The following is a 51,971-nucleotide window of genomic DNA, read 5'->3' as shown; positions in this document are numbered from 1 at the left end:
CGCGGCCGGCCCGATCGAGTCAACCGAGTGCATCGCCGCCCAGTCGGCGGCCAGCTGGAATTGCTCGGACTCGGCCTGATCGGCGACCGCTCGACGTTCGCGGGCGGCAACCAGTACCGCACCTGCGGTGTCGAGTTCGGTGGTGGCTGCCATAGGAACAGCCAAGCACCGACCACCGACAGTCAGACCCCGAAAACCCTGTTCTCCACAGGGTCCTGAGCATTTCGGAAAGTAAAATCTTTGGGCGGTGACCACGACGGTCGACCCGAGCGGACCCGCAAGCCAGGCAACGGCTGGAAATCGCCGCCGTAACCACGGCGGACGGTGACCACACCATTCTCTAAATCAGCCGAGGCGGCCCGCAAGCCGAGGACAGGTGACGGGTCGGCTGCGGGGGTTTCGAGACCGGCGCTACGCGCCTTCCTCAACCACCGGGGACGACAGGACTGCGCGCCTTCCTCAACACCGTGGGCGACAGGACTTCGTCCTTCCTCGACCACCGTCGACCAGGTCAGTACCGGGGGACAGGCTTCAGGTCAGACGCCCGCTCGCAGGAGGCTACCTCGCACCGGATCGTGGCGGCCTTGGCGCGGCCGTTCGTGTCGAGCAGCAGGATCGACGAGGTCTCCCAGGTGATCGCGCCGAACCACTCGGCGGTGTAGCGCGCGAGCAGCGCGCCGTGGTGAGTACGACGCACGTTCACGGCGTTGGGGCCGAGACCATCGGAGAGGATGTGGATCGTCGCCATCCGGAGGCCGTCGGGAGAGAAGGCGGTGACCCGCTCGTCGCACGAGCGCGACAGCTTCTGGGGGCTCGGGCCCAGGTCGGTGACGAGCGAGCACCCGCCGTCGTAGGGATCGCCGGTGTACGACGCCACCCGGTCGGCGTCGATGTCGGCGGCGTACCCCGGCCGGTTGCTGATCCGCCGGGTGTCGTCGGCGACGAAGTCCCACCAGAAGGTCCGGTCCGGGCCCCAGCTGCCGAGCACCGCGCGTCCGCCGTCGGCGGAGAGGACCGTGGCCGAACCGGGGAACGTGCGCTCCTGGACCGGGTCACCGGTGGTCGCATCGAGGACGCGGACGACGGTCCGGTGCGCGCTGTAGGACGGCGTGCTGAGCAGGTGGTCTCCATCGTCGCTGAGCACCACGTCCCACGAGTCCTGGCCGCGGGTGAGCACCCGGTAGCCGTCGTCGCGGCGCACCCGCAGCACCTTCGGCGCGGAGCCGTCCTTCTCGGAGACGAGGACGACATAGGCCTTGCCGGAGGTCCCGAGCAGGGAGACGTGCGGCGAGTCGAGGGTGATCCGCAGCGAGCCGTCGACGACGGTGCTCCCCTCGACGTGCGGCCCGGCGATGTCGGCGCCTCGCTCGATCGATCCCGGCTTCAGCTCGACGGTCGGGGCCTCGGGGGCCGCAGCGACGGCGGGGGAGGCGCAGACAGCGGCGAGGGCGATCAGGGCGGTGGCGGCGGCGAGCGGGAGCTTCATGCACCAGAGACGCCATAACCCGGAGGAAGGTTGCACACGACTCCCAGTAGCCTGACCCCATGATTTCCCGGATGTCGAGCCTGTTCGTGCGGACCCTGCGAGAGGACCCCGCGGACGCCGAGGTGCCGAGCCACCGCCTGCTCCTCCGCGCCGGTTACATCCGCCGCGCCGCCCCCGGCATCTACACCTGGCTGCCGCTCGGCCTGCGCGTGCTGCGCAAGATCGAGGGGATCATCCGCGAGGAGATGGACGGCATCGGCGCCCAGGAGCTGTCGTTCCCCGCGCTGCTGCCCCGTGAGCCCTACGAGGCGACCGGCCGCTGGACCGAGTACGGCGACGGCATCTTCCGGCTCCAGGACCGCAAGGGCGCCGACTACCTGCTCGGGCCCACGCACGAGGAGATGTTCACCCTCGTGGTGAAGGACCTCTACTCGTCGTACAAGGACCTGCCGCTCACGATCTACCAGATCCAGACCAAGTACCGCGACGAGGCGCGTCCCCGCGCGGGCCTGCTGCGCGGCCGCGAGTTCGTCATGAAGGACTCCTACTCCTTCGACGTCAGCGACGAGGGCCTGGAGACGAGCTACCAGAAGCACCGCGACGCCTACATCCGGATCTTCGACCGGCTCGGCTTCGAGTACGTCATCGTCTCCGCGATGTCGGGTGCCATGGGCGGCTCGATGTCCGAGGAGTTCCTCGCCCGCGCCGACAACGGTGAGGACACCTACGTCCGCTGCTCCACCTGTGACTACGCCGCCAACGTCGAGGCGGTCCGCGTGCCCACGCCCGCGCCCGTCGCGTACGACGACGTGCCCGCCGCCCACGCGGAGCAGACCCCCGACACCCCGACCATCCAGACGCTGGTCGACCACCTCAACGACGCGTTCCCGCGCGACGACCGGCCCTGGACCGCGGCCGACACGCTCAAGAACGTGCTCGTGGTCCTCCGCCACCCCGACGGCACCCGCGAGCCCCTCGCGATCGGCGTCCCCGGCGACCGCGAGGTCGACCTCAAGCGGCTCGACGCCCAGGTCTACCCCGCCGAGATCGAGGCGTTCGACGAGAAGGACTTCGCCGCCTACCCGATGCTCGCGAAGGGCTACATCGGTCCCGGCGTGCTCGGCGAGAAGAACGAGTCGGGCATCCGGTTCCTCGCCGACCCCCGCATCGGGGAGGGCACCCGCTGGGTGACCGGCGCGAACGTCGACGGCAGCCACGTCATCGACCTGGTCGCGGGCCGCGACTTCACGCCTGACGGCATCATCGAGGCCGCCGAGGTGCGCGAGGGCGACGCCTGCCCCAACGGCGACGGCACCCTCCACACCGCGCGCGGCATCGAGATGGGCCACATCTTCGCGCTCGGCCGGAAGTTCGCCGACGCCCTCGACCTCAAGGTGCTCGACGAGAACGGCAAGCTCGTCACGGTCACCATGGGGTCCTACGGCATCGGCGCCTCCCGCGCGGTCGCCGCGATCGCGGAGGGCACCCTCGACGAGATCGGCCTGGCCTGGCCGCGCGAGGTGGCGCCGTACGACGTCCACATCGTCGCCGCGGGCAAGGACGAGACGCTGTTCGCCGCCGCCGAGCGGATCGCCCACGAGCTCGACAAGCAGGGCATCGAGGTCCTCTACGACGACCGCACCGGCAAGATCAGCCCCGGCGTGAAGTTCAAGGACGCCGAGCTGATCGGCGTCCCGACGATCGTCGTGGTCGGCAAGGGCCTGGCCGACGGCACCATCGAGGTCAAGGACCGGGCGTCGGGCACCAGTGAGCAGGTGCACGCCGAGCACGTGGTCGACCACGTCGTGAGGCTCGTCCGAGCGTGACCACGGGCGTCGACGCCGTCATCTTCGACTGGGGCGGCACCCTCACCCGCTGGCACGACATCGACTTCCACGCGGAGTCGCTGGCGCTCGCCCAGGCCGTGATCGACGCCGACCACGACGTCGAGGTCTCCCGGGAGCGGCTGCACGCCGCCAACGAGACGATCTGGGGCAGGTCCCGCGACCACCAGCAGAGCGCGACCGTGGCCGACCTCTTCGCCGAGGCGGGGCTCGGCCACGACCCCGACCTGCTCACGGCGTACTACGAGTTCTGGGAGCCCCACACGCTCACCGACCCGGAGGTCGGCCCGCTCTTCGAGACCTTGCGCGCCGCCGGCATCAAGGTCGGCGTGCTGTCCAACACGATCTGGCCGCGCTCGTGGCACGAGGGCTTCTTCCGTCGCGACGGGGTCGGCCACCTGATCGACGGCGACGTCTACACGAGCGAGATCCCGTGGACCAAGCCGTCTCCGCTCGCGTTCCAGGCGGCCATGGCGGCCGTCGGCGCGGCCGACCCCGGCCGCTGCGTGTACGTCGGGGACCGGCTCTTCGACGACGTGTGGGGCGCCCACAACGCCGGGATGCGGGCCATCCACATCCCGCTGAGCGCGATCCCGGCGTCGCAGGTCGGGCACTCGGAGGGGGAGCCGGACGCGGTCGCGCACCGGCTCTCGGACATCCCCGGGCTGCTGCAGAGCTGGGCCTGAAGCAGGTTTTGCTTTGCACATTTGTGCAATGCAGAAACGTGAGGAACGGGATCGGTCCCGCGCGCGACCAGCGTGTTGCATGCTTTTGCAAGAGCGACTCCCCGCCAGTCCCCCCACATCCCGGCTGGAGTCGCTCCCGGCCTCGTAGTCCAGGCCTCAGCGGTCCGCGTACTCACCGGCCCCGGGGAACGTCTCGGGAGTTCCCCGGAAGGTGAGTTCGCGGACCGCTGACTCGTTCAGGGCCGCGATCGCCCACCGCCGCTGGGCGGCCGCCGTGTTGGCGACCAGGAAGGCGTACGTCGTCGCACAGGACCGCTCCACGTCCAGGGCGACGCCGGTGACCTGGCCGGGCGTCACCACCGCGCTCGGCAGCTCGTAGGCCGCCTCCGCCGCGACCGGCTGGTCGCCCCCCGCCACGATGTCCGCCGTCAGCTGGTCGCGCCGGGCCCGGTGCGCGGCGTACGCCGACGAGACCGCGGCGAAGAGCGTCGGGTTCTCGCTGCGCGACGTACGACCGCCGAGCGCGCCGTAGACGAAGACGGCCGCGTGCTCGGCCGCGAGCGTCGCCTGGAGAGCCTCGAGGGTCGTCATGGCTGCCGCCCGGACCGGTCGGCCAGCTGCTGGGCGACCGCCGCCGACATCGAGGCGAGCAGCCGGGCGAGCGCCCCGCTGTCGGCGCCCACCGCCGAGTCGACGAGGAACGCCTGGATCCGCTGCTCGTTGCGACGGACCGCGGTGGCGCTGGCGTGCCCCGGTGCCGGGGTCGGCTGGGGGCCGTCGAGTGCCGCGATGTGAGCCGCGTGCATCGCCGTCAGCGCGGGGAACCCTCCGGCCACGGTCAACCGGTAGGCGCCGCTCAGCTCCTCGAGCACGGAGTCCACCAGGTCGCCGTCCGGGTCCTCGGCCGGTGTCGGTGTCGAGGCGGGCGCGTCCGGGTCGTCGTCGCAGCCCGCGACGACGAGCGCCCCGGCGGCTCCGGCAACCCCGAGGGCGAGCGTCGTACGTCGCGAGAGGGGACGTCGACGGGCGGGCACGGCGCCGACCCTATCCCCGTCGTACGGGCGGTATGAAGCACGAGGTGGCGACCGCTATCGTGGGCGATCAACAACAGCACAAGGAGGTCGCCCACCCGTGAGCAGTGCCAAGCAGGACGCCACCCGGGACCGGATCGAGGCAGAGCTCGTCGACCCCTTGCGCGCCCTGGGTCTCGACATCGAGGCCGTCGAGGTCACGCCGGCCGGCAAGCGCCGGATCCTGCGCGTCGCCGTCGACAAGGACGGCGGGGTGACCCTGGACGAGGTGGCCGAGGCGACGCGCGAGGTCAACCGGGTGCTCGACGAGTCGGACGTGATGGGCGAGATGCCCTACACGCTCGAGGTCACCTCGCGGGGCGTCGACCGCCCGCTGACCCTGCCGCGCCACTGGCGCCGCAACGCCGGTCGTCTGGTCGCGGTCACGTTCGAGGACGGCTCGTCCGCGACCGGCCGGATCGGTGTGTCGGACGACGAGAAGGTCACCCTCGAGGTGAGCGGCGTCCATCAGGACGTCGCATACGCAGACGTGAAGAAGGCGTTGGTCCAGGTCGAGTTCAACCGGCGGGCCGACGACGAGGACGACGAAGAGGGAGGGGAGGCCTGATGGACATCGACATGAGCATCCTGCGCATGCTCGAGCGGGAGAAGGAGATCTCGTTCGACGTGCTGGTGGAGGCGATCGAGCAGGCCCTGCTCACGGCGTACACGAAGTCGCCCGGAGCCCACGAGTCCGCGCGGGTGGTGCTGGACCGCAAGTCCGGTCACGTCACGGTGCTGGCCGACGAGCTCGACGACGAGGGCAACAAGATCGGCGAGTTCGAGGACACCCCCGAGGGCTTCGGCCGGATCGCCGCCACGACCGCGAAGCAGATCATGCTCCAGCGGCTGCGCGACGCGGAGGACGACATCCGCTTCGGTGAGTTCTCCGGCAAGGAGGGCGACATCATCTCCGGGATCATCCAGCAGGGGCGCAACCCCGACGACGTGATGGTCGACCTCGGCAAGCTCGAGGGGCTGCTCCCGGTGGGCGAGCGGGTCCCCGGCGAGCGTTACGAGCACGGCACCCGCATCAAGTGCATCGTGGTGTCCGTCCGCAAGGGCATGCGCGGCCCGCAGGTCACGCTCTCGCGGTCGCACCCCAACCTGGTCAAGAAGCTCTTCGCCCTCGAGGTCCCCGAGATCGCCGACGGCACCGTCCAGATCGCGGCGATCGCCCGCGAGGCCGGCCACCGCACCAAGCTGGCCGTGACGACCGAGGCGCCCGGGGTCAACGCCAAGGGCGCCTGCATCGGCCCGATGGGCCAGCGGGTCCGCGCGGTGATGGCGGAGCTGCACGGCGAGAAGATCGACATCGTCGACTGGTCCGAGGACCCCGCCGAGCTCGTCGCGCACGCGTTGTCGCCGGCCCGGGTCAGCTCCGTCGAGATCATCGACCTCGCGGCCCGCTCGGCGCGGGTCGTCGTGCCCGACTTCCAGCTGTCGCTGGCGATCGGCAAGGAGGGCCAAAACGCCCGCCTCGCCGCCCGGCTGACCGGCTGGCGGATCGACATCCGCTCGGATGAAGCGCCGGCCACCGACGACTGATGTTCCTGGTAGGTGACGGCCCGACCGGCGTCCTCGTCCTGGCCGGCTCCAGCGGCCGGGTCGAGGAGGACCGCTGCCGGGTCCTCGCTGCGGCCGGCGCCACCGCGGCGTCGTACCGCTGGTTCGGCGAGACCGTCGACCTGGTGGCTCTCGAGTCCTTCGACGACCCGCTCGCCACGCTCCACGAGCGGTGCGACCGGCTCGTCGTCCTCGGCACGTCGCGCGGGGCCGAGGCGGCGCTGCTGCTCGGCGCGATGCACCCCGAGATCGACGCGGTCGTCGCGATCTCGCCGAGCGACGTGGTGTGGGCATCGCTGAGCTCTGAGCGCCCGCAGCGCTCGTCGTGGATGCGTGGGGGAGAGCCGCTGCCGTTCGTGCCGTACGACGACTCGTGGGAACCGGACACCGACCCGCCGGAGTTCCTCGGCCAGTACGAGCAGGCCCTCGAGAAGTACGCCGACCGCGTGCCTGCCTCGTGGATCCCGGTCGAGCGGATCGCCGGTGAGGTGCTGCTGACGGCCGGTGGCGACGACCGGGTCTGGCCTGCCGTGGACTTCGCCGACCAGGTCGCCGCGCGCCGCGAGGCCGCTGGCCTAGCCACGACGGTGCTCGTGCTCGACCACGCCGGACACCGGCTGGTCCTGCCTGGGGAGGCTCCCGCCCCGCCGCCGCGGTTCGCCCACGGCGGGACGTTGGAGGCCGACTCGGAGCTCGGTCTGATGCTGTGGCCGCACCTGCTGCGCCTGCTCGGCGCGTGAGCGACCTGCGCCGGTTCGAATCGCTGGCCCGATAGCGGTAAGGTTGTCTGAAGTGGCGCGTGAACACTTTTCCTCAGCATGCCCCGAACCCTCAGCCCTCACCGGCCCGGTTCGGACCTGCGTGGGATGCCGGACACGAGCCGCGAAGAGCGAGTTGTTGCGGGTGACCGTCGGCTCGGATGCGAGCGGCCACGCGGCCGTCGTACCCGATCCGCAGGGCACCGCCTCGGGCCGCGGAGCGCACCTGCACCCCACGACCGAGTGCTACGAGCTGGCGGTGCGCCGGCGAGCTTTCGCCCGGGCCCTCCGTTACACGGGGAGCGGGGCAGGGCTGACCAGCACACCGCTCGGCGAGTACCTCACCTCGTCAGCACCATGACCCTGATCGACCGACAGAAACTGGAGCAGCAGCTCATGAGCACTCGATGAGTTCTTTCCGATGAGCATGCACCACCACTAACGGTCTGAATCACCCCCCAGCAAAGAACTGGACCCGGGTCTCAGGCCAGAAGGAGAAGCGTGGCTAAGACCCGAGTTCACGAACTCGCCAAAGAGTTCGGTGTCGAGAGCAAGTTCGTTCTCGAGAAGTTCAAGGAGATGGGGGAGTTCGTCAAGTCGGCGAGCTCCACTGTCGAGCTCCCTGCGGAGATGCGTTTCCGCAAGGAGGTCGGCGAGTCGCTGAAGGCCTCCGCGCCGGCAGCACCCGCCGAGACCTCCGCCGCCAAGCCCGGCCCCCGCGCGCCGGCCAAGAAGGCTGCTGCGCCCGCAGAGCCCGAGGCCGAGGCTCCCGCCGCGGAGCCCGCGGCGCCGGTCGCCGAGCCCGTGGTGGAGACCCCCGCCGACGACGCGCCCAGCGCCCCGAAGCCCGGCCCCAAGAAGGCTGCCGCTGCGGAGCCGGAGGCGCCCGCCGCCGAGACCCCGGAGCCCCCGGCCGAGGCCGGCGCGCCCGCCGCCTCGGCGACCCCGAAGGCTCCCGCCCCCCGACCGGTCGGCAAGCCCAGCGGCGCCCCGCGTCCCGGCAACAACCCGTTCGCGTCCAGCCAGGGCATGGGCCGCAAGCCCGCCCCGGCCCGTGGCGTCGACCCGGCCGCTCCCGCTGCCGGTGCGCCCGCTGCCGGCGGCGACAACCGTCCGCCGCGGCCCCCGGCCGCCCGTGACGGTGGCGTGCCCGGCCGTCCCGGCATGCCGCGCCCCAACCCGGCGATGATGCCCAAGTCTCCGGCCGCCTTCGGTGGCGGCCCCGGTGGCCGCGGCCCCGGTGGTCCCGGCGGCGCCCGTGGTGGCCCCGGTGGTCCCGGTGGTGCCCGTGGCGGTGCTCCGGCCCGCGGCGGTGCCCCGGGTCGCGGTGCGCCCGGTGGTGGCGGTGCTCCCGGTGGTGCTCCGGGTCGCCCCGGCGGCTTCCCGAGCGGTGGTCGCCCCACCCGTCCCGGCCAGCGTGGTCAGACCCAGGGTGCCTTCGGTCGCCCCGGTGGTCCGTCGCGTCGCGGTCGCAAGTCGAAGCGCGCCCGTCGCCAGGAGTTCGAGGCCATGGAGGCCCCGACGATCGGTGGCATCCGCGTCCGCAAGGGCAACGGCGAGACCGTTCGCCTGCCGCGCGGCGCATCGCTGACCGACTTCGCCGAGCGCATCAACGTCGACGCCGCTTCGCTGGTGCAGATGCTGTTCAGCCTCGGCGAGATGGTCACCGCGACCGAGTCCGTGAACGACGAGACGTTCGAGCTGCTCGGCGAGGAGCTCAACTACGTCGTACTCGTCATCTCTCCGGAGGACGAGGACCGCGAGCTGCTGGAGTCGTTCGACCTCGAGTTCGGTGAGGACGAGGGCGACGAGTCGGACCTGGTCATCCGTCCGCCGGTCGTGACCGTCATGGGTCACGTCGACCACGGAAAGACCAAGCTCCTCGACGCGCTCCGCAACGCGAACGTCGTCGACAAGGAGGCCGGTGGCATCACGCAGCACATCGGTGCCTACCAGGTCACGGCCGAGGTCGACGGCAACGAGCGTCGGATCACCTTCATCGACACCCCGGGTCACGAGGCGTTCACCGCCATGCGTGCTCGTGGTGCGCAGGCGACCGACATCGCGATCCTCGTGGTCGCGGCCGACGACGGCGTGATGCCGCAGACGGTCGAGGCGCTCAACCACGCCAAGGCCGCCGGCGTCCCGATCGTGGTCGCGGTCAACAAGATCGACAAGCCGGACGCCGACCCGACCAAGGTCCGCGGCCAGCTGACCGAGTACGGCCTGGTCCCCGAGGAGTACGGCGGCGACTCGATGTTCGTCGACGTCTCCGCGAAGTCCGGGCTCAACCTCGACAAGCTGCTCGAGGCGGTCATCCTGACCGCCGACGCGTCGCTCGACCTGCGGGCCAACCCCACGCAGGACGCCCAGGGACTCGTCGTCGAGGCGCACCTGGACCGCGGTCGCGGTCCGGTCGCCACGGTGCTGGTCCAGCGCGGAACGCTCCGCGTGGGCGACTCGATCGTCGCCGGCGCCGGCTACGGCCGCGTCCGCGCGATGCTCGACGAGCACGGTGAGAACATCACCGAAGCCGACCCGTCGCGTCCCGCGATGGTGCTCGGTCTCACCGCGGTGCCGGGTGCGGGCCAGAACTTCATCGTGGTCGAGGACGACCGCATGGCCCGCCAGATCGCCGAGAAGCGTGAGGCACGCGAGCGTGCGGCCATGCAGGCCAAGCGTCGCGTCCGCCGTACGCTCGAGGACTTCATGGCCTCCATGGAGAAGGGCGAGAGCCAGGAGCTCAACCTCATCCTCAAGGGCGACGTGTCCGGTTCGGTCGAGGCGCTCGAGGACGCCCTCTCGCAGATCGACGTCGGCGAGGAGGTCACCCTCCGGGTCATCGACCGCGGTGTCGGTGCGATCACCGAGACCAACGTCGACCTGGCTGCGGCCTCCGACGCCATCATCATCGGCTTCAACGTCCGGCCCCAGGGCAAGGCGACCGAGATGGCGGACAAGGAAGGCGTGGAGATCCGGTACTACTCGGTCATCTACAACGCCATCGAGGAGATCGAGGCGGCCCTCAAGGGCATGCTCAAGCCCGTCTACGAGGAGTCCGTGCTCGGCCAGGCGGAGATCCGCAACATCTTCCGCTCGTCGAAGATCGGCAACATCGCCGGTTGCATGGTCACCAGTGGCCTGATCCGTCGCAACGCCAAGGCGCGCCTGCTGCGGGACGGCGCGATCGTGGCCGACAACCTCGACCTGGCGTCGCTGAAGCGGGAGAAGGACGACGCGTCCGAGGTCCGCGAGGGCTTCGAGTGCGGTCTCGTGCTGAAGAACTACCAGAACATCGAGATCGGCGACATCGTGGAGTCCTTCGAGATGAAGGAAATCGCGCGCACCTGATGCACCACCGAGTCGGCGCCACCTCACCCCTCCGGGGGTCGAGGTGGCGCCGACTCGATCATTGGAGAGAGTAGGAACCATGGCCAGCCCACGAGTGCGCAAGATCGCCGACCGGATCCAGGTGATCGTCGCGGAGATGTTGGAGCGACGGGTCAAGGACCCGCGTCTCGGATTCGTGACCATCACCGACGTCCGGCTCACCGGTGACTCCCAGCAGGCGACGATCTTCTACACCGTGCTCGACGCCACCGGCGACGACGAGACCGCGCTCGCCAACACCGCCGCGGCGCTGGAGTCGGCCAAGGGCCTGCTCCGCTCCGAGGTCGCCAAGCAGCTCGGCATGCGGACCGCCCCGACGCTGACCTTCATCGCCGACGCCCTGCCCGAGACCGCCCGGCACCTCGACGAGGTGCTGGCCCGGGCCAAGGCGCTGGACGACGAGGTCGCGGCCCGCCGCGTCGAGTCGTACGCCGGCGACGAGGACCCGTACAAGAAGCCGCGCGAGGCCGCCGACGAGGACCTCGACGAGGACGACGACGAGAAGTGACCGCTGAGCCCGGGCTGGTCGTCGTCGACAAGCCAGGCGGCATGACGTCGCACGACGTCGTGTCCCGCGTCCGTCGACTCGCCGGCACCCGCAAGGTCGGCCACGCCGGCACCCTCGACCCGATGGCGACGGGCGTGCTGGTGCTCGGGGTCAACCGCGCCACCCGCCTGCTCGGTCACCTGATGCTGACCGAGAAGGGGTACGACGCCACCATCCGGCTCGGCGTCGCCACCACCACGGACGACGCCGAGGGCGAGGTCACCGCGACGGTCTCGGCCGCGGCTCTCGACGATGCCGTGGTCCGCGCGGCGGCGGGGGAGTTCGTCGGTGACATCGAGCAGGTCCCGACCGCGGTCTCCGCGATCAAGGTCGACGGCAAGCGCGCCTACCAGCGGGTGCGCGACGGCGAGGACGTCGAGCTGAAGGCCCGGCCGGTCACCGTCCACGAGCTGGTCGTCCACGACATCCGTCGCGCCGGCGAGGTCGTGGACGTCGACGTCTCGGTGCGCTGCTCGAGCGGCACCTACATCCGGGCGATCGCCCGCGACCTCGGTGCTCGGCTCGGGGTCGGCGGCCACCTGACCGCGCTGCGCCGTACGGCGGTCGGCCCCTACGACCTGGCGGCCGCGCGCACGCTGGAGGAGCTGGGCGACGACTTCACGATGCTGCCCATCGCCGAGGCGGCCCGGGCGGCCTTCGTCGCGGTCGACCTCGACGACGCGCAGGCCGCCGACGTGCGCGTCGGCCGGGCGCTCGACCTCGACCTGGCCGGCCTCACCGCGGTCTTCGCCCCCGACGGCGAGTTCCTGGCTCTCTACGAGCCGCGGGGCGAGACGGCCAAGGCCGTCGCCGTCTTCGCCTGAGCCACGGATAGAGTCCTGCCCGTGCAGATCTGGCGCTCCCTCGACGAGGTCCCGGCCGACGTCGGACCCACCGCCGTCGTGGTCGGCAACTTCGACGGCGTGCACCTGGGGCACCGGCACGTGCTCGCGCGGGCGCGCGAGATCGCCGACGAGCGCTCGCTGCTCGTGGTCGCGGTCACCTTCGACCCGCACCCGATGGCCGTGCTGCGGCCCGAGCACGCGCCGACGACGCTGACCTCGCTCGAGGTGCGCGCCGAGCTGCTCGTGGACGCCGGGGCCGACGCCGTGCTCGCGCTGCCCTTCGACATGGACGTCGCGAACTGGACCCCCGAGGAGTTCGTCGAGCGGGTGCTGGTCGACAGCCTGCACGCCGCCGTGGTCGTGGTCGGCGCGAACTTCCGCTTCGGGCACCGGGCCGCGGGCGACGTCGCGACCCTGCGGACGACCGGTGAGCGGTTCGGCTTCACGGCCGAGGGGATCCCGCTCGACGGCGGCCCGCAGGTGTGGTCGTCGACGTACGTCCGGATGAGCCTGGCGGCCGGCGACGTCGCCGGGGCCGCCGAGGCGCTGGGCCGTCCGTACGCCGTGCGCGGTGTCGTCGTGCAGGGCGACCAGCGCGGCCGCGAGCTCGGCTACCCGACCGCCAACGTCCCCACCGACACGATGACGGCCGCGCCGCCCGACGGCGTCTACGCCGGCTGGCTGCGCCGGCTCGACACGGGGGAGCGCTACCCCGCGGCGATCAGCGTCGGCACCAACCCGACGTTCGCCGGCGCGCGTCCCCGCCGGGTGGAGAGCTACGTGCTCGACCGCACCGACCTCGAGCTGTACGGCGTGGAGGTCGAGGTCAGCTTCGTCGAACGGCTCCGCGGCATGGTCGCCTTCGAGGGCGTCGAGGGGCTCGTCGAGCAGATGACCGACGACGTCGACCGGGCGCGCGAGCTGCTCGGCGCCGGCTGATGCCCGGGGCCCCGCGGGACGTCGTCGAGGCCACCGACGTGTGGTTCCTGCAGCACGGGCTGTCCTACTTCGTGCCCGAGAAGCGGGCGGACGTCCGCACCGCGCTGCGCCTGAAGCGGACCGTCCCGCTCGTGCTCGTCGTGGCCCTGCTCGCCGCGGGCGCGGGCGTGGTGCTCGCGTGGCGGCTCGAGGAGTTCAGCGCGGCCCCCGCCACCCTCGTCTCGCTCGGTCTGCTGGCCGCGCTCTGGTACGCACTCACCGCGCTGCACGCACGCCAGATCGTCACCTGGGCGCTGGGCCGCACCTTCGGCAGCCTGCGCACCCTGCTGCCGATGACGACCCGCGCGCTGCCGCTGCTGCTGCTCGCGATCACGTTCCTCTTCATCAACACCGAGATGTGGCAGGTCGCGTCCAACCTCACCGTCGGCGACCTCTGGCTGGTCGTGCTGCTGTTCGCCGGTCTCGCCGTCGCGTTCCTGTTCGTGCGCCTGCCCGAGGAGGTCGACCGCGCCGACGACCACGTCGACGAGGCGTTCCTCGTGCGCGCGTGTGCGCGCACCCCGCTCGAGCAGGTCTGCCGCGAGCTGATCGACGACCCCGAGGCCGACCCCGCGGCGTACGCCGAGGTCACCGGCTACGAGCGCTGGAACCTGATCCTGGTGCTGATCATCGTCCAGACCGTGCAGGTGCTGCTGCTGTCGCTGTCGGTCTTCGTGTTCCTCATGGTGTTCGGCGCGATCACGATGACGACCCCGGTGATGGACGCCTGGCAGACCGATCCGCCGTTCATCCCGTCGCGGGGCCTCGTGCAGGTGTCGACCTTCCTCGCGGCGTTCTCCGGCCTCTACCTCACGGTGTCGACCGTGACCGACGAGACCTACCGCGAGCAGTTCTTCGGCAGCGTGATGCGCGAGCTCGAGCGCGCCGTCGGCGTGCGCGCCGTCTACCTGGCGCTGCGGAGCTCGTCGCCGGTCGAGTAGCCGCCGCCACGTCGTCCCTCAGCCGCGCCGTCCTGGCGCGCCCTGCTCAGGTCGCATCCAGGTCCTTCTCGACCAGCGCGACGATCGCGTCGAGGGCGGCCTGGTCGTCGCTGCTGACCTCGACCAGGTCGCCGGGGCCGGCGCCGAGGGTCATGATCATCAACGACGAGCTGGCGTCGACCGGCTCGTCGCCGGGGATCGCGATGAACACCTCGGCGTCGAGCTCCTCGGCCGCCTCGGAGATGAGCTGGGCGGGCCGGGCGTGCAGGCCGACGGAGGAGCCGACGGCGACGGTCTTGCTGGGCATGCTGTTCTCCTTGGTTCGACGAGTGGGGGTCAGACGGTGGCGAGCTCGCGGTCGGTCGCGAGCTCCGGGTCCTTGGTGCCGATCGACTTGAGGGCGATCACCGCGGCGGTGCCCACGAGGGTGCCTGCCACCAGCGCGATCAGGTAGCCGACGATGTTGCTGACCGCGAAGAGCACGAAGATGCCGCCGTGCGGGGCACGGATGCCGACGTCGAGCGCCATCGAGAGGCCACCGGTGACGGCGCTGCCGGCCATGATCGCGGGGATCACCCGCAGCGGGTCGGCCGCGGCGAACGGGATCGCGCCCTCGGTGATGAAGCTGGCGCCGAGCGCCCAGGCGGCCTTGCCGTTCTCCCGCTCGGCCTGGTTGAAGAGGCCGGGGCGGACGACGGTCGCGAGCGCCAGCGCCAGCGGCGGGACCATGCCCGCGAGCATCACCGCGGCCATGATCTTGAGCTGCGGGGCGTCGCTCGCGAGGGCCGCACCGCCGACACCGGCGGCGGCGAAGCTGTAGGCGACCTTGTTGAGCGGGCCACCCATATCGAAGGCCATCATCAGGCCGAGGATCACGCCGAGCAGGATCGCGCTGCTGCCGTTGAGCGAGTTCAGGCCGTCGTTGAGCTGGGTCATCAGCCAGCCGATCGGCTTGCCGAAGACCATGATCATCAGCAGGCCCGCGACCACCGACGTGAACAGCGGGATGACCAGCACCGGCATCAGGCCGCGCATCCAGGTGGGGACCTTCCAGCCCGCGACCCAGTGCGCGATGACACCGGCGAGGACGCCGCCGATGATGGCGCCGAGGAAGCCGGTGGCCGGCAGCGCGACGCCGCCGCCGGACTGCACGTTGAACAGGTTGGCCGCTAGGCCGCCCATCACGAAGCCGGGCGCGATGCCGGGCCGGTCGGCGATGGCATAGGCGATGTAGCCGGCCAGCGCCGGGATGAAGAGCATGAACGCGGTCTTGCCGATGATGAAGAACAGCGCACCGATGTAGGCGGCCAGGCCCGAGCCGAACAGTGCGTGGTCGAGGCCGAGTGCCTGCGGGTCGGGGAGGTCGAAGATCGTGTTGTCGACGGCGATGTCGCCGTACGGCCCGACGATCTCGTAGCCGCCGAGCAGGAAGCTCAGGGCGATCAGCAGGCCGCCGGCGGCGACGAAGGGGATCATGTACGAGACGCCGGTCATCAGCACCCGGCGGGTGCGTCCGCCCCAGCTCTCGCCCGCGGTGCCCGCGCCGGCGCCGGAGCCGCTGTCGGCTCCACCGCCCTCGACGCGGGGCGCGTGGGGGTCGTCGGCCGCGCGCAGCGCCTCGGCGATCATCGCGTCGCCCTGGTCGATCGGGCGCTTCACGCTCGAGGAGACGAGCGGCTTGCCGGCGAACCGGCCGCGGTCGCGGACCCCGACGTCGACCGCGAAGATCACCGCGGACGCCGCGGCGATCGTGTCCGCGGGCAGCGGTGTCGACCCCGCGGAGCCCTGGGTCTCGACCGCGATGTCGACGCCGGCCCGCTCGGCGGCGGCCTCGAGGGCCTCGGCCGCCATGTAGGTGTGCGCGATGCCGGTCGGGCAGGCGGTCACCGCGACCAGGCTGCGCTTCGCGGTGGGCGTGGGAGCAGCCGGGGCCGCGGCCTTCTTCGCCGCGGGCTCGGCGTCGACGACCTCGCTGACCAGGGCGACGACCTCGTCGGCGGACGTGGCGGCGCGCAGCGCGTCGGTGAACGCCGGCTTGACCAGGGCCCGGGCGAGCTTGGTCAGCAGCTGGAGGTGGGTGTTGTCGCCACCGGCGGGGGCCGCGATGAGGAACACCAGGTCGGCAGCGCCGTCCTTGGCGCCGAAGTCGACCGGGGGCTGCAGCCGGGCGAAGGCGAGGGTCGGCACCTCGACGCCGGCGGTCCGGCAGTGCGGGATCGCGATGCCGCCGGACAGGCCGGTCGCGGACTTCGCCTCGCGGGCGAAGGCGTCCTCGACCAGCTGGTCGACGTCGGTGGCGCGTCCGGCGTCGGCGACGATCCGGGCCAGGGCGCGGATCACCGCGTCCTTGTCGGAGCCGAGCTCGGCGTCGAGACGCACCAGGTCGGCGTTGATCAGATCGGACATGTCACCCTCCCGGGGTGAGGTCGAGGCGACGGACCGAGACGAGCTCGGGCCGGACCTGGTGGGGTTGCGGAATGGTCGTGCCGGGGAGTCCGGCGGCCGCGCTGCCGTAGGCGACGGCGAGCGCGAGTCGTTGGTCGGGGCCCTGCCTGCGCAGGTCGCCGAGGAGGTAGCCGAAGAGGCTGGAGTCGCCGGCGCCGACGGTGCTGACGACCGTGGTCTCCGGGGGAGTGGCGTGCCAGGCGCCGTGGGCGTCGACGAGGACGGCGCCGTGGGCGCCGAGCGTGGCGAGCACCGCCTCGACGCCCCGGTCGACCAGGGTGGCGGCGGCGTACGCGGCGGCGACGGGGTCGGCCTCGAGGAGGGCGGGGTCGCCACCGACGAACGACGCGAGCTCCTCGCCGTTCGGCTTCATCAGGTGGGGTGCGGCGACCTCGAGCCTGTCGACGAGCGCGTGCAGCGGGCCGTCGCTGGTGTCGACGGCGATCCGGGCGCCGGTGTCCCGCAGGGCGGCGACCAGCTCGGCGTACCACCCGACGGGCGCACCCGGCGGCAACGAGCCGGCCAGGACCACCCAGTCGGCGCTGCCCGCGCGGCGGCGCAGCGACTCGGTGAGCGCCGTGAGGACCTCGGGCGTGACCGTGGGGCCCGGGCTGTTGAGCTTCGTGGTGGTGCCGTCGGGCTCGCTGATCGTGATGTTCACCCGCAGCGCGCCGCTCGTGGGGACCGGGCGGCAGTCGATGCCGGCGGAGAGCAGCTCGTGGACGAACGGGTCGTCGGGCGGTGCGGGCAGGACCGCGATGGACGGGACCCCGGCAGTGACCGAGGCGCGAGAGATGTTCACGCCCTTGCCGCCGGCCTGGGAGGTCACCGACTCGGCCCGGATCACCGCGCCGCGCTCGAGCCGGCCACCGAGCGCGACCGTGCGGTCGTGGCTCGGGTTGGCGGTCAGGGTGACGATCACGCGACCACGACCTCGACGCCGGCGCGGACGAGCGCGCGGCGGTCCTCGGGGGTGATGCCGTCGTCGGTGACCAGGACGTCGATCTCGCTCAGCTCGGCGAACCGGAGCGGTGCCTCGACGCCGATCTTGCTCGAGTCGGCCAGGCAGACGACCCGGCGGGCGGATGCGACCATGGCCCGCTTGGTGGCCGCCTCCTCGCGGTCGGGTGTGGAGAGGCCGTGGCCGGTGGTGATGCCGTTGGTGCCGAGGAAGGCGACGTCGGTGCGCAGCCGGTCGAGGGCGGCGACGGTCTCGACGCCGACCGCGGCCTGGGTGGTGCGGCGCACCCGGCCCGGCAGCAGGTGCAGCGCGACCTGGGGGCTGCCGGCGAGGCGGGCGGCGACCGGGACCGCGTGGGTGACGACCGTGAGGCGGAGGTCGCGGGGGAGGAGGCTGGCGAGGCGGCTGGTCGTCGAGCCGGCGTCGAGGAGGACGATGCCGTCCGCAGGAGGGAGCAGGTCGAGCGCCGCCCGGGCGATCCGGTCCTTCTCGCCGGTGTTGGCCTGGTCGCGCTCGCCGAGGCCCGCCTCGATGACGGCCAGGGCCGCGGCCGGGACCGCTCCTCCGTGGACCCGGCGGAGCAGCCCGATCCGCTCGAGGGCGGAGAGGTCACGCCGGACGGTCTCGGTGGTCACGTCGAACTGCTCGGCGATCTCGTTGACCGACAGCCGGCCGCGGTCGGTGACCAGCTGGGCCATCGCCTGCTGTCGCTCCTCGGCGTACATGCTCACCGGCGGCGCTCCTTCGATCGAGGGTTGATCTGTGTATATGTTGTTTTACGCCCGAATCTGTTGACTGTCAAGGGAGACGGGCGCTTTACTGGTGACCATGGCCACCAGCTCCGACCCCACCCTCCGCGGAACTCCCGTCGTGCCCGGCGTCGCCTTCGGACCCGCCTCCCTCGTGCGGGCCGAGGTGTCGCCGGCGGCGATCGCCCGCTTCCACGCCACGGCGTACGCCGACCCCGACGCCGCCCTCGCGGCGTACGAGGACGCGGCCCAGGCGGTCGCCGACGGCTTCGTGCGCAAGGCCGCGGCGGTGTCCGGCGCGGCGGCCCAGGTGCTGACCGCCAGCGCCGGCCTGGCCCGCGACAAGGGCCTGCGCGGCGCGGTGCGCAAGCAGCTGCGAGCCGGCGACGACCTGCTGGCGGCGGTGCACGGCGCGGTCGCGCAGTTCGTCACGATCTTCAGCAACATGGGCGGCCTGATGGCCGAGCGGGTCACCGATCTCCAGGACATCGAGCGCCGCGTCGTCGCCCACCTCGTCGGCGAGCCGGAGCCCGGGGTCGGCGTGCCGGAGTCGCCCTGCGTGCTCGTGGCCGAGGACCTCGCGCCGTCCGACACCGCCGGCCTCGACCCCCGCCTGGTGCTGGCGCTGGTGACCGAGCGCGGCGGCCCGACCAGCCACACCGCGATCATCGCCCGCCAGCTCGGCATCCCCTGCGTGGTCGGGGTCGCCGGCGCGATGACGGTGGCCGGCGGCACGCCGCTCCTCGTCGACGGCGTCGCCGGCACCGTCGAGCTCGGCCCCGACGAGGCCGAGGCGAGCGCGCGGGTCACCGCCGACGTCGAGGCCCGCAGCGCGCTGGCCTCGTGGGCGGGCCCGGGTGCGACCGCCGACGGCATCCCGGTCAAGATCCTCGCCAACGTCGCCGACGCCGACTCCGCCCGGGCGGCCGGCGCCGCCCCCGTGCAGGGGGTCGGCCTCTTCCGCACCGAGCTGTCGTTCCTCAACCGCAAGGAGGAGCCGTCCGTCGAGGAGCAGGCCGCCATCTACGGCGAGGTGCTCGAGGCCTTCGGCGACCACCGCTACGTCGTGGTCCGCACCCTCGACGCCGGCTCGGACAAGCCGGTCGCCTTCGCCACCCACGAGGGGGAGGAGAACCCCGCCCTGGGTGTCCGCGGGCTCCGGCTGTCGTTCGGCAACCCCGGCCTGATGGACCGCCAGCTCGACGCCGTCGCGGCCGCCTCGAAGCAGACCGGCACCGAGACCTGGGTGATGGCGCCGATGGTCGCGACGGTCGCCGAGGCGACCGAGTTCGCGACGAAGGTGCACGGCCGCGGGCTCAAGGCCGGGGTGATGGTCGAGGTGCCGAGCGCCGCGCTGCTCGCCCACCGGATGCTCGAGGTGGTCGACTTCCTCTCGATCGGCACCAACGACCTGACGCAGTACACGATGGCGGCCGACCGGATGGCCACGGACCTGGCCCACCTCACCGACCCGTGGCAGCCGGCGGTGCTCCAGCTGGTCGCGATCACTGCGGAGGCCGGGCGCCAGGCGGGCAAGCCGGTCGGCGTGTGCGGGGAGGCCGCGGCCGACCCGCTGCTCGCCTGCGTGCTGGTCGGGATGGGGATCACGTCGCTCTCGATGGCGGCGGCCGCCGTGCGGCCGGTCGGTGCCCGGCTCGCGTCCGTCACGATGGACGCCTGCGAGGAGGCCGCCGAGGCGGCCCTGTCGGCGGCCGACCCGACGGCCGCTCGCGACGCGGTCCGCGCCCTCCTGGGCTAGGCGGACTCCCTCCAGGGGTCGTGCTCGGCCAGGATCCGGTCGACGCGCGCCTGGTCGAGGCGGGAGACGACGTACTGGCTCTCCTGGGCGTCGCGGACGCACTTGGCGAGGCTGAAGGCGGAGGTCGTGAGGAAGACGGTGCCGAGGGCGAGGAACGCCCTCGGCCAGGGGTCGACGGGCAGGTAGAAGACGGCGATCAGCATGGCGAACAGCGCGAGGCCGAAGGCGATCGCCGACTGGGCGTAGAAGGCGGCGGTGTTCTTGGGGGTGGGGGTCGAGTTCTCCATGGCCCGAGTCTCGGCGGGCTCGGCGAGGCGCCGCATCCGCACGGATACTCAGCTGCGGTGCGACACTGCGACGGTGAGCTCGTGGACGTCTCCCGCGTCGATCGCGATCAAGGACCGGCTGTTCCGCGCGCTCGCCGTGCTGCGGTGGGTCGTCCTCCTCAACGCGGTCGTGCTGAACGTCATCCGCGCCGACGAGTTCGAGCGGCCCGCCCTCGGTGCGACCTGCGTCGTGGTGATGATCGGGTGGACCGTCTTCACCACCTGGGCCTACGACGACCGGCGACGGCGCACCTCCCCGCTCCTGGTCGCCGACCTGGCGATCGCGCTGGCGATGCTCCTCGCGACGCCGGCGGTCAAGGGAACCGACTACACGTCCAGCGTGCCGGGGTTCTGGGTGATGGGCGCCCTGTTCGCGTGGGCGATCCACTACCGGCTGGTCGGCGGCCTCGTCGCCGGGCTCCTGCTCGCCGCGGCCGACCTGCAGCGCCAGCACGTCGACGCGTCCGACTACGGCAACGCCTTCCTCCTGGTCATCGGCGGCCCAATCGTCGGCTACATGTGCGACTCGCTCCAGCGGATGGCGACCGAGCGCGACGTCGCCGAGCGGGAGGCGGCGATGGCGGCCGAGCGGGCCCGGCTCGCGCGGGCCGTGCACGACGGCGTGCTGCAGGTGCTGGCGCTGGTGCAGCGGAGAGGGCACGAGCTGGGCGGCGAGGCGGCCGAGCTCGGCCGGCTGGCCGGCGAGCAGGAGCGCGAGCTGCGCGGACTGATCCACGCCCAGGAGGCGGTCACCGTCGTCGGTCACGCGGAGTCGGTGGACCTGGTCGCCGAGCTGGCCCGGCTCGAGCACGGCCAGAACGTCACCGTGGCGACCCCGGGGTCACCCGTCGAGCTCCCGGCCGCGACGGCTCGCGAGCTCGTGGCGGTCGCACGTGCCTGCCTCGACAACGTCCGGGTGCACGTCGGCGACGACGCGCCGGCCTGGGTGCTGCTCCAGGCGTTCCCGGACCGGGTCGAGCTGTCCGTCCGCGACGACGGCCCCGGCATCTCGGCCGGCCGCCTCGAGGAGGCCGCCAGGCAGGGGCGGCTGGGCGTCGCCGAGTCGATCCGCGGCCGGATCGCCGACCTCGGCGGCACCGCCGAGCTGGCGACCGGGTCCTTCGGGACCGAGTGGGAGTTCGTCGTACCCCGGACCTCGCCGATCTGACCTAAGGTCGGGGTCATGAGCGAGAGCGAGCAGCCCGCCCGCATCCGCGTGATGGTGGTCGACGACCACCCCCTGTGGCGCGACGCCGTCGAGCACGACCTGGCGCAGGCCGGTCTCGACGTGGTCGCAGTGGCCGCGACCGGGCGCGAGGCGCTGGCCCGCTTCCCGGCAGCGCGCCCGGAGGTGGTGGTGCTCGACCTGCAGATCCCGGCTCCGGACGGCGTCGAGGTCACCGCCGAGATCGTCCGGCAGGACCCGTCGGTCCGGGTGCTCATCTTGTCGGCCTCGGGTGAGCACGCCGACGTCCTCGCGGCCGTCAAGGCGGGAGCGACCGGCTACCTCGTGAAGTCCGCCTCGCGCGAGGAGCTGCTGACCGCCGTACGGCGCGTGGCCCAGGGGGACCCCGTCTTCACCCCCGGGCTGGCCGGACTGGTGCTGGGGGAGTTCCAGCGCATGTCCGACGAACCGACGCCGGGAAGCGGCGTGCAGACGCTGACCGAGCGCGAGACCGAGGTGCTGAAGATGGTCGCCAAGGGGCTCTCCTACCGGCAGATCGCCGAACGGCTGGTGCTGTCGCACCGGACGGTGCAGAACCACGTGCAGAACACCCTCGGCAAGCTGCAGATGCACAACCGGGTCGAGCTGACGCGCTACGCCATCGAGCACGGTCTCGACGAGGACTGAGCCGCGGCGACACGCCGGTGCCACGGAGCACGCACTACTGCGCCATGCGCAGTAGTGTCGCCGTATGGACAGCACCCAGCTCCTCAAGGGAGTGCTCGACCTCGCCGTGCTGGCGGTGGTCGACGCCGAGGACGGCTACGGCTACGACATCGTCCGCCGACTGCGCGCAGTGGGGCTCGACGACGTCGGCGACGCCTCGGTCTACGGCACCCTCCGCCGCCTCTACGCGGCCGGCGCGCTCACGTCGTACGTCGTGGCCTCCGAGGCGGGCCCGCACCGCAAGTACTACGGCATCACGCCGGTCGGCCGCGCCGAGCTCAAGCGGCAGGGCGACGACTGGCGTCTCTTCTCGGAGGCGGTCGACCGCCTCCTCGACAGCACCACGGGGAGCACACGATGAACGACACCCTGCCGATCACCGGGATCGACCTCGACCGCTACGTCGACGAGGTCCGCCGCGAGCTCGCCGACCTGTCGGAGGACGCGCGGGAGGAGCTGACCGAGGGCCTCGCCGCCGACCTCACCGAGCTGGTCGCGGAGCGGGGGACCGGTGCGCTGCCGCGACCGGAGGAGTACGCCGCCGAGCTGCGCGCGGCCGCCGGGCTGGCCCCGGCGAGCCGCCGCCCGCTGCTCGCCCCCGACTGGTGGCGGCCCGGCTGGGACATCGTGGTCGCCGCCCAGCCCGTGTGGTGGGTCGCCCGCGCCTGGGTGTGGGTGATGCTGGCGCACGTGCTGTTCTGGGGACCGGACGAGAGCGGCTACGACGTGCCCTGGATGCCGACCCAGTCCTTCGGGCTCGGCCTCGCCGTGTGGGCGGTCGCGGCCGTCGTGAGCATCCAGGTCGGACGCGGCAGGCTCTGGCCAGGTGGCGCCCACCGCAGCGCGGCCGCCATCGCCGCGCTCGCTGTTGTCAACGCCGGAACTCTCGTCGGCGGGTCCTTCGCCCTCGAGCAGGTCGACACCGTCTTCGACTCCCGCTCGATGGACCTGCGTGAGCAGGCCTACGACACCAACCCGGCGGTCATCACCTACCGCAACCGCCAGTCCTGCTCGCTGCTCGTCTTCGACGCCGACGGCGAGCGCGTGCGTGGCGCGCAGGTGCAGGACCAGTCGGGCCGGGTGCTCCCGATGCGCAACCGGCGGTGCTGAGGACCCCTAGCCCGACGTCGACGACAGCGCTGAGACCCGCACCGGCACCCCGTTGAACGCAGCGTTGCCCGACACGTCGAGCAGCGCTGCGTCGGTGAGGTCGTTGATGGACACCCCCGGCAGGTCGACCGCCCGCTCCAGGCGGACGCCCTCCCGGCGGTGCCCGTAGCCGTGCGGGAGGCTCACGACGCCGCGCATCATGTCGTCGGTCGCCCGCACCTCGACCTGGACGTCGCCCACCCGCGACGAGACCGAGACGGTCGCCCCGTCGGCGAGACCTCGGCTCGCGAGGTCGTCCGGGTGCATGAGCAGGTGGTGGCGCGGCTTGCCCTTGGTGAGCCGCACGGAGTTGTGCATCCACGAGTTGCAGTCGCGCTGGTGGCGACGGCCGATGAGCAGCAGCTCGCCGGCGGCCGGGACGGGTGCCTCGCGCAGCCGCTCGAGGTCGGCGACCACCAGCTCGGGTGCCGCGTCGACGCGGTCGCGCGGCATCCGCTCGGGCAGCTGGCCGGCCCGCAGCGGGCCGAGGTCGATGCCCGCGGGGTGCGCGCGCAGCTCCTTCATCGTCACGCCGGATCCACCCCGGCGGAGCAGCAGCGCGACCAGCCGGGTCGGGCTCGTGGACAGCCGGACCCGCTGCACGATCCGCTTCTTGAGCGGTGCCCTGGCGCCGAGCCGCTTCTGGGTGCGCAGCACGATCTCGCGGTAGATCTCCCAGTCGTGCATGGCGCCGTCGGGCTTCGGGAGCACGGCCGGTGTGAAACGAGCGGTGTTGCGCACCGCCAGCAGGTGGAAGACCAGGTCGTAGTGGTCGCGTTCGAGCGCCGTGGTCGGCGGCAGGATCACGTCGGCGTGCCGGGTCGTCTCGTTGACGTAGATGTCCACCGCAGCCATGAAGTCGAGGCCGCCGAGCGCGCGGTCGAGCGCGCCACCGTCGGGCGTCGACGACACCGGGTTGCCGGCCAGGGTCAGCAGCGCGCGCACCTGCCCGTCGCCCGGGGTCTCGATCTCCTCGCGCAGCACCGACACCGGCAGCTCGCCGCCGAACTCCGCCAGCCCGCGCACCCGGCTGCGCCACAGGTCGTGGTGACCCTTGCCGATCAGGCCGGTGCCGACCGCGTCGATGGCGGGGCTGGTGAAGCAGACGCCCCCCGCCCGGTCGAGGTTGCCGGTCAGCAGGTTGAGCAGCTGCACCGCCCACTGGCAGACGGTGCCGAAGGCGTGCGTCGAGACACCGACCCGGCCGTACGCCGCAGCGCCGTCGGCCGCCGCGAACTCCCGGGTGATCCGGCGGATCTCGTCGGCAGGGATGCCGGTCGCCTGCTCCGCGAGCTCCGGGGTGAACGACACGACCGCGCGCTCCACCACGTCGAGCCCGTCGACGTAGGACGGCGGGCGGGTGAGCCCCTCGTCGTACAGGACGTGCAGCATCGCGAGCAGGAGGTGGGCGTCGGTGCCGGGCCGGACGAAGTGGTGCTCGCCGGCGACCTTGGCGGTCTCGGTGCGGCGCGGGTCGATGACGACCATCCGGCCGCCGCGCTCGTCGAGCTCGCGCAGCCGGGCCGGGAAGTCGGGCACGGTCATCAGCGACCCGTTGGACGCCATCGGGTTGGCGCCGAGGACGAGGAAGTACGACGTGCGGTCGATGTCGGGGATCGGCAGGAACAGCTGGTGGCCGTACATCAGGTACGCGACCAGCTGGTGGGGGAGCTGGTCGACCGAGGTGGCGCTGAACTTGTTGCGGGTACGGAACGACTTCACCAGTGCGGTGCCGTGGGTGAGCGAGCCGAGGCTGTGCGCGTTCGGGTTGCCGAGGTAGACCGCGAGCGCGTCGCGGCCACCCGCGGTGATCGCGCGGGCCAGCCCGTCGGCCGTCAGGTCGAGCGCCTCGTCCCAGCCGATCTCGTGCCACGTGTCGCCCACGCGCCGTACGGGCCGCCGCAGCCGGTCGGGGTCCGCATGGATGTCGGCGAGCGCCGTGCCCTTCGGACAGATGTGCCCGCGCGAGAGCGGGTCGTCGGGGTTGCCCCGGATCCCGGTGACGGCTCCGTCGGTCAGCGTCAGCTCGAGACCGCAGATCGCCTCGCACAGGTTGCAGACGCCCAGCTTCTTCTCCACGACCGGCATGCCGGTCATCGTGGCACGACCGGCCGGCTCAGCGGTTCTGGACGACCCGGGGACGGGCGTCCGGGCGCAGCCAGGTGAGCAGCCAGCGCATCTGCTTCGGGTTGCCGACCTGGGTGCAGCCGGCCGTCGGCGCCCAGCGGTCACCGGGCTTCGAGGTGTGGTAGAAAATCCCGCTGCCGCGGCCCGGCACCGGCCGCGGGCCGACCCCGGGCCGGAGCCGGACGTGGTTGAAGTCCACGACCCAGCCCGATCGCATCGACGGCCGGTCGCCGCTGGTCACCCCGGCCACCTCGAGCCAGGTGTTGTAGTTCGAGCCGGCCGAGCTCGAGACGATCGACGTCGGGCGACGCCGGCGCCAGGGCATCTCGCCCGGGTTGTCCGGCGACGTCGTGAACGTGACCTTGATCCGGAAGACACCGCCCGGGGAGCGGTAGTCGCCCTCGCGGCGCTTGCCCCACCCCCGGCTCGCGATCGACGAGCGGAACTCGCGCACCTTCTCCCACTGCCCGTCCGCGTCCTTCTCCCACGCCTGGGTGACCGTGCACCAGGCGTCGTCGCAGTGCTGCCGGCTGGAGACGGTGCGCACCACCTGCGTCGTGCTCGTCGGCAGGAGACGGGTCCAAGCGGGCTCCGCAGCCCGGGCGGCGGCCTCGGAGGGTCCGGACGGTGCGGCGACCAGGGTCGCTCCGACCAGGCAGACTGCCGGGACCAGGGCCCGAGCGCGGATCCAGCTCACGCCTGGAGCGTAACCCCGCTCGTTTTGGGCCCGCGACACGCCCGCTGATAGCCTGACCCGGTTGTCCAACATGGGACGACATGCCGTCCAACGGCCGCGGAACCATAGTGCCCGGGTGAACAGGCCCCGGCGCGCCGCGCAACGACCCGGAAGGAAACCTGCATGTCCATCGGAACCGACGCGGAGACCAAGAAGAAGATCATCGCCGAGTACGCCACGACCGAGGGTGACACCGGGTCCCCCGAGGTGCAGATCGCGCTGCTCAGCCACCGCATCGCCCACCTCACCGACCACCTCAAGACCCACAAGCACGACCACCACAGCCGTCGTGGTCTGCTGCTGCTCGTCGGCCAGCGCCGCCGCCTGCTGAACTACCTGCAGAAGACGGAGATCGCGCGTTACCGCTCGATCGTCGAGCGTCTCGGCCTGCGCCGCTGAACCATCGTGAAGGGTCCACTCCGGTGGGCCCTTCACGCTTTCACTGCGCCGCTCGGCGGCGCTAGCCTCACAACTGAAACAGACACCCCAGGAGCGACCCGCACGTTCTGGCTCGGTCCTCGGTAGTGGCTCTCAGGATCTCGACAAGCTCGATCGCCGAAATCCCTGCGGGCCTCGATCGAAGACCGGATCGTCAAGTACGCGGGACGCCGTGGATCGCTCCGCGAACAGAACAGGGACGAACCCTTGACTGAACCCGTCATCTCTGCCGTCGAGACCGTTCTCGACAACGGCAAGTTCGGCACGCGCACCATCAAGTTCGAGACCGGGCTCCTCGCCCGCCAGGCCGCCGGTTCGGTGACCGCCTACCTCGACGACGACACCATGCTCCTGTCGGCCACCACGGCCGGCAAGCACCCCAAGGACCACTTCGACTTCTTCCCCTTGACGATCGACGTCGAGGAGCGGATGTACGCCGCCGGCCAGATCCCCGGCTCGTTCTTCCGCAGCGAGGGCCGGCCCGGCGAGGACGCGATCCTCACCTGCCGCCTCATCGACCGCCCGCTGCGCCCGACCTTCAAGAAGGGTCTGCGCAACGAGGTCCAGGTCGTCATCACCGTGATGGCGCTCAACCCGGACGCGCCGTACGACGTGCTCGCGATCAACGCGGCCTCGCTGTCGACGCAGCTCTCCGGCCTGCCGTTCTCCGGCCCCGTCGGTGGCGTCCGCGTGGCGCTCATCGAGGGCCAGTGGGTCGCCTTCCCGTCGCACAGCCAGCTCGAGAACGCCGTCTTCGACATGGTCGTCGCCGGCCGGGTCACCGACTCCGGCGACGTCGCGATCATGATGGTCGAGGCCGAGGCCACCGAGCAGACCTGGACCCTGGTCCAGGACGGCGTGCAGGCCCCGACCGAGGCCGTCGTCGCCGGCGGTCTGGACGCGGCGAAGCCGTTCATCAAGCAGCTCGTCGAGGCGCAGCAGGAGCTCGCGAACGTGGCCGCCAAGCCCGTCCAGGAGTTCCCGATCTTCCTCGACTACGAGGACGACGCCTACGAGGCCGTCGAGTCCGCCGCCAAGGCCGACCTCGCCGCCGCGATGACGATCGCCGACAAGCTCGAGCGGGAGGCCAAGACCGACGAGATCAAGGCCGCCGTCCTCGACAAGCTCGCCGGCCAGTTCGAGGGTCGCGAGAAGGAGCTCGGCGCGGCGTTCCGCTCGGTCAACAAGGCGATCGTGCGCGACCGCGTGCTGCGCGACCAGATTCGCATGGACGGTCGCGGCCTCGCCGACATCCGTCCGCTGCACGCCGAGGTCGCGGTCATCCCGCGGGTCCACGGCTCCGCGCTGTTCGAGCGTGGCGAGACCCAGATCCTGGGTGTCACGACGCTGAACATGCTGACGCTGGAGCAGAAGCTCGACACGCTCTCCCCGGAGAAGACGCGTCGCTACATGCACAAGTACATCTTCCCGCCGTTCTCCACCGGTGAGACCGGTCGGGTCGGCTCGCCGAAGCGTCGCGAGGTCGGTCACGGTGCGCTCGCGCGCCGCGCGCTGCTCCCCGTGCTGCCGACGCGCGAGGAGTTCCCCTACGCGATCCGTCAGCTCTCCGAGGCCATGGGCTCCAACGGCTCCACCTCGATGGGCTCGGTCTGCGCCTCGACCATGTCGCTGCTCCAGGCCGGTGTCCCGCTGCGGGCCTCGGTCGCCGGTATCGCCATGGGTCTCATCTCCGGTGAGGTCGACGGGGAGACCAAGTACGTCGCCCTGACCGACATCCTCGGTGCCGAGGACGCGTTCGGCGACATGGACTTCAAGGTGGCCGGCACCCGCGAGTTCGTCACGGCCCTGCAGCTCGACACCAAGCTCGACGGCATCCCCGCCGAGGTCCTCGGTGCCGCGCTCAACCAGGCCAAGGACGCGCGTCTCGCGATCCTCGACGTGATGGCCGAGGCCATCGACGAGCCCGAGGAGATGTCGCTCTTCGCCCCGCGGATCATCACCATCCGCATCCCGGTGGACAAGATCGGCGAGGTGATCGGTCCGAAGGGCAAGATCATCAACCAGATCCAGGACGACACCGGCGCCCAGCTGACGATCGAGGACGACGGCACCATCTACATCGGTGCCACGAACGGCGAGGCGGCCGAGGCTGCCAAGAACGCCGTCAACGCGATCGCCAACCCGACCATGCCGGAGATCGGCGAGCGCTACCTGGGCACGGTCGTGAAGACGACCAACTTCGGTGCGTTCGTGTCCCTGATGCCGGGCAAGGACGGGCTGCTGCACATCAGCAAGCTGCGCGGCCTCGCCGGCGGCAAGCGCGTCGACGCGGTCGAGGACGTCGTCTCGGTCGGCCAGAAGATCCAGGTCCAGATCGCCGAGATCGACGACCGGGGCAAGCTGTCGCTGATCCCCGTCGTCGAGGACGGTGCCGAGGGCTCGGACGCCGAGGACGCGGACGACTCCGAGTGACCCACGCTTCATCGTCGACCCGCCCGAAGGCAACTTCGGGCGGGTCGACGCCTTCCCGGGGCTCCACGCGGACCCTGCAGACCGTCAAGGACGAGGCCGGCCAGGTGACCTCCCGGGTCCGCCGTACCGTGCTGCCCAGCGGGCTGCGCATCGTCACCGAGCAGCAGGCCGGCGTCCGGTCGGCCACGATCGGCGTGTGGGTCGGCGTCGGCTCGCGCGACGAGAGCCCGACCCTGCACGGCGCCTCGCACTTCCTCGAGCACCTGCTCTTCAAGGGCACCGCCGAACGCTCGGCCCTGGACATCTCGGTGGCGCTCGACGCCGTCGGCGGCGAGTTCAACGCGTTCACCGCCAAGGAGTACACCTGCTTCCACGCGCGGGTCCTCGACGAGGACCTGCCGCTGGCGGTGGACGTGCTCGGCGACATGATCACGGCGTCGACGTTGCACGCCGAGGACGTCGAGGCCGAGCGCGACGTGATCCTCGACGAGATCGCGATGCACGACGACGACCCCGACGACGTCGTGCACAACCTCTTCGCGGCGCAGGCCTGGGGCGACTCGCCGCTGGGTCGCCCGATCGCCGGCACCGAGGAGTCGATCGGGGCGCTGACCCGCGCCCAGATCGTGCGCTTCTACCGGCGCCACTACAAGCCGGCCAACGTCGTCATCTCGGCCGCGGGCAACATCGACCACGCCGCGCTGGTGCGCCAGGTGCGCACGGCGTTCGCCCGCAACGGCTGGCTCGCGGGCGAGGCGACCCCGACTCCGCCGCGGCACGGCTCCCGCAAGAAGGTGCGCCCCGGTCAGCTGTCGACCACGCGCCCGTTCGAGCAGGTCAACGTGGTGCTCGGCATGGAGGGCCTCGTGCGCGACGACGAGCGCCGCTTCGCGCTCGGCGTCCTCAACACCGCGCTCGGTGGCGGCACGTCGAGCCGGCTCTTCCAGGAGGTGCGCGAGCGACGCGGCCTGGCGTACTCCGTCTTCTCGTTCTCCTCCCAGCACGCCGACTCCGGCCTGGTGGGCGTGTCGGTCGGGTGCCTGCCGTCGAAGCTCGACGACGTGCTCTCCGTGGTGCGTGAGGAGCTCGCCAAGGTCGCCGCCTCCGGCATCTCCGCCGAGGAGCTGGCCCGCGGCAAGGGACAGCTGCGCGGTGGCCTGGTGCTCGGGCTCGAGGACTCCGCGTCGCGGATGTCGCGGCTCGGCAAGGCCGAGCTGGTGCACGACGAGCTGCTGAGCATCGACGAGGTGATCGCCCGCATCGATGCGGTCACCCTCGAAGAGGTCCGTGAGGTCGCGGCCGACATCTTCAGCCGGCCCGAGGTGCTCGCGATCGTCGGACCCTCCTAGCGGCCGCTGCTCCAGCTGGCACCGGTGCGGCTGCGCAGCAGGATCGGCCGGCCGTCACAGGTCAGAGGCAGCCGGAAGGTCGCGTCCTGCAGCAGGCCGGAGTCGCCGACGCTGCGCCGGCAGGTGGGGCCGTCGGCGACGTGCACGACACGGGAGGGCGTCCATCGTTGCCGCGAACGGTCGTAGCGCTGGGCCGTGACGTGCTGCCGATCCGGAGATCCGACCGCGACGAGGTCTCCCCGGGTGTTGGACGCGACCTGGTTCCAGACGGCGCGGGCAGCGTCGTCGGGGTAGACGTCCAGGCCGGGTGCGGCGACCGGCGGCCGGGCGGCGAGGACCCATCCGCCTGCGCTGGTGCGGCGTACGACGAACTCGGTGCCGGGCTGGCCCGACACGTCACCCTGGATCTCCGACGGGGTGGCCAACGACAGTCCGATCTCTCCACACGGCAGCTTCTCGGCCTCGGCGACCGGCGTCACGGCCGGCGTGACCTCCGCGTCGCCGGCGCGGACCTCGACGGCACACCGGCCGGCGGAGATCGCGACCCGCACCCCGAGGATCGTGCCCACGTCGTCGACGGTGACGACCTGTGGCGACCCGGCCGGGTGGGGCGCCGTGCGGAACGACCCGGCGTCCCACGTGAGCAGGTCGTCACCCTGGACCCAGACGGCGTGGCCGCCATCGGGGGAGAGGCCGGGCGTCGCGAACGCCTCCCCGTCCAGGTCACGGTGGGTCCACGAGCGCCCGTCGGGGCTGATCAGCGCCACGCTCCTCGCGGGCGCCTGATCCTGCGCGAAGTGCTCATCACAGCCGACCGTGGCCGCTACCGCCGGTCCGGCGGCGATCGCCTGCACGGTCCCGCACTCACGTCCGTCGTCCTCGAACACGACGCGGGGGTCGCCCCAGCCGTCGGTCGTGCGGCGCTCCACGACGACCCGGTGGGCGGTCGGCAACGAGAACCGGACCTCACCCGCCGTCGCCGTCGGGTTCCCGGGCTCGACGGGCCGGTCGGTCTCGTCGGCACCACAGCCGAGGACGCCGGCGCCCAGTGCGCACAGCGCACCGAGGGAGACCAATCGCCGCATCCGCTGATGGTGCCAGAGCCGTGGGTGCGCGGCGCCGCCACCGGCCCGGGGGAGCGACCTCAGACGGCCCAGAACTTGTCGGCCACGTCGGTGATCATCATCTTGCCTGGAGCGTGGGAGATGGCGAACGGCAGGCCGGCCGCGACGGCGATCGCCTGCGGCGTGACCCCGCAAGCCCAGAACACCGGGACGTCCCCGTCCTCGATGAGCGGCGCGTCGCCGTAGTCCGGAGAGGCCAGGTCTGCGATGCCGAGGGCGGCAGGGTCGCCGATGTGCAGCGGTGCGCCGTGCATGGTCGGGTAGCGGCTCGTCACCTGGACGGCGGTCGCCACCTGGCGGGCGGGGATCGCGCGCAGCGACACGACGATCGGTCCGTGCATGACGCCCGCGGCCCGCGAGGCGACGTTCGTCCGGTACATCGGCACGTTGCGACCCGCGGTCAGGTGCCGGACCGGCACGCCGGCGTCGACCAGTGCATGCTCGAAGGTGAAGCTGCAGCCGATGAGGAACGCGACCATGTCGTCGGTCCACTGCTCGGTGACCTCGGAGCGCTCCTCGACGACGACGCCGTCGGCGATGATGCGGTAGCCCGGGACGTCCGTGCGCAGGTCAGCCCCGGGGGCGAGGCTGGTGCGGGGGGAGCCCGGATCCGAGACGTCGATGACCGGGCAGGCCTGGGGGTTGCGCTGGGCGAACAGCAGGAAGTCGTAGGCGTACTGCTTCGGTACGGCGATCAGGTTCGCCTGGGTCATCCCCGTGCACCAACCGCTCGTCGGTACCGACAGACCGTCGCGGAACATCTGCCGCGCCTCGGTGGGGGTCAACGATTCCACTGGTGCACTCATGTGAGGACCTGCTTTCTAGTCTCTTCGAAGAACAAGGTGTCGCCGGGCCGGATGTTCGCGGCACGGTCGATGTCCGCATCCACCACCACCGCGATGACGGGGTAGCCGCCGGTGACCGGGTGGTCGGCGAGCATCAGTGTCGGGTGACCGCCCGGAGGGACCTGCAGCGCCCCCCGGACGACCCCCTCGCTGGAGAGCTCGCGGGACACCACCCGCTCGAGCACCGGTCCGGCCAGCCTCATGCCGATCCGGTCGCCGACGGCGGTGGCCGTCCACGGCTCGGTGACGAGCGCGCGGCGGGAGGCGGCGGTGAACCAGTCGTCGCGCGGACCCATGATGACCCGTAGCCGCGCATCGGTCGGCCCCCGGGTGACGGCCTGGTCGACGGTGGGATAGGTCGTCGGCGGCGCGCCGACCGGCAGCCGTACGCCGTCCTCGAGGACCGCCGGTCCGAGATGCGCCATCGTGTCGGTCGAACGGGAGCCCAGCACGGGGGGGACCGCGATCCCACCCCGGACTGCCAGGTAGCTCCGGACGCCGGCGGACGCGATGCCGACCCGGAGGGTCTGGCCGGCCCTGACGCGCAGGACGGCGTTGCATCCTTCCGGGCGGTCGTCGACCCAGATCGGCACCGGGGCTCCGGTCACCGCCATCAGCAGGTCCCCCGTCGGGGACGCCGAGAAGTCGCCCACGGTGATCTCGACGGCGGCGGCGTCCTCGGGGTTGCCCACCAGCCGGTTCGCGAGCTTGAGCGACCCTCGGTCCGCAGCGCCCGAGGCGCCGACCCCGATCCTCGCCAGCCCGGGCCGGCCGAGGTCCTGGATGGTTGCCATGGGGCCTGCGTGCAGCACCACCAGCTCCGCGCTACGCAACGCTGTCCACGCTCGCGAAGCAGACTCGCGTCCCTGGCGTCAGCAGGGCCGGCGGGTCGCGGTGGAGGTCCCACGCCTTGAGAGCGGTGTGGCCGACGATCCGCCAGCCGCCGGGGGACTCGCGCGGGTAGACGCCGGTGAACTCCCCGGCCAGCGCCACGGCGCCCGCCGGCACCCGGGTCCGGGGGCTGGCGCGGCGTGACACCTCCAGCCCGCCGGCATCGCCGACCAGGTACCCGAAACCGGGGGAGAAGCCGGCAAAGGCCACTGTCCAGACCTGACTGGTGTGGCGACGCACGGTCTCCGCCACCGAGATCCCGAGCAGGGAGGACACCGCCGCCAGGTCCTCGCCGTCGTACCGGACGGGCACCGTGAGCACCTCCCCGGTGCGCCGCTGCGTCCGTTCCGGGGACCGGGCCTTGATGTCCTGGCAGACCTGCTCCGGCGTGGTGACGCCGGGGTCGAACTTCACCAGCAGGGTCTCGAGCGCCGGCACCAGGTCCACGAGCCCGCGGACCGGGCGTGCCTCGAGGTCGGCGTGGAGCGACAACACGTCCTCGAGAGCGGCCAGCTCGACGAGCACGCCGACGTCACCGCAGCGCAGGAACCTCACCGCGCAAATGCTCGGATCTCGACACCCGCTCCGGTCAGCCCGGCGCGGACGGCGTGTGCCATCTCGACCGCGCCCGGGCTGTCGCCGTGGATGCAGAGGGAGTCGGCGTCGATGCGGATCACGCTGCCGTCGATCGCCTCCACCTCGCGATGGGTGACCATCCGGGTCGCCCGTCGAGCCACGTGTTCGACGTCGGCGAGGACGGCGCCGGGCTCGGACCGGCTGACCAGGGTGCCCTCCGGGGTGTACGCCCGGTCGGCGAACGCCTCGGTGACCACCCCGAGCCCCTCCTCGCGGGCTGCGGCCAGCACGGCAGAGCCGGGCAGGCCGAGGATCTTCAGCGAGGGGTCGAAGGTCTTGGTCGCCCGGACGACCGCCCGTGCCTGGTCGACGTGGTGGACGACGGTGTTGTAGAGCGCGCCGTGCGGCTTCACGTAGGCGACGCGCCGGCCGGCGGCGCGGGCGAAGCCCTCGAGCGCGGCGATCTGGTAGAGCACCGCGTCGGCCAGGGACTCCGGCGACATGTCCATGAAGCGGCGGCCGAAGCCGGCCAGGTCCGGGTAGGCCACGTGGGCGCCGATGGCCACGTCCTCGGCGGCTGCGGTCGCGACGGTCTGCCGGATCACCGTCGGGTCACCGGCGTGGAACCCGCATGCGACGTTCGCGCTGCTCACCAGCGACAACATGGCGGCGTCGTCACCGAGTCGCCAGGCGCCGAAGGACTCGCCGAGGTCGCAGTTCAGGTCGACCGTGAGAGGAGCGGCGGTCACCGCTGTCCACTCCCTGCATGGGCCTCCGGGGACGGCGGACGCAGCTGGTGCCAGGTGGTGGCCCGCTCGTACGCCGCGCCGACCCGGAAGACGGTCGCCTCGTCGAACGCGCGACCGATGACCTGCAGGCCGAGGGGGAGGCCCTGGGCGTCCAGGCCGCAGGGCAGGGACAGTGCGGGCAGCCCGGTCAGGTTGGCCGGGCACGACAACCGCACGTAGGAGCTCATGATCGACTCGGAGTGGCTGTCGCTGATGTCCAGGACCGCGGCGCCCCGCAGAGCCGCGGAGGTCGGGAGGGTGGGGACGACCACGACGTCCGCGGTGGACAGGATCTGCTGCCACTCGGCCTGGACCAGGCCGCGGGTGCGCTGCCCGTCGACGTAGTCCACCGCCGGCAGGCTCAGGCCCGCCTCCAGCAGGGTGCGGACGTCCTCGGTGTAGAGGTCGCCCAACGGACCGAGGCGGTGCCGGTGGTAGGCGCTGGCCTCGGCCATCATGATCGCGAACGTGGCGCCCATGTACGCCGGCGCGAGGGGGAGCTCGACCGGGACGACGGTCGCGCCCAGCTGCTCGAGCACCGCGAGGGCCTGTTCGTAGGCCTCCTGCATGCCGGGGCTGAGGTTCTCCGCGTAGTGGTTGACCGGCACCGCGATCGTGAGACCGTCGACCCCGTCGCCGAGGTGGGTCAGGTAGTCCGGGACCGGCACGTCGCGCGATCCCACGTCGGCGGGGTCGTGCCCGGCCATCACCTGCAGCGCTGCCGCGGCGTCGGCGACGTAGCGCGTGAGCGGCCCGGCGTGGTCGAGGGACCAGCTCAGCGGCGCGATGCCGGACTTGCTGACCCGGCCGTAGGTGGGCTTGATGCCGACGACGCCGCACAACGCGGCAGGCATCCGGATGGAGCCGGCGGTGTCCGTGCCGAGCGCCATGAGGCAGGTGTCGAGGGCCAGGGCGGCCGCCGAGCCGCCGCTGGAGCCGCCCGGGACCCGGGCCAGGTCCCAGGGGTTGCCCGTCTGCGGTGTGGTCGACCCGAACGCGAACTCGTGGGTGTGCGTCTTGCCCAGGATGACCGCGCCGCCCTCGCGGAGCAGACCGACGCTGTGGGCGTCAGCGGCGGCCGGCGGCGCGTCGGCCAGGGAGCGTGAACCCGCCCCGGTCACGCGGCCGGCGACGTCGAAGAGGTCCTTGACCGCGATCGGGATTCCGTGGAGCGGGCCTCGGTCGACGCCGCGCCCGATCTCGTCCTCGGCCTGTCGGGCGGCTGCGAGCGCGTCGTCGGCGTAGACCTCGACGTAGGCGTTGACGGCACCGTCGACCTCGTCGATGCGGGCCAGGCACGCCTTGGTCAGCTCCACCGGCGACAGTTCACCACGGCGGATCGCCGTACGGGCGTTGATGATGTCGAGGTCGCTGTTCACCGCTCTGCTCCTCGGCTCGGATCGAACGACATGGCGACTGCGGTCTCGCCCAGCGGGACCTCCCGCATGCGCGCCAGCAGCAGGTTCACCTCGGGCGACAGCTCGGGCAGCAGGTCGGCGGGCTCGACCGGCGTCGGGCGCTCCATCACTCGTCGTCCTTCGCCGCGGCGGGAACGTAGAGCTTCTTGGCGTCCCTCTCGAACATGATCAGGTAGACCAGCACCAGCGCGAGGGAGGCGATCGCGATGATCGCGCCCAGGGAGTAGACGACCGGTGTCACGCGGATCGTCGTCACCGAGACGAGGGCGCGGGGCAGCGAGATGTCCTGACCCAGCGCCAAGGCGCTGCGCTGGAGCTCGTCGAAGGAGAGCGTGAAGCCGAACAGCAGGGAGGCGAGCACCGCGGGGCGCAGGATCGGCAGGGTGACGTGGCGGAAGACCTGCAGCGCCGTGGCGCCGAGCATGGACGCCGCCTCCTCGATCTGCCGGTCGAAGCGGTTGAGGAAGACCATGAAGATCACGAACGAGAACGGGAGCGTCCACCCGACGTGCACCAGCAGCCCGGTGGTGTACCAACGCGGCTCGAGGTCGATCGCGGTGGCCAGGAGCCGGATGCCGAGGCCGACCACGATGCCGGGCGCGATCATGCCGAGCAGCAGGACGAAGAACAGCGAGTTGCGGCCGCGGAACTGCTCACGGAAGGCGATGGCGGCCGCGAGTCCCAGCACCGTCGCCACGACGGCGGTGAGGACCCCCAGCAGCAAGGACAGCTGGAGCGGGCCCCAGTAGTCGGTGATCGGCTCGCCGGCGATCGTGAAGAGCTCGATCCGGTCGGGGTGCAGCAGCTTCTCGTAGGAGATCATCGACAGGTTCGTGGGTGGGAACGTCGACGTCTGGTCCTCGGTGAAGGACAGGCTGGTCATCACGAGCAGCGGCGCGTACAGCGCGATCAGGACCAGCAGGAGGAACCCCATGCTGACGTACTTGAAGATCCGCTGTCCTCGGGTCTGCACCTCCACGGCTCAGACCTCCTTCCGCAGGTCGTGGACCCGGCTGAGCAGCCAGATGAGCACCAGCGCGATCACGAGCAGCGCGGCGGAGACCGCCGCCGCCATGGGCCACTGGAGGGTCTCGGCGTACCGCAGGGACAGCCCGGCCAGCATCGGGTTGGTCGCGCCGCCCACGATCTGCTCGGTCGCGAAGTCGCCGAGCAGGAAGACGGTCGCGAAGAACGACCCGGCGACGACCCCCGGCTTGGCGAGCGGGAGCTCGACCTTCCAGAACGTCGTCCACGGCGAGGCCCCCGACATGCGCGAGGCGGCGAGGGTGTCGGCGTCGATCCGCGAGAGCCCGAAGTAGACCGGGCCGACGATGAACACGATGTACATCGACACCAGGGCGATCGTCATGGCGACCGAGTTGTAGAGGAACGCCGAGCTCGGGTTGTCCAGGATGCCCAGCTTGAGGAGCGCGCCGTTCAGCACGCCCTTGTTGCCGAACATCGGGATCCAGGTGATGATCCGGATGACGTAGCTGACCCAGAAGGGCAGCACGGTCAGCATCAGGATGGCGGTCTGCATGGACAGCGACCGCACGTGGCGGGCGATGAAGTAGGCCGCCGGGATGCCGATGCCGAGGATCAGCGCGAGCACCGTCAACCAGGTGCGCACCGTCCACCAGACGATGCCCCAGAAGGTCGAGTCGGTGAGCATCTCGGAGTAGGTGGCCGGGTCCCAGGCGTGGACCAGCTCGAAACCGTCCAGGCGCCAGAACCCGACCGTGACCACGAAGGCGACGGGCACGATGACCGAGACCGAGATCCAGATCAGCGCGGGCCATGCCAGGAGTGGGGGGAGAGCCTTCCGTCCCCTGGCCCCGCGGAGTGAGGGAGACCTGGTCCCGGTCTCGGTCGTCGTCGTCGTCATCGTGGTCCTTTTCAGTGCCCCTCGGGTCAGCTGGCGGTGAACTCGGTCCAGAGGCGCGAGTACTCGGCGAACTCGTCCGGGTACTGCTGCCACTCGGCGGTGTTCTGGATCCGGGACTCCAGCGAGGGCCGCTTGTCGGTGGCGCCGGCGTACCAGTAGTCCCAGTCGGAGACGTCGGGGTCGGTGGTGAAGGTGTTCTCGATGAGGGGCTTCACCAGGTCGGGGCGCGGGGAGTAGTAGCCCTGCGGAGCCATGATCTGGTGCGGCTCGCCACCCAGCCAGTAGTCGATGTAGTCGACGACGGTCTCGTAGTTCTTCGTCTCGGGGGAGACGAGGACGCCGTACCACCAGGCGTTGTTGCCCTCGGTCGGGTTGTCGACGAACCGGGCCTTGGCGCCGGCGGCGTTGGCGGCGTAGACGGCGCTGGACCACGCGTCGCAGACCCACACCTCCTCCGAGACCAGGAGGTCCACGAGCTGGCCGAAGTCGTTCCACAGCAGGCGGAACTGCTTGCGTGCCTTCATCTCGTCGAGGAACTCGAAGACGATCGCGAGATCGTCCTTGGTCAGGTTGCCGAGCGGGCCGTCGAACGCGTACTGGTTCGAGCCCTGCAGGTAGGTCGCCACCTTCAGCGGCGTCTGGATGGCGTCGTCGAAGAGCGCGGCCTTGCCGGCGTAGCGCTTGTCGAAGATCAGGCCGTAGGAGTCCATGTCCTCACCCTCGGTGACCCGGTTCTCCAGGTAGCCGAAGGCGTCGAAGCCGAACCACGTCGGCACCATGGTGAACTCGTCGAGCGCCTCGCTCTGCAGAGCCTGCTCGGTGTAGATGGTCTTGAGCGGCCAGCCTGACTCCTTCACGTAGCCGGGCGCACCGGCCTTGCGGAAGAGCGGCAGCACGTCGTCGGTCCACAGCGGGACGTCGGACACCGGGACGGGCTTGAAGAGATTGTTGCCCTGGATCGGACCGACCCACTGGGCGTTGGGCTCCAGCACGTCGAGCTGACGGTAGGCCCCCTGGGCCCACTGGACCTGCATGTTCCCGACCGTGTCGGCCTGGCCCTGCATCACCTTGCCGGTCTTCTTCTTGAAGCCGGCGAGGATGCGCGGGTCCGTGGTCAGGCTGAGGCCCATGCTGCGGGCGGATCCGGCGGCCGAGGACGAACCCGAGCCGCCCGACCCGCAGGCCGCGAGGAGGGCGCTGCCGCCTCCGAGCAGGGCACCGGCTCCGAGCGTCGCGCCGAGACCGCCCTTGAGGAACGAGCGCCTTCCGAATTGTGCTTGCATGGCAAATCTCCTGTCAGTGACGCGGGTCAGCGCGTGTGGTGGTCGTCGATGAGGTGCAGCTCGCCGGGGCGGAGCCAGATGGGATAGCGGTTCCCGAGCTCAGGGGCCACCGACTGGGTGGCGCGTGCGGAGACGTCGATCGTGATGTCGCAGCCATCGGCGCTGGTGAACCACGACACGCGGGCGCCGGTGTACTCCAGCGCCTGCAGCTCGACCTCGGCGCGGTGGGTGTAGCCCTCGCCGGGGTGGACCGAGATGGCGTCGGCCCGCAGGACGGCGGTCGCCGGTCCCGCGGCCCAGGGCGTCGCCAGCGGGAGCTCGCCCAGGGCGCAGGAGAAGGTGCTCTCATCGGCGCTGACGGTGCCGTCGAGGATGTTGTTGCGACCCACGAACTCCGCGACGTGCCGGGTCTGGGGCCGCTCGAAGACCTCCTGGGGCCGTCCGACCTGCTCGATGGAGCCGACGTTCATGACCACCACGCGGTCGGCGATGGCCAGCGCCTCGCTCTGGTTGTGCGTGACGTGGATGAACGTCAGGCCGAGGTCGCGCTGCAGCTGCTTGAGCTGCGACTGCATCGCGAGCTGCAGCTTCGCGTCCAGCGCTCCGGTCGGCTCGTCGAGGAGGACGACCCGGGGCTTGGTGATCAGCGCCCGCGCGATCCCCACGCGCTGCTGCTGGCCGCCCGACAGCGTGGTGACGCTGCGGTGCTTGAAGGCGGTGAGCCCCACGCGCTCGAGCATCTCGTCGACGCGCGTCCCGATCTCCCGCTTGGACACCTTCCGCAGCTTCAGGCCGTACGCGATGTTCGCCGCGACGTCCATGTGCGGGAAGAGCGCGAACTTCTGGAACACCATCCCGAACTCGCGGCGGTGGGGCGGGACGGCGGTGATGTCCTTGCCCTCGAAGCTGATCCGGCCCCCACTCGGCGACTCCAGGCCGGCGATCATCCGCAGCGTGGTGGTCTTGCCACAGCCGCTGGGTCCGATGATCGAGAGGAACTCGCCGTCGTGGACCTCCAGGTCCGTGGGGTGGACGGCGACGGCGTCGCCGAACACCTTCTCGACGGACTTCAGTTCAAGCTGTGCAGCCGACACGGGCCCTCCTCGTTCGCGCGCTACCACGGCGCAGCGGCTGGTTGAGCCTAAGGTTTGTTGAACGATCCTGCAATGCACTGATGTGACATTCTTGTGAACACTGGCGTCACGGGCCCGCGTCCGCCGTCGTCTTGGGACGATGGCCCAGGCGTCGAGGGTGGGTACTGGAAAGGTGGAGGACATGGCGGGTGCGACAGGCTGGACCGCGGAGCTGATCTCGGCGCGGCACTCGCTCGAGCGTTCCTCGACGGCCGCGAAGGTCGCCGACATCCTTCGCGACATGGTCATGGAGGGCCGGATCCTTCCCGGCGCGAAGCTGGCCGAGGACTCCATCGCGGACGCGCTCCAGGTCTCGCGCAACACCCTCCGTGAGGCCTTCCGCCTCCTGAGCCACGAGCGGCTCGTGGTCCACGAGCTGAACCGCGGCGTCTTCGTGCGTGTGTTGACCGAGGCCGACGTCATCGACATCTACCGGATGCGCCGGGCCCTCGAGGGAGCTGCCCTCCAGTTCTGGGGCGCGTCGGCCGATCCCGGCCGCGCCCCGGGCGTCTCGCACGTGCGTTCGGCCGTGACCCTGGGCGTCGCTGCGGCCGAGCGGGGGGACTGGGACGGCGTCGGAACCGCCAACATGCACTTCCACCGCTCGATCGCCGCGCTGGCCGACAGCGCCCGGATCGACGAGATCATGAGCCAGCTGCTGGCCGAGCTCCGCCTGGCCTTCCACGTGATGCCCACGGTGCGCGACTTCTACGAGCCCTACCTGGGCGACAACGAGCGCATCGCGACGCTGGTGGAGGCGGGGCGCAGCCAGGAGGCCGTCGCCGTGCTCCTCGACTACCTCAATCGCGCCGAGGACCAGCTCCTGCGTGAGTTCGCGTCGAAGGCCGGCCGGCATTCCGCCCAGGCCGACCCCGCCAGCACCTGACCGACCGTCCCGCGCGCTGTCACCGGCCGCCCGCGAGCCGAGCGTCGGGTCAGCCGCGCAGCAGCACCACCACGCCCGCGCAGGCACACGCCCAGAGCACGCTCGCGAACGTGCCGATGATGAACCGCTCGGCGGCGCCGGTGCGCACGCCGTCCTCGGCCGCGCGCAGCTCGGGATAGCGGCCGAGGCCCTTGACCGCGAGCACCACGGCCACGCCCTCGGGCCAGCCGGCGACCAGTGTCGCGTAGATGGCACCGCGCTCGAGCGCGCCGATCCAGGCGCCGCCGCGCAGCACGCTGCCGGCCTGGCGCATCGAGTCGGCGGGGAGCTCGCGCCGGTCGACGAGGTCGAAGACCAGTGCGGTGAGCGGTCCGCCGCCGGCGACGGCGAGCAGTCCGCCGAGCACGACCAGGAGGGTGGTCAGCCCGTGCCCGTCGACCACGACGTCGTCGGGGGCGGCGGCGGCGACTCCGGCCGCGACCAGGGTCAGGAGCGCGGCGGGCGCCCAGATCCTGCGTCCGGTCGACGACCAGGCGACGGCCGCGCAGGCCAGGCCGAACGCCAGGAGCACGAGCACCAGCGCCCCCCAGTTCTCCGCACTCATGAGGGCTCCTTCCCGAGCAGGCAACCGGCCAGGTCCGTGACGAGCTCGCGCGCCCGCCTGGCCTCGATGATCCCCGCCGCCTGGGCACGCTGGCTGACGGCCGACTGGCTGATGCCGAGCCGTTCGCCGGCATCGCCGTACGACAGGCCCTCCGCGACCAGGTCGGCGACCTCCCAGCCCCGCGGCGTACGACGGGCGAGGACCGTCGCCCACAGCCAGAGCGTGGTCTCCAGGGCACGCGCAGCCGGGTGGTCGCCGAGCACCCGCAGGTGCCAGGGGCTGCTCTTGGCGGCGGTGACCGCGTCGCGGGCCAGGAGGTAGGCCGGTCCGCGGCCGGCCCGGGCATGGTCGGGGAGGGGGTGCTCGATCTCGCCGACGCCGATACCGATGTTCCACGCGTCCTCGCGCAGCAGCAGCTCGACGACGCGGGCGAGCGACTCCGGCTCGTCGAGCACGCCCTGGAACTCGTCGCCCACGGTCCGCTCGCAGGGCAGCAGCATCGCGATGCCGTCGAGCGCCGCCAGCGTCGCGGGGATCCGGTCGACGTCGCGGCGGCTGCCGCGCTGGTCGACGGTGAGGACGAAGCAGTCGGTCATCGGGCACCTCCTGATGTGAGCCTAGATTAGGGAATAACCTAATGCAAGGTCACATAAGGAAATTGCCTTAGCGGCGGCCGATGATGCCGACGACCGGCGGTGCCTTCTGGTCGACGACCGAGACCCGGAACCCGCCCTCGGCGAGCGCGGCCGACGCCTTGCGCACGATGGTCGGCACCAGCTCGGGCCGGTTGGCTTCGTAGAACAGGTAGATCGACCCGCCGGGCACGACCCGCTCGTGGAGGAGCGCCACCTCGTCGGCGCAGGCGCGCACCCAGAAGAGGTTCACGTTGAACGCGAAGACCTTGTTCAGGCGCTTGACCGGCACCCGCAGGGTGGCCAGGTCGATCTGGCGGACGGTCAGCCGCCCGGACTCGATGAAGCGGGCGCAGCGCCGCTTGGTGCGGTCGACGCCCGACTCGGAGCGGTCGATCGCGAACAGCTTGCCGGACTCGAGACGCTCGCAGATCAGCTCTGCTGCGGCGCCGGCGCCACAGCCGATCTCGAGGACGTGATCGGTCGGTTGGACGTCCATCAGGTCCACCGCCCAGCGGATCCGGGGCGGAACGGTCTGCAGCGCCATGGCCCCAGACTGCCAGAGTCGGAGAGGGCCCGCAGCACGGGCTCACCCTTGCGGGTGTGGCTCGCCCCTCCGGCCGGGCCGAGTAGGTTGTCCGGCGTGATGAAGGTGGGCGTGCTCGGAGCGCGGGGCAGGGTCGGGGCCGAGGTCTGTCGTGCGGTCGAGGCGGCCGACGACCTGGAGCTGGTGGCGGCGATCGACGCCGGCGACGCGATCGACGACCTGGTGTCGTCGGGTGCGCAGGCCGTCGTCGACTTCACCCACCCGGACGTGGTCATGGCCAACCTCGAGTTCTGCGTCGGCCACGGCATCCACGCCGTCGTGGGGACCACCGGCTTCGACGACGCGCGCCTCGACATGCTGCGCGGCTGGCTGGCCGACGCGCCCGGGACCGGCGTCCTCATCGCCCCCAACTTCTCCATCGGCGCGATCTTGATGATGCGCTTCGCGGTCGCCGCGGCGCCGTTCTACGAGTCGGTCGAGATCGTCGAGCTGCACCACCCCGACAAGGCCGACGCGCCGTCGGGCACCGCACGCCGTACGGCGGAGCTGGTCGCGGCCGCCCGCCGGGAGGCGGGTCTGGGCCCGGTGCCCGACGCCACCAGCACCTCCCTCGACGGCGCCCGTGGTGCCGACGTCGACGGGATCCGGGTGCACGGGCTGCGCGTGCGCGGCCTGGTCGCCCACCAGGAGGTCATCCTCGGCGGCGTCGGCGAGACGCTCACGATCCGCCACGACTCGCTCGACCGGGCGTCGTTCACCCCCGGCGTGCTCACCGGCCTGCGGGCGATCGCGGATCATCCCGGGCTGACCGTCGGGCTGGAACACTTCCTCGACCTGGCCTGATCTGCCGGAAGATCGCCGGTTCTGCAGGTTCGTGCATTGCAGGAACCAGCACATAGCCCCTCGTTTTCCCTCTCGTTGGACGTGGCAAGGCTGCGGGTCCAGCAGCCCACCATCGATGAGAGGGACCTTCATGCGCAGAACCTTGGGCACCGCCGCCGCGGCGGTACTCGCACTCAGCGTCATCGGCATCCAGGCCGGCAGCACGGCTGGGCCCGCCGCCCCGAAGGGCGTCGCCGCCGCCGCGATCGACGCACTCCGGCAGCACCCCGGCGCCGCTCTCGAGACCGCGGGCATCACCTACACGGTCACGGACACGATCCGCGACGCCGACGGCAGCACGCACGTCCGCCTGGACCGCAGCTACCGTGGCCTTCCCGTCCTCGGCGGCGACCTCGTCGTGCACCGGGGCGCCGGGTCAGGCTGGCGTGGGGTGAGCCAGACCCTCGACAGCGCCGTGCACGTGGCGACCACGCCGACCGTCACGGCGACCGCCGCGTCGGCCCGCGCCCTCGCCCCGGCGAAGGCGACCCGCACGATCACCGGCATGACCTCGACGAAGTCGACCCGCCTCGTCGTCGACGCGACCTCCGGCACCGCCCGCCTCGCCTGGGAGGTCGTCACCGGCGGCACCCAGCAGGACGGCACGCCCAGCCGCCTCGCGACGTACGTCGACGCCAAGACCGGCGCCGTGATCCGCCGCGAGCAGCAGATCGAGAACGTCGACGGCACCGGCCAGTCGCTCTACAGCGGCACGGTCCCGCTCCAGCTCACGCAGTCGGGTTCGACGTACCAGCTCAAGGACCCGACCCGCGGCAACACGTACACGACCGACATGAACAACAAGGAGGACTCGGTCCTCTGCCAGATCTTCGGGTCGGGCTGCCAGACGGGCACCCTCTTCACCAGCCCGGACACGTCGTTCGGCACCGGCACCACCGCCAGCCGCGAGTCGGCGGCGGTCGACGCGCAGTACGGCACCAACGAGACCTGGGACTACTACAACCAGGTGCACGGCCGCAACGGCATCTTCGGCAACGGCACGGGTTCCTACAACCGGGTCCACTACGGCAACGGCTACGTCAACGCCTTCTGGGACGGCACCAAGATGACGTACGGCGACGGCGACGGCACCAGCTACGGGCCGCTTGTCTCGCTGGACGTCGCGGGCCACGAGATGTCGCACGGCGTCACCGAGAACACCGCGGGGCTGACCTACTCCGGCGAGTCGGGCGGCCTCAACGAGGCGACCTCGGACATCTTCGGCACCATGGTGGAGTTCTTCGCCGCGAACGCCAACGACCCGGGCGACTACCTGATCGGTGAGGAGTTCGACCTCGCCAACCACGCCGGCTTCCGCCGGATGGACAACCCGATCGCGGACGGCAGCTCGCCGAACTGCTACAGCAGCACCACGAAGAACCTCGACGTGCACTACTCGTCGGGCGTGGGCAACCACTTCTTCTACCTGCTCGCCGAGGGGTCCGGTGCCAAGACGATCAACGGCATCGCGCACAACAGCCCGACGTGCAACGGCTCGACGATCACCGGCATCGGCCGGGACGCCGCGGAGAAGATCTGGTTCCGGGCGCTGACGGTCTACATGACCTCGGGTACGACGTACTCGCAGGCCCGGACCGCCACGCTGAACGCCGCGAAGGACCTGTACGGCGCCTCCAGCACGCAGTACGCCACTGTCGCAGCGGCGTGGAGCGCGGTCAGCGTCGCCTGATCGCCCGACGAGGGGCCCGCACCGTGCGCCCGTGGCGGCCTGGTCAGACGAGTCTGACCAGTGCCGCCACGAGCGCGGCGCCGAAGACCACCACCAGGAACGGCGCGCGCAGCACGAGCAGCACCACGGCAACCGCGAGGCCCACCGCCCGCGCGTCGATCGCCAGGCTGTGCCCGTGACTGAAGACCTGCACGGCGATCAGGGCCGCGAGCAGCGCCACCGGGATGAAGTCGGCGATCCGCTCGACGAGCGGGCGCTCGAGCACCCGGGGCGGCACGGACAGGCCGGCCAGCTTCAGCAGGTAGCAGGCGACGCCGGTGATCCCCACCGCCACCCAGGTCATCGGGTCTCCCCGTCCCGGGTGAGGACGCCGGCGAGCAGGGCGACGGCGGCGGCCGCCAGCACGGGCACGCCGGCCGGGACGACCGGGACCGTCCCGAGGGCGACGGCGGCGGCGGCCACGGCGACCAGCCGGTTGCGGCGGCTCTTCAGGCGGGGCCACAGGAGGGCGAGGAAGGCAGCGCCCACCGCGGCGTCGAGCCCGTAGGTCCGGGGGTCCCCGATGGAGTTGCCGGCGACCGCCCCGGCCAGCGTGGCGAGGTTCCAGAGCACGAAGACCGAGACGCCCGTGGTGAGGAAGCCCAGCCGGGCGGCCGGGGTCGTCTCGCGGGTCACCGACATCGCGGTGGACTCGTCGATGAGGACCTGGGCGGCGAGGGCCCGGCGCCAGCCCCGCCAGGCGAGCAGGGGAGCGAGGCGCAGGCCGTAGAGGGTGTTGCGGGTGCCGAGCAGCATCGCGGTCAGTGCGCCCGACACGGGAGCGCCACCCGAGGCGATCACCCCGACCAGCGCGAACTGGCTGGCACCGGTGAAGACGAAGAACGAGAGAGCGCAGGTCTGCGCCACCGAGAGACCGGAGGCGACGGACACCGCGCCGAAGCCGACGCCGTACGCGCCGGTGGCGACGCCGACCCCGAGGCTGTCGCGGATGATCGACGAGCGCTCGCCGGGGTCGAGGGGCGCGTCGGTCACACAGGGAGATTAGTGGCGGTGCACCCGGACGACGCGCGGCCGGTGGTGGAAGTCGTGCAGCAGCACGTAGCCGAGCCCGAACCCGGCGAGGGCGCCCCAGAGCACGCCGGCGACGGCGGCCGCGGGAAGGGCGGAGAACTGGGCGATCCAGAGACCGGAGGCGACGCCGACGACGACGGCGGTCAGGACGACGAGCAGGCGGTGGAGCTGCGGCAGCGGACCGAACACGGGCGTTCCCCGATCTCGAGTGGACCTCCATCCTGACCTCGAAACCCGGGAAATCAAGATGAGCGACCTAGGAGAGTGCTGTGTGCAGCCGGACCTGCTTGACCAGGGTCGTGCCCTCGCCGTCGAGGTCGAGCTCGCGGTGGGCGCTGTCCGCCGCCCACCCCGCGCCGGTGAGGAACCCGCGCAGGGCATCGTCGGTGGCGACCGACCACAGCACCGCCCGGGTGAACCGGTCGGCCTGCATCGTCTCGACCGCGGCCTGGAGCAGGCGGGAGCCGTGTCCCTTGCCGCGCTCGCCGGGGTCGACGGTGAACTCCATCAGCTCGGCGTCGGCGACCGGGTCGCTGTCGGGATCCGTCGCGGGGGAGGTGATCGCGAAGCCGACGACGCGGTTGCGCTCGAGCGCGACCAGCACCCGGTTGCGGGCGTCGCGCGGGCTTCCGAGCGAGGCCCGCCAGGCGGCCGCCGCGTGCTCGGTCTCCTCGGGCCCGGGCAGCGCGTCGGCCGGGAGCAGCCCGGCGTACACGTCGCGCCAGGTGCGCAGCTGGAGCTCGGCGATCACCGGGGCGTCGTCGACCCAGGCGACGCGGACCGACACGTCGGCGGTGGGGCTCATGGCGCCATCTTGTCAGTGCCAGGCCGTGTTACAAATATGCGTCTGACAAGCCCATTCCTGTAACAAACTCTGATAGCGTGCCGAGCGTGTACGGCAACGACTTCGGCGCGCGCGCCGAGACCTCCAGCGACGAGCCCCGGTCCTTCCTCGACCTTCTCGCCGGGGACGACCGGGTGGAGCCGCGCGACGAGATGCCGGACGCCTACCGCCGCACCCTCGTCCGCCAGATCGCCCAGCACGCGCACTCCGAGATCATCGGGATGCAGCCGGAGGGCAACTGGATCAGCCGGGCGCCGAGCCTGCGCCGCAAGGCGATCCTGATGGCGAAGGTGCAGGACGAGGCGGGCCACGGGCTCTACCTGTACGCCGCGGCCGAGACCCTGGGCGTCGACCGCGCGGACCTGCTCGACCAGCTGCACAACGGCCGGCAGAAGTACTCCTCGATCTTCAACTACCCCACGCTCACCTGGGCCGACGTCGGCGCGATCGGCTGGTTGGTCGACGGCGCGGCGATCGTCAACCAGGTGCCGCTGTGCCGGTGCTCCTACGGCCCCTACGCCCGGGCGATGGTCCGGGTCTGCAAGGAGGAGTCCTTCCACCAGCGCCAGGGCTTCGAGATCCTGCACACGCTCTCGCACGGCACGCCCGCCCAGCGCGCGATGGCCCAGGACGCCGTGGACCGCTACTGGTGGCCGTCGCTGATGATGTTCGGCCCGCCCGACGACGACTCGCCCAACTCGGCCCAGTCGATGGCGTGGGGCATCAAGCGGTTCTCGAACGACGACCTCCGTCAGCGCTTCGTCGACATGACGGTCCCGCAGGCCGAGGCGCTCGGGCTCACGCTGCCCGACCCGGAGATCCGGTGGAACGAGGAGCGCGGCCACTACGACTTCGGCGAGGTCGACTTCACGGAGCTCTTCGAGGTCATCCAGGGCAACGGCCCGTGCAACGCCCAGCGGATGTCCCACCGGGTGCGTGCGCACGAGGACGGCGCCTGGGTGCGCGAGGCGGCCTCGGCGTACGCCCAGAAGCAGGCGGAGAAGCAGCTGGCCCGGACCGAGGGCGCGGCATGAGGGAGTGGCCGCTGTGGGAGGTCTTCGTGCGCTCGCGCCGCGGCCTGTCGCACGTGCACGTCGGCTCGCTGCACGCGCCCGACGCCGAGATGGCGCTGCGCAACGCGCGTGACCTCTACACCCGGCGCCAGGAGGGCGTGTCCCTCTGGGTCGTCCCCGCCGCCGAGATCGTGGCGTCGACGCCCGACCAGGGCGCGGCGTTCTTCGACCCGGCCGACGACAAGGTCTACCGGCACCCGACCTTCTACGACGTCCCCGAGGGCGTGGAGCACCTATGACCACCCTCGCGGACGCTGGTCTGTTCACCTATGTCCTGGGCCTCGCCGACGACGCGCTCGTCTCGGCGCAGCGGATGGGCTGGTGGATCAGCCGCGCGCCCCAGCTCGAGGAGGACGTCGCGCTGGCCAACATCGGCCTCGACCAGCTCGGCCAGGCCCGGACGCTGCTGGCGTACGCCGGCCAGGTCGAGGGTGCCGGGCGCAGCGAGGACGACCTCGCCTACCTGCGTGACGAGCGGGAGTTCCGCAACGTCTGGCTGGTCGAGCGCGCGCAGACCGACTTCGGGGTCGCGATGGCGCGGCTGCTGGTCTTCTCGGCCTGGCAGCGTGAGCTGTACGCCGCGCTCGCGTCCTCGAGCGACGCCACGCTCGCCGGTGTCGCGGGCAAGGCGGTCAAGGAGGTGGCCTACCACCTCGACCACGCGAGCCACTGGGTCGTGCGTCTCGGCGACGGCACCGAGGAGTCCCACGCCCGGATGCAGGCCGCGCTCGACGCCGAGTGGCCCTACGTGGCCGAGCTGTTCGAGCCCGTCGACGCCGCGCTGGTGGCCGAGGGCGTCGCCGTCGACCCGGTCGCGCTGAAGCCCGCCGTCCTCACCGTGGTCGAGGAGGTCGTCGCCGAGGCGACGCTGACCGTCCCGCAGGTGGCCCCGGCCGTCGGCGGTGGCCGGCGCGGCCTCCACACCGAGGAGATGGGCTACCTGCTCGCCGAGATGCAGCACCTCGCCCGCTCGCACCCGGGAGCGGCGTGGTGACGACCGAGGCCCCGGCCTGGAGGATCGCCGCCGACGTGCTCGACCCCGAGCTGCCGGTCGTGACGATCGCCGACCTCGGGATCCTGCGTGACGTCACCGAGGACGACCAGGGCCGCGTGCACGTCCAGATCACCCCGACGTACTCCGGCTGTCCCGCGATGGAGACCATCCGCACCGACCTGGTCGACACGCTGACGGCCGCCGGCTACCAGCACGTCGACGTGGAGTTCGTGTTGTCGCCCGCGTGGACGACCGACTGGATGTCCGACACGGCGCGTGCCAAGCTCACGGCCTACGGCATCGCGCCGCCGGCCGCCCGGGCCGCCGCCGGACCGGTGCCGCTCGAGCTGTCGGTGCGCTGTCCGCAGTGCGGGAGCACGGACACCCGCGAGTCCAGCCGCTTCGGCTCGACGGCGTGCAAGTCGCTGTGGGTGTGCCGCGGCTGCCGCGAGCCGTTCGACCACTTCAAGGCCATCTGAGTGTCGACGACCTTCCACTCGCTGCGGGTCGCAGCGATCGACGAGCTGACCGACGACGCCGTCGCCGTGACCTTCGACGTGCCACTGTCGCTTCGGGACGACTTCGCGTTCGTGCACGGTCAGCACCTCTCGATCCGGTCGAGCGACGACGTGCGCCGGTCGTACTCGATCTGCACCCCGCCGTCCTCGGGCACCCTGCGGATCGGTGTGAAGCGGCTGCCCGGCGGTGCGTTCAGCGAGGGGGTGGTCGAGCGCCTCCGCGTCGGCGACGAGCTCGAGGTGATGACGCCCGCGGGCCGGTTCACCTCGCCCCTCGACCCCGAGGCGCGCAAGACCTACGTCGCGATCGCGGCCGGCTCGGGGATCACCCCGGTGCTGTCGATCGTCGCGGCGATCCTCGAGGGCGAGCCCGGCTCGTCGGTGACGCTGATCTATGCCAACCGGTCGTTGCGGTCGGTGATGTTCCTCGACGAGGTGCACGACCTCAAGGACCGCTTCCCGACCCGGCTCCAGATCGTGCACGTGTTGTCGCGCGAGACCCAGGACGTGGAGCTGTTCTCCGGTCGTCTCGACGGCGAGCGGCTGACCCGCATCCTCGCCGCGCTGATGCCCGCCTCCGAGGTCGACGAGTGGTTCCTCTGCGGTCCGCAGCAGATGGTCACCGACCTCCGCGCCGCGCTCACCGATCTGGGCGTCTCGTCCGGCCACGTGCACAGCGAGCTCTTCCACGCCGACCCCGTGCCGCACGCGCCGGTGGCCGCGCTCGCCGGCGGCGCCGAGGGCGCCGCCCACGTCACGATCCGGCTCGACGGCCGCAGCTCCGACCTCGACCTGCGCCCCGACGACGTACCCGTCCTCGAAGCGGCCCTCCGGGTCCGCTCCGACCTGCCCTTCGCCTGCAAGGGCGGTGTCTGCGGCACCTGTCGGGCGCTCCTCGTGGAGGGCACGGTCGCCATGGACGCGAACTACGCCCTCGAGCCGGAGGAGATCGAGCGCGGCTACGTGCTCACCTGCCAGTCGCACCCGACCTCCGAGCGGGTCGTGCTGGACTACGACGGCTGAGGTCTCTCGAGCTCGTGGGGATGGCGAGAGGCGCACCGGACTTCGTTGGAGGATGGCAGTCATGTCACAGCTCAAGAGCTTCGACCACGTGGGCATCACCGTCGACGACCTCGACAGGGCAACGGCCTTCTTCGTCGGGCTGGGCCTCGAGGTCGAGGGGCGCACGTTCGTCGAGGGTGAGTTCCTGGAAACGGTCTGCGGCATCCCGGACTCGCGGACGGAGGTCGTCATGCTCCGGCCTTCGGGTGGAGGAACCAGGCTCGAGCTCGCGAGGTTCGTCCGACCTGAGCACCAGCCGGGGTCGCCGACCGCGATGGCGACCGAGCTGGGCATCCGCAACGTGTGCTTCGAGATCACCGACCTGCGGGCGAAGGTCGCCGACCTGGCCGAGGACGGGTACGGGCTCGTCGGCGGCATCGGCGAACACGAGGGAAGCTGGCTGATGGCCTACGTCCGCGGGCCCGAAGGCATCGTGGTCTCGCTGGCCGAGCAGATCGGCTGACGCGGGCGTGCCGATGGCCCCGCGGGCCGTGGCCGGCGGGGTCGGTGGGTCAGGGATGTCGTGGGTGGGTGAGGTCGTTGACGTACACGTGGCCGTGGGGGCTGGTCCAGCGGAAGATGCGTGCTGCGGTGCGTTGGTAGGTCCAGCCGCCGTGGGTCTTGAGCCGGTGGTGGTGGCGGCAGAGCGGGGCGAGGTTGCACGAGCAGGTCGGTCCACCCTGGTCGTGCTCGATGATGTGGTCGGCGTCGCAGTTGCGCGACGGTCTGCTGCAGTGCGGGAACACGCAGG

At 71.6% G+C, this 51,971-nt stretch carries 57 protein-coding genes; 28 read left to right on the top strand and 29 right to left on the bottom strand.

Translation table 11 applies throughout. From position 1 onward, the window contains the following. Positions 1–511: 511 nt before the first annotated feature. The gene (locus tag PD653B2_RS07090; protein ID WP_085871641.1) at positions 512–1,486 is read right to left on the bottom strand and encodes a hypothetical protein; all 975 of its coding nucleotides are present in this window, start codon (positions 1,484–1,486) and stop codon (positions 512–514) included. Between the two features lie 59 nt (positions 1,487–1,545). Here PD653B2_RS07090 and PD653B2_RS07085 point away from each other — a divergent pair, with 59 nt between their 5' ends. Together PD653B2_RS07085 and PD653B2_RS07080 are read left to right on the top strand one after the other, a co-directional pair. Further along, a complete protein-coding gene (locus PD653B2_RS07085) occupies positions 1,546–3,312 on the top strand; it encodes a proline--tRNA ligase (protein WP_085871640.1) in 1,767 nt (588 codons plus the stop codon). Beyond that, a complete protein-coding gene (locus tag PD653B2_RS07080) occupies positions 3,309–4,016 on the top strand; it encodes an HAD family hydrolase (RefSeq protein ID WP_085871639.1) in 708 nt (235 codons plus the stop codon). The genes PD653B2_RS07085 and PD653B2_RS07080 overlap by 4 nt, the downstream gene beginning before the upstream one ends. Before the next feature lie 156 nt (positions 4,017–4,172). On the opposite strand, the gene PD653B2_RS07075 is transcribed toward PD653B2_RS07080, so the two are convergent. Then, entirely contained in the window at positions 4,173–4,607 is a 435-nt protein-coding gene (locus PD653B2_RS07075) for a ferritin-like domain-containing protein (protein ID WP_085871638.1), read from the bottom strand. After that, positions 4,604–5,050, bottom strand: a complete 447-nt coding sequence (locus tag PD653B2_RS07070) for a hypothetical protein (RefSeq protein ID WP_085871637.1) — start codon at positions 5,048–5,050, stop codon at positions 4,604–4,606. Before PD653B2_RS07070 ends, PD653B2_RS07075 begins: the two co-directional genes overlap by 4 nt. Positions 5,051–5,147: 97 nt before the next feature. On the opposite strand from PD653B2_RS07070, the gene rimP reads away from it, so the two are divergent. The 9 genes from rimP (at position 5,148) to PD653B2_RS07025 (ending at position 14,111) form a co-directional block, all read left to right on the top strand. Next, positions 5,148–5,654 (top strand): ribosome maturation factor RimP, encoded by a 507-nt coding sequence (rimP, locus tag PD653B2_RS07065; RefSeq protein WP_085871636.1) that lies wholly within the window; start codon positions 5,148–5,150, stop codon positions 5,652–5,654. Beyond that, positions 5,654–6,634 (top strand): transcription termination factor NusA, encoded by a 981-nt coding sequence (gene nusA / locus PD653B2_RS07060; RefSeq protein WP_085871635.1) that lies wholly within the window; start codon positions 5,654–5,656, stop codon positions 6,632–6,634. Before rimP ends, nusA begins: the two co-directional genes overlap by 1 nt. Next, positions 6,634–7,392, top strand: a complete 759-nt coding sequence (locus tag PD653B2_RS07055; protein WP_085871634.1) for an acyl-CoA thioester hydrolase/BAAT C-terminal domain-containing protein — start codon at positions 6,634–6,636, stop codon at positions 7,390–7,392. The genes nusA and PD653B2_RS07055 overlap by 1 nt, the downstream gene beginning before the upstream one ends. Positions 7,393–7,444: 52 nt before the next feature. After that, a complete protein-coding gene (locus tag PD653B2_RS07050) occupies positions 7,445–7,771 on the top strand; it encodes a DUF448 domain-containing protein (RefSeq protein WP_085871633.1) in 327 nt (108 codons plus the stop codon). A gap of 140 nt (positions 7,772–7,911) precedes the next feature. Next, positions 7,912–10,761: a translation initiation factor IF-2 gene (gene infB / locus PD653B2_RS07045; protein ID WP_085871632.1), complete on the top strand. Its 2,850-nt coding sequence runs from the start codon at positions 7,912–7,914 to the stop codon at positions 10,759–10,761. A 79-nt stretch (positions 10,762–10,840) separates the two neighbouring features. After that, positions 10,841–11,308, top strand: coding sequence for a 30S ribosome-binding factor RbfA (rbfA, locus tag PD653B2_RS07040; protein ID WP_085871631.1), 468 nt, complete (start codon positions 10,841–10,843; stop codon positions 11,306–11,308). Next, the gene (gene truB, locus PD653B2_RS07035) at positions 11,305–12,171 is read left to right on the top strand and encodes a tRNA pseudouridine(55) synthase TruB (RefSeq protein WP_085871630.1); all 867 of its coding nucleotides are present in this window, start codon (positions 11,305–11,307) and stop codon (positions 12,169–12,171) included. Before rbfA ends, truB begins: the two co-directional genes overlap by 4 nt. A gap of 21 nt (positions 12,172–12,192) precedes the next feature. After that, entirely contained in the window at positions 12,193–13,131 is a 939-nt protein-coding gene (locus PD653B2_RS07030; protein ID WP_085871629.1) for a bifunctional riboflavin kinase/FAD synthetase, read from the top strand. Beyond that, on the top strand, positions 13,131–14,111 hold the full coding sequence (locus tag PD653B2_RS07025; RefSeq protein ID WP_085871628.1) for a hypothetical protein: 981 nt from the start codon (positions 13,131–13,133) through the stop codon (positions 14,109–14,111). Before PD653B2_RS07030 ends, PD653B2_RS07025 begins: the two co-directional genes overlap by 1 nt. Positions 14,112–14,157: 46 nt before the next feature. On the opposite strand, the gene PD653B2_RS07020 is transcribed toward PD653B2_RS07025, so the two are convergent. From PD653B2_RS07020 to PD653B2_RS07005, 4 genes are read right to left on the bottom strand one after another with little or no spacing between them, the layout of a single operon-like run. Continuing rightward, positions 14,158–14,418 (bottom strand): HPr family phosphocarrier protein, encoded by a 261-nt coding sequence (locus tag PD653B2_RS07020; protein ID WP_085871627.1) that lies wholly within the window; start codon positions 14,416–14,418, stop codon positions 14,158–14,160. Positions 14,419–14,447: 29 nt separating this feature from the next. Next, complete coding sequence (locus PD653B2_RS07015) at positions 14,448–16,517, bottom strand: PTS fructose transporter subunit IIABC (protein ID WP_085871626.1); 2,070 nt, start codon at positions 16,515–16,517, stop codon at positions 14,448–14,450. 1 nt (position 16,518) lies between these two features. Then, the gene (locus PD653B2_RS07010; protein ID WP_085871625.1) at positions 16,519–17,478 is read right to left on the bottom strand and encodes a 1-phosphofructokinase family hexose kinase; all 960 of its coding nucleotides are present in this window, start codon (positions 17,476–17,478) and stop codon (positions 16,519–16,521) included. Next, on the bottom strand, positions 17,475–18,242 hold the full coding sequence (locus tag PD653B2_RS07005) for a DeoR/GlpR family DNA-binding transcription regulator (RefSeq protein ID WP_085871645.1): 768 nt from the start codon (positions 18,240–18,242) through the stop codon (positions 17,475–17,477). The genes PD653B2_RS07010 and PD653B2_RS07005 overlap by 4 nt, the downstream gene beginning before the upstream one ends. 103 nt (positions 18,243–18,345) lie before the next feature. On the opposite strand from PD653B2_RS07005, the gene ptsP reads away from it, so the two are divergent. Continuing rightward, the gene (gene ptsP, locus PD653B2_RS07000; protein WP_085871624.1) at positions 18,346–20,025 is read left to right on the top strand and encodes a phosphoenolpyruvate--protein phosphotransferase; all 1,680 of its coding nucleotides are present in this window, start codon (positions 18,346–18,348) and stop codon (positions 20,023–20,025) included. Here the strand turns inward: ptsP and PD653B2_RS06995 are convergent. Then, the gene (locus PD653B2_RS06995; protein WP_085871644.1) at positions 20,022–20,312 is read right to left on the bottom strand and encodes a YiaA/YiaB family inner membrane protein; all 291 of its coding nucleotides are present in this window, start codon (positions 20,310–20,312) and stop codon (positions 20,022–20,024) included. The two genes, ptsP and PD653B2_RS06995, sit on opposite strands and share 4 nt — an antisense overlap. A gap of 73 nt (positions 20,313–20,385) precedes the next feature. Here PD653B2_RS06995 and macS point away from each other — a divergent pair, with 73 nt between their 5' ends. The 4 genes from macS to PD653B2_RS06975 all read left to right on the top strand — a co-directional run bounded on the left by macS (position 20,386) and on the right by PD653B2_RS06975 (position 23,352). Beyond that, positions 20,386–21,519, top strand: coding sequence for a MacS family sensor histidine kinase (gene macS / locus PD653B2_RS06990; protein WP_242665170.1), 1,134 nt, complete (start codon positions 20,386–20,388; stop codon positions 21,517–21,519). A gap of 15 nt (positions 21,520–21,534) precedes the next feature. Beyond that, a complete protein-coding gene (locus PD653B2_RS06985; protein ID WP_085871623.1) occupies positions 21,535–22,203 on the top strand; it encodes a response regulator in 669 nt (222 codons plus the stop codon). A gap of 64 nt (positions 22,204–22,267) precedes the next feature. Beyond that, on the top strand, positions 22,268–22,603 hold the full coding sequence (locus PD653B2_RS06980) for a PadR family transcriptional regulator (protein WP_085871622.1): 336 nt from the start codon (positions 22,268–22,270) through the stop codon (positions 22,601–22,603). Further along, a complete protein-coding gene (locus tag PD653B2_RS06975) occupies positions 22,600–23,352 on the top strand; it encodes a hypothetical protein (RefSeq protein ID WP_085871621.1) in 753 nt (250 codons plus the stop codon). Before PD653B2_RS06980 ends, PD653B2_RS06975 begins: the two co-directional genes overlap by 4 nt. 6 nt (positions 23,353–23,358) lie before the next feature. Here PD653B2_RS06975 and PD653B2_RS06970 read toward each other — a convergent pair whose 3' ends face one another. Further along, on the bottom strand, positions 23,359–25,479 hold the full coding sequence (locus tag PD653B2_RS06970; RefSeq protein ID WP_085871620.1) for a molybdopterin-dependent oxidoreductase: 2,121 nt from the start codon (positions 25,477–25,479) through the stop codon (positions 23,359–23,361). Positions 25,480–25,507: 28 nt separating this feature from the next. After that, the gene (locus PD653B2_RS06965; RefSeq protein WP_242665169.1) at positions 25,508–26,215 is read right to left on the bottom strand and encodes a L,D-transpeptidase family protein; all 708 of its coding nucleotides are present in this window, start codon (positions 26,213–26,215) and stop codon (positions 25,508–25,510) included. A gap of 162 nt (positions 26,216–26,377) precedes the next feature. Between PD653B2_RS06965 and rpsO the strand changes: the two genes are divergently transcribed. The 3 genes from rpsO (at position 26,378) to PD653B2_RS06950 (ending at position 30,474) form a co-directional block, all read left to right on the top strand. After that, positions 26,378–26,653, top strand: a complete 276-nt coding sequence (gene rpsO, locus PD653B2_RS06960; protein ID WP_085871618.1) for a 30S ribosomal protein S15 — start codon at positions 26,378–26,380, stop codon at positions 26,651–26,653. 246 nt (positions 26,654–26,899) lie between these two features. Continuing rightward, entirely contained in the window at positions 26,900–29,125 is a 2,226-nt protein-coding gene (locus PD653B2_RS06955) for a polyribonucleotide nucleotidyltransferase (RefSeq protein ID WP_085871617.1), read from the top strand. A 104-nt stretch (positions 29,126–29,229) separates the two neighbouring features. Then, on the top strand, positions 29,230–30,474 hold the full coding sequence (locus PD653B2_RS06950) for a M16 family metallopeptidase (RefSeq protein ID WP_242665168.1): 1,245 nt from the start codon (positions 29,230–29,232) through the stop codon (positions 30,472–30,474). Here PD653B2_RS06950 and PD653B2_RS06945 read toward each other — a convergent pair. From PD653B2_RS06945 to PD653B2_RS06900, 11 genes are read right to left on the bottom strand one after another with little or no spacing between them, the layout of a single operon-like run. Further along, complete coding sequence (locus PD653B2_RS06945) at positions 30,471–31,559, bottom strand: hypothetical protein (protein WP_133059077.1); 1,089 nt, start codon at positions 31,557–31,559, stop codon at positions 30,471–30,473. The genes PD653B2_RS06950 and PD653B2_RS06945 overlap by 4 nt on opposite strands. A 59-nt stretch (positions 31,560–31,618) precedes the next feature. Further along, positions 31,619–32,404, bottom strand: a complete 786-nt coding sequence (locus PD653B2_RS06940) for a putative hydro-lyase (protein WP_085871614.1) — start codon at positions 32,402–32,404, stop codon at positions 31,619–31,621. Beyond that, on the bottom strand, positions 32,401–33,255 hold the full coding sequence (locus PD653B2_RS06935) for a biotin-dependent carboxyltransferase family protein (RefSeq protein WP_278247508.1): 855 nt from the start codon (positions 33,253–33,255) through the stop codon (positions 32,401–32,403). Before PD653B2_RS06935 ends, PD653B2_RS06940 begins: the two co-directional genes overlap by 4 nt. A 13-nt stretch (positions 33,256–33,268) precedes the next feature. Further along, positions 33,269–33,889 carry a 5-oxoprolinase subunit B family protein gene (locus PD653B2_RS06930; RefSeq protein ID WP_085871612.1) on the bottom strand — a complete coding sequence of 207 codons (621 nt, stop codon included), beginning with the start codon at positions 33,887–33,889 and terminating at the stop codon, positions 33,269–33,271. Further along, complete coding sequence (locus tag PD653B2_RS06925; RefSeq protein ID WP_085871611.1) at positions 33,886–34,659, bottom strand: LamB/YcsF family protein; 774 nt, start codon at positions 34,657–34,659, stop codon at positions 33,886–33,888. Before PD653B2_RS06925 ends, PD653B2_RS06930 begins: the two co-directional genes overlap by 4 nt. Beyond that, a complete protein-coding gene (locus PD653B2_RS06920) occupies positions 34,656–36,077 on the bottom strand; it encodes an amidase (protein ID WP_085871610.1) in 1,422 nt (473 codons plus the stop codon). The genes PD653B2_RS06925 and PD653B2_RS06920 overlap by 4 nt, the downstream gene beginning before the upstream one ends. Beyond that, positions 36,074–36,223 (bottom strand): hypothetical protein, encoded by a 150-nt coding sequence (locus tag PD653B2_RS24820; protein ID WP_165763366.1) that lies wholly within the window; start codon positions 36,221–36,223, stop codon positions 36,074–36,076. Before PD653B2_RS24820 ends, PD653B2_RS06920 begins: the two co-directional genes overlap by 4 nt. Then, the gene (locus tag PD653B2_RS06915; protein ID WP_085871609.1) at positions 36,223–37,095 is read right to left on the bottom strand and encodes an ABC transporter permease; all 873 of its coding nucleotides are present in this window, start codon (positions 37,093–37,095) and stop codon (positions 36,223–36,225) included. The genes PD653B2_RS24820 and PD653B2_RS06915 overlap by 1 nt, the downstream gene beginning before the upstream one ends. Before the next feature lie 3 nt (positions 37,096–37,098). Then, positions 37,099–38,001 (bottom strand): ABC transporter permease, encoded by a 903-nt coding sequence (locus PD653B2_RS06910; RefSeq protein ID WP_085871608.1) that lies wholly within the window; start codon positions 37,999–38,001, stop codon positions 37,099–37,101. A 26-nt stretch (positions 38,002–38,027) separates the two neighbouring features. Continuing rightward, the gene (locus tag PD653B2_RS06905) at positions 38,028–39,284 is read right to left on the bottom strand and encodes an ABC transporter substrate-binding protein (RefSeq protein ID WP_085871607.1); all 1,257 of its coding nucleotides are present in this window, start codon (positions 39,282–39,284) and stop codon (positions 38,028–38,030) included. A 26-nt stretch (positions 39,285–39,310) separates the two neighbouring features. After that, a complete protein-coding gene (locus PD653B2_RS06900) occupies positions 39,311–40,378 on the bottom strand; it encodes an ABC transporter ATP-binding protein (protein WP_165763365.1) in 1,068 nt (355 codons plus the stop codon). 181 nt (positions 40,379–40,559) lie between these two features. Here PD653B2_RS06900 and PD653B2_RS06895 point away from each other — a divergent pair, with 181 nt between their 5' ends. Next, positions 40,560–41,303 carry a GntR family transcriptional regulator gene (locus tag PD653B2_RS06895; RefSeq protein WP_085871605.1) on the top strand — a complete coding sequence of 248 codons (744 nt, stop codon included), beginning with the start codon at positions 40,560–40,562 and terminating at the stop codon, positions 41,301–41,303. A gap of 49 nt (positions 41,304–41,352) precedes the next feature. Here PD653B2_RS06895 and PD653B2_RS06890 read toward each other — a convergent pair whose 3' ends face one another. The 3 genes from PD653B2_RS06890 to PD653B2_RS06880 all read right to left on the bottom strand — a co-directional run bounded on the left by PD653B2_RS06890 (position 41,353) and on the right by PD653B2_RS06880 (position 43,086). Further along, on the bottom strand, positions 41,353–41,907 hold the full coding sequence (locus PD653B2_RS06890) for a hypothetical protein (protein ID WP_085871604.1): 555 nt from the start codon (positions 41,905–41,907) through the stop codon (positions 41,353–41,355). After that, a complete protein-coding gene (locus tag PD653B2_RS06885) occupies positions 41,904–42,503 on the bottom strand; it encodes a transposase (RefSeq protein WP_085871603.1) in 600 nt (199 codons plus the stop codon). The genes PD653B2_RS06890 and PD653B2_RS06885 overlap by 4 nt, the downstream gene beginning before the upstream one ends. A 67-nt stretch (positions 42,504–42,570) precedes the next feature. Continuing rightward, entirely contained in the window at positions 42,571–43,086 is a 516-nt protein-coding gene (locus PD653B2_RS06880) for a class I SAM-dependent methyltransferase (RefSeq protein ID WP_085871602.1), read from the bottom strand. 96 nt (positions 43,087–43,182) lie between these two features. Between PD653B2_RS06880 and dapB the strand changes: the two genes are divergently transcribed. Beyond that, complete coding sequence (gene dapB / locus PD653B2_RS06875) at positions 43,183–43,929, top strand: 4-hydroxy-tetrahydrodipicolinate reductase (protein WP_207559485.1); 747 nt, start codon at positions 43,183–43,185, stop codon at positions 43,927–43,929. A gap of 130 nt (positions 43,930–44,059) precedes the next feature. Then, complete coding sequence (locus PD653B2_RS06870; protein ID WP_085871600.1) at positions 44,060–45,658, top strand: M4 family metallopeptidase; 1,599 nt, start codon at positions 44,060–44,062, stop codon at positions 45,656–45,658. A 43-nt stretch (positions 45,659–45,701) separates the two neighbouring features. Here the strand turns inward: PD653B2_RS06870 and PD653B2_RS06865 are convergent, their stop codons facing one another. From PD653B2_RS06865 to PD653B2_RS06850, 4 genes are all read right to left on the bottom strand, one after another. After that, entirely contained in the window at positions 45,702–46,001 is a 300-nt protein-coding gene (locus tag PD653B2_RS06865) for an AzlD domain-containing protein (protein WP_085871599.1), read from the bottom strand. Next, complete coding sequence (locus PD653B2_RS06860) at positions 45,998–46,690, bottom strand: AzlC family ABC transporter permease (protein ID WP_207559486.1); 693 nt, start codon at positions 46,688–46,690, stop codon at positions 45,998–46,000. The genes PD653B2_RS06865 and PD653B2_RS06860 overlap by 4 nt, the downstream gene beginning before the upstream one ends. 9 nt (positions 46,691–46,699) lie before the next feature. Then, on the bottom strand, positions 46,700–46,918 hold the full coding sequence (locus tag PD653B2_RS06855) for a hypothetical protein (RefSeq protein WP_085871598.1): 219 nt from the start codon (positions 46,916–46,918) through the stop codon (positions 46,700–46,702). A 67-nt stretch (positions 46,919–46,985) separates the two neighbouring features. Then, the gene (locus tag PD653B2_RS06850; RefSeq protein WP_085871597.1) at positions 46,986–47,534 is read right to left on the bottom strand and encodes a GNAT family N-acetyltransferase; all 549 of its coding nucleotides are present in this window, start codon (positions 47,532–47,534) and stop codon (positions 46,986–46,988) included. Positions 47,535–47,611: 77 nt separating this feature from the next. Here PD653B2_RS06850 and paaA point away from each other — a divergent pair, with 77 nt between their 5' ends. The 6 genes from paaA to PD653B2_RS06820 all read left to right on the top strand — a co-directional run bounded on the left by paaA (position 47,612) and on the right by PD653B2_RS06820 (position 51,683). Next, positions 47,612–48,607: a 1,2-phenylacetyl-CoA epoxidase subunit PaaA gene (gene paaA / locus PD653B2_RS06845; protein WP_242665167.1), complete on the top strand. Its 996-nt coding sequence runs from the start codon at positions 47,612–47,614 to the stop codon at positions 48,605–48,607. Beyond that, entirely contained in the window at positions 48,604–48,885 is a 282-nt protein-coding gene (paaB, locus tag PD653B2_RS06840; RefSeq protein ID WP_085871595.1) for a 1,2-phenylacetyl-CoA epoxidase subunit PaaB, read from the top strand. Before paaA ends, paaB begins: the two co-directional genes overlap by 4 nt. Next, positions 48,882–49,640, top strand: a complete 759-nt coding sequence (paaC, locus tag PD653B2_RS06835; protein WP_085871594.1) for a 1,2-phenylacetyl-CoA epoxidase subunit PaaC — start codon at positions 48,882–48,884, stop codon at positions 49,638–49,640. Before paaB ends, paaC begins: the two co-directional genes overlap by 4 nt. Further along, on the top strand, positions 49,637–50,119 hold the full coding sequence (paaD, locus tag PD653B2_RS06830) for a 1,2-phenylacetyl-CoA epoxidase subunit PaaD (protein ID WP_242665166.1): 483 nt from the start codon (positions 49,637–49,639) through the stop codon (positions 50,117–50,119). The genes paaC and paaD overlap by 4 nt, the downstream gene beginning before the upstream one ends. After that, complete coding sequence (paaE, locus tag PD653B2_RS06825; protein WP_085871592.1) at positions 50,120–51,181, top strand: 1,2-phenylacetyl-CoA epoxidase subunit PaaE; 1,062 nt, start codon at positions 50,120–50,122, stop codon at positions 51,179–51,181. It abuts the gene before it with no gap. 61 nt (positions 51,182–51,242) lie between these two features. After that, the gene (locus PD653B2_RS06820) at positions 51,243–51,683 is read left to right on the top strand and encodes a VOC family protein (RefSeq protein ID WP_085871591.1); all 441 of its coding nucleotides are present in this window, start codon (positions 51,243–51,245) and stop codon (positions 51,681–51,683) included. Positions 51,684–51,732: 49 nt separating this feature from the next. On the opposite strand, the gene PD653B2_RS24815 is transcribed toward PD653B2_RS06820, so the two are convergent. Beyond that, positions 51,733–51,971, bottom strand: a 239-nt coding sequence (locus tag PD653B2_RS24815) for an HNH endonuclease signature motif containing protein (RefSeq protein WP_165763364.1), incomplete at its 5' end; no start/stop codon positions are given.

This window comes from Nocardioides sp. PD653-B2 (assembly GCF_002117935.1).
GTDB lineage: Bacteria > Actinomycetota > Actinomycetes > Propionibacteriales > Nocardioidaceae > Nocardioides.
Note: the sequence above shows the minus strand (reverse complement) of the source record. Positions and strands in the feature narration are given on the sequence as shown.

Excerpts from the sequence above, each read along its gene's own strand:
- PD653B2_RS24820 (WP_165763366.1), bottom strand. The coding sequence starts at position 36,223 with ATGGAGCGCCCGACGCCGGTCGAGCCCGCCGACCTGCTGCCCGAGCTG.
- ptsP (WP_085871624.1), top strand. The coding sequence starts at position 18,346 with ATGGCCACCAGCTCCGACCCCACCCTCCGCGGAACTCCCGTCGTGCCC.
- PD653B2_RS06905 (WP_085871607.1), bottom strand. The coding sequence starts at position 39,284 with ATGCAAGCACAATTCGGAAGGCGCTCGTTCCTCAAGGGCGGTCTCGGC.
- PD653B2_RS06870 (WP_085871600.1), top strand. The coding sequence starts at position 44,060 with ATGCGCAGAACCTTGGGCACCGCCGCCGCGGCGGTACTCGCACTCAGC.
- PD653B2_RS06885 (WP_085871603.1), bottom strand. The coding sequence starts at position 42,503 with ATGACCGACTGCTTCGTCCTCACCGTCGACCAGCGCGGCAGCCGCCGC.
- PD653B2_RS06850 (WP_085871597.1), bottom strand. The coding sequence starts at position 47,534 with ATGAGCCCCACCGCCGACGTGTCGGTCCGCGTCGCCTGGGTCGACGAC.
- PD653B2_RS06820 (WP_085871591.1), top strand. The coding sequence starts at position 51,243 with ATGTCACAGCTCAAGAGCTTCGACCACGTGGGCATCACCGTCGACGAC.
- PD653B2_RS06970 (WP_085871620.1), bottom strand. The coding sequence starts at position 25,479 with ATGCCGGTCGTGGAGAAGAAGCTGGGCGTCTGCAACCTGTGCGAGGCG.
- paaC (WP_085871594.1), top strand. The coding sequence starts at position 48,882 with ATGACCACCCTCGCGGACGCTGGTCTGTTCACCTATGTCCTGGGCCTC.
- nusA (WP_085871635.1), top strand. The coding sequence starts at position 5,654 with ATGGACATCGACATGAGCATCCTGCGCATGCTCGAGCGGGAGAAGGAG.
- PD653B2_RS06865 (WP_085871599.1), bottom strand. The coding sequence starts at position 46,001 with ATGACCTGGGTGGCGGTGGGGATCACCGGCGTCGCCTGCTACCTGCTG.
- PD653B2_RS06895 (WP_085871605.1), top strand. The coding sequence starts at position 40,560 with ATGGCGGGTGCGACAGGCTGGACCGCGGAGCTGATCTCGGCGCGGCAC.
- PD653B2_RS07075 (WP_085871638.1), bottom strand. The coding sequence starts at position 4,607 with ATGACGACCCTCGAGGCTCTCCAGGCGACGCTCGCGGCCGAGCACGCG.
- PD653B2_RS06940 (WP_085871614.1), bottom strand. The coding sequence starts at position 32,404 with ATGAGTGCACCAGTGGAATCGTTGACCCCCACCGAGGCGCGGCAGATG.
- PD653B2_RS06945 (WP_133059077.1), bottom strand. The coding sequence starts at position 31,559 with ATGCGGCGATTGGTCTCCCTCGGTGCGCTGTGCGCACTGGGCGCCGGC.
- rpsO (WP_085871618.1), top strand. The coding sequence starts at position 26,378 with ATGTCCATCGGAACCGACGCGGAGACCAAGAAGAAGATCATCGCCGAG.
- PD653B2_RS07055 (WP_085871634.1), top strand. The coding sequence starts at position 6,634 with ATGTTCCTGGTAGGTGACGGCCCGACCGGCGTCCTCGTCCTGGCCGGC.
- PD653B2_RS06890 (WP_085871604.1), bottom strand. The coding sequence starts at position 41,907 with ATGAGTGCGGAGAACTGGGGGGCGCTGGTGCTCGTGCTCCTGGCGTTC.
- PD653B2_RS06985 (WP_085871623.1), top strand. The coding sequence starts at position 21,535 with ATGAGCGAGAGCGAGCAGCCCGCCCGCATCCGCGTGATGGTGGTCGAC.
- PD653B2_RS07090 (WP_085871641.1), bottom strand. The coding sequence starts at position 1,486 with ATGAAGCTCCCGCTCGCCGCCGCCACCGCCCTGATCGCCCTCGCCGCT.
- PD653B2_RS07005 (WP_085871645.1), bottom strand. The coding sequence starts at position 18,242 with ATGTACGCCGAGGAGCGACAGCAGGCGATGGCCCAGCTGGTCACCGAC.
- PD653B2_RS06975 (WP_085871621.1), top strand. The coding sequence starts at position 22,600 with ATGAACGACACCCTGCCGATCACCGGGATCGACCTCGACCGCTACGTC.
- paaB (WP_085871595.1), top strand. The coding sequence starts at position 48,604 with ATGAGGGAGTGGCCGCTGTGGGAGGTCTTCGTGCGCTCGCGCCGCGGC.
- PD653B2_RS07015 (WP_085871626.1), bottom strand. The coding sequence starts at position 16,517 with ATGTCCGATCTGATCAACGCCGACCTGGTGCGTCTCGACGCCGAGCTC.
- PD653B2_RS06910 (WP_085871608.1), bottom strand. The coding sequence starts at position 38,001 with ATGACGACGACGACGACCGAGACCGGGACCAGGTCTCCCTCACTCCGC.
- PD653B2_RS06880 (WP_085871602.1), bottom strand. The coding sequence starts at position 43,086 with ATGGCGCTGCAGACCGTTCCGCCCCGGATCCGCTGGGCGGTGGACCTG.
- rbfA (WP_085871631.1), top strand. The coding sequence starts at position 10,841 with ATGGCCAGCCCACGAGTGCGCAAGATCGCCGACCGGATCCAGGTGATC.
- PD653B2_RS06980 (WP_085871622.1), top strand. The coding sequence starts at position 22,268 with ATGGACAGCACCCAGCTCCTCAAGGGAGTGCTCGACCTCGCCGTGCTG.
- PD653B2_RS06995 (WP_085871644.1), bottom strand. The coding sequence starts at position 20,312 with ATGGAGAACTCGACCCCCACCCCCAAGAACACCGCCGCCTTCTACGCC.
- PD653B2_RS07085 (WP_085871640.1), top strand. The coding sequence starts at position 1,546 with ATGATTTCCCGGATGTCGAGCCTGTTCGTGCGGACCCTGCGAGAGGAC.
- PD653B2_RS07020 (WP_085871627.1), bottom strand. The coding sequence starts at position 14,418 with ATGCCCAGCAAGACCGTCGCCGTCGGCTCCTCCGTCGGCCTGCACGCC.
- PD653B2_RS07025 (WP_085871628.1), top strand. The coding sequence starts at position 13,131 with ATGCCCGGGGCCCCGCGGGACGTCGTCGAGGCCACCGACGTGTGGTTC.